Raw genomic sequence first — 43,647 nt, 5'->3', positions numbered from 1 at the left:
CGTAATGCACGCGGCTGTCGAGCAGCGCGCGCTTCTCCTTGGCCTCGTCGACGCTGTCGCCGACCACGACGAAGGCACCGGGGAGGATCTTGAGATGCTCGGGATCGCGGCCGATCTTCTCCATGCGGCCCTTGATGTCAGCATAGAGCTTTTGGCCGTCGGCGAGGCTGCCGCCGCCGGTGAAGACGGCTTCCGCCGTTTCGGCCGCGAGTTGCTTGCCGTCTTCCGAGGCGCCGGCCTGCACGATGACGGGCCAGCCCTGCACGGGACGGGCGATGTTGAGCGGGCCGCGCACCTTCAGATATTTGCCGTTGTGGTCGAGCGTGTGCATCTTCGCGGGATCGAAGAACAGGCCGCTCTCGACGTCGCGTATGAAGGCGTCGTCGGCGAAGGAATCCCAGAGCCCCGTGACGACGTCGTAGAACTCGCGGGCGCGCTTGTAGCGCTCGGCGTGCTCCATGTGGTCGTCGAGGCCGAAATTCAGCGCCGCATCCGGGTTCGAGGTGGTGACGATATTCCAGCCGGCGCGGCCGCCGCTGAGATGGTCGAGCGAAGCGAAGCGGCGCGCGACGTGATAGGGCTCGTCGAACGTGGTCGAGCCTGTGGCGATCAGGCCGATCCGCTCGGTAACGGCTGAGAGCGCCGACAGCAGCGTGAACGGCTCGAACGAGGTCACGGTGTGGCTGCGCTTCAGCGCATTGATCGGCATGTTCAGCACGGCGAGATGATCGGCCATGAAGAAGGCGTCGAACTTGCCGGCCTCGAGCTTCCGGATCAGCTGCTTGATGTGCGCGAAGTTGAAATTGGCGTCGGGCCAGGCCCCGGGATAGCGCCAGGCGCCGGTGTGGATGCTGATCGGGCGCATGAACGCGCCAAGCTTGAGTTGCCGTTGTGCCATCGCCCGGTGTCCGTTCTTGGTGACGCTCGGGAAGACATAGGCACGCTGGGAAGCTCCGCCATTGGGGGAGGCGGGAAGAATTTTTCGTTTTTCGAAGCTCTTTCAGCACGTCATTCCGGGGCGCGCGTAGCGCGAACCCGGAATCCATTTCTCAGCGGTCCATGTCGCCCAATGGATTCCGGGCTCGCGCCAAGTGGCGCGCCCCGGAATGACAGGGATACCTAGCCTAAAACATCCTTCTGCATCTTGCCGCCGTAGAAATGGAAGAACGGCACCGGCGCGTCGTGGCGGAGCGGGCCGGTGGCAAGGCGGGTGTGGAGCTCGTTGAGCACGTTGCGCGTCATCGGATGCAGATCGGCCAGCGGCTTCGAGCCGAGCTCGACCCAGACCAGCTCGACCAGCTCCGCATCGGCATGGATGACGCCGTCGACGCGGTGGGTGATCGCGGAGGCATCGGCGGTGAAGAAGCGGGTGTCGAAGCGCTTGACGCGGCCGGGCGGGGTGATCGCGCGCGCGATCAGGAACAGGCTGGAGGGATCGGGCAAGAGGCCCGCATCGGCGAACGGCTTCCACGGACCTTCGAGCTTCGCCTTCATCTCAGCCTTGCGGCCGAGACAGAGACCGGTCTCCTCACAGGCTTCGCGGATCGCAGCGATGGCGAGCGACTTCGCGCGCGAGGCCGGGGTCTTCGGGCTGCCCTTGGCGAGATTGGCCTCGAGCTCCGCGGTGACGGGCGCCGCGACAGGCACGCGATAATCGTCCTTGTCGACACGGCCGCCGGGGAAGACGAACTTGCCGGGCATGAACACCACCTTGTCGTGGCGCTTGCCGACCAGGACCTTCGGGATCGCGCTGCTGCGATCGACCAGGATCAGTGTCGCCGCATCCTTCGGGCGGAAATAGGGATGATGGTCGGCTTCCTTGCCCTCGTGAATTTTTGCCTTTTCGGCCGCCTGCGACGTGTCCGTCATGTCCTCACCCAGAACGCATTTTGATCATTTGCTTACACAGGCGGAATACCATCCGGAGGGTTCTCGTCAAACCCGTGCATGCGCAGAGCCCATTGCAGGCCGACCACAGCTCCCTTGACGGGCTGCAGCAGCGCGAGCGAGGCGACGAAGGTGAAGGGCAGATAGGCCGCGAAGCTGATCCAGACCGGCGTGGTGTAATTGGTCTCGATCCACAAAACGGCCGGCACCACGATGTGGCCGACGATGACGATGACGAGATAGGCGGGCAGGTCGTCGGCGCGGTGCGGCGTGAAATCGAGGCCGCAACTCGAGCAATTGTCCGCTGTCTTCAGGAAGGCACGGAACAGCTTGCCCTCGCCGCAGCGCGGGCAGCGACCGCGGAAGCCGCGCTTCATCGCCGTCCAGAGATCGCGCTTCTCCACGAGGCCCGTCTCGCGCGTCCAGATTTTTGGGGCCGTGCTCATCGTCACCATGCTTTGCCCTTTTTGCCCTTGGCTTTTCCCTTGGGTTTTCCCTTGTTCTTGTTGCCCTTGCCGGATTTTGGCTTCGCTGGCTTGCGTTTTTTATCCGGGCTGCGTCCGGGATGGGCCTTGAACGAGGGGCGGCGTTGTGGACCAGGGCGCCTGCGCTCGCGCGGGTTCGTCTCGCTGGAGGACGACAGCAGCTCGAAGCGCAGCGCACCCGCGATGGGGGCGGCTTCGATCAGGCGGACATCGACGATGTCACCCAGCTGATACATGGTGCCGCTGCGCGTGCCCACCAACGCATGGCGGCCCTCGTCATAGTTGAAATATTCCGTGCCGAGGGATCGGATCGGGATCAATCCGTCGGCGCCGGTTTCAGCCAGCTTGACGAAGAGTCCGGCGCGGGTGACGCCGGAGACGCGGCCCTGAAAACTTGCGCCGATGCGATCGGCGAGGTGGTGCGCGATCAGGCGGTCCACGGTCTCGCGCTCCGCCTTCATCGCGCGCCGCTCGGTCACCGAGATGTGGGCGGCGACTTCGCCAAGGCTTTCCGGCGTCTCGCTGTCGGGCAGGGCGCCTTCGCCTAGGCCGAGGGCGCGGACCAGAGCGCGGTGCACGACAAGGTCGGCATAACGGCGGATCGGCGAGGTGAAATGCGCGTAGCGGCGCAGGTTCAGGCCGAAATGGCCGTAATTCTCGGAAGAATATTCGGCCTGCGCCTGGGCGCGCAGCACGACTTCGCTGACCAGCGGATAGTAGTCGTGACCTTCGAGCTGGGCGAGCACGCGGTTGAAGGTGGTGGGACGCAGCGCGCCTGATTTGGCGAAGGGAACGTCGAGCGTCGCCAGAAATTCCGCGAGCGCGTGGACCTTCTCCAAGGTCGGCTCGTCGTGCACGCGGTAGATCAGCGGGAGCGATTTCTTCTCCAGCATCTCGGCCGCGGCGACGTTGGCGAGGATCATGAACTCCTCGATCAGCTTGTGCGCGTCGAGACGCTCCGGCACCACGACGCGGTCGACGGTGCCGTCGCTCTTCAGCAGGATCTTGCGCTCGGGCAGATCGAGATTGAGCGGATCGCGCTCGTCGCGCGCGCGCTTGGCGCAGGCGTAAGCCGCGTAGAGGGGTTTCAGGATCGGATCGAGCAGGGGGCCGGTGGTATCGTCCGGCCGTCCGTCGATCGCGGCCTGTGCCTGCGCGTAGCTGAGCTTCGCCGCCGAGCGCATCAGGATCCGGTGGAAACTATGCGAGCGCTTGCGGCCGTCGGGGCCGAGCACCATGCGCACCGCGAGCGCGCCGCGCGGCTCGCCGGGCACCAGCGAGCAGAGATCGTTGGAGATGCGCTCGGGCAGCATCGGCACGACGCGGTCGGGGAAATAGACCGAGTTGCCGCGATCAAGCGCGTCGCGGTCGAGCGCGGTGCCCGGCCGGACGTAGAAGCTGACATCGGCGATCGCGACGTTGACGATGAAGCCGCCTTTGTTGTTGGGATCGTCGTCGGGCTGCGCGTGCACCGCGTCGTCGTGATCCTTCGCATCCGGCGGATCGATCGTGACGAGCGGCACGTCGCGCCAGTCTTCGCGGCCTTTCAGGTTCGCGGGCTCCGCGGCATCCGCTTCGCGCTCGGCTGCCGGCGAGAATTGTAGCGGGATGTCGTGGGCGTAGATCGCGATCAGGCTGATCGCCTTCTCCGACTTGACCGAGCCGAGCTTTTCTTTGACCCGGCCGGAAGCGAGGCCGAAGCTGCGGGTGCGCACGATGTCGACGCTGACGAGGTCGCCATCTTGCGCGCCGTGGGTATCGGCTGCGGCGATGTTCAGCTCGCGGTCGGCGGCCTTCTTGTCGACGGGGATGAGCCGTCCGCCGCCTTCAGGCAGTGCGCGGAACACGCCGAGGATACGGCTCTTGGCCTTGTCGAAGACCTTGATGACGTGGCCGCGATAGGCCGGACCTTCGCTCTCGTTGCTCGGCTCGACGCGCAACAATACGCGGTCGCGGACGCCGGCGACGGTGCCAGGCTTCGGCCGGCGCGGCATCAGGATGCGGATCTTGGGCGGCTCGCCGCTCTCGACCTCGTCCCATTCGGTGGGAGAGGCGATCAATTCGCCGTCGGAGTCGCGCCCCGTAATGTCGGCGACCAGCGTCGGCGGCAGCGTGTCCGGCTCGGACACCTTGTGGCGCTTTTTCTTGATGGTGCCGTCGTCGGCGAGCTCGCGCAGCATGCGCTTGAGCTCGATGCGATCGGCGTTCTTCAGGCCGAACTCGCGTGCAATTTCGCGGGTCCCGACCTTTCCTGGATTTGCCTTGATGAAGGCGACGATGGCTTGCCTGTCGGGAAAGCCATGGTCATTCTTGCGTTTCACTTAACCTCTAATTCTTGATCTCAAGTCTTGCCACTTAGGTCTTGCCGGCACTCTTCTTGGCCGGAGCTTTGGTGGCGGCGGACTTGGTCGGCGACGTCTTTGCGGTCGACGACACGGCGGCGCGCGCCTTGCTGGTGGATTCGGATTTGGTTTTGGACGCGGCTTTCTTCGCGGCCGGTTTCTTCGGCTTCGGCGGCGTGTCCTCGCCGTCCGCAGCCTTCGCTGCAGTCTTCTTAGCCTTGGCCGGTTTCGCCGCCTTCTTGGCCTTGGTCTTGCCGCCGCCCTTGGCCGCGCGCTCGTCGATCAACGCGATCGCCTGCGGCAGCGTGACGGTGTCCTTTTCGAACTCGGCGGGGATCGTCGCGTTGACGCCGCCGGCCGTGACATAGGCGCCGTAACGGCCGCTCTTCACGGTGACGGTGCCGAGGGTGGGATGGTCGCCGATCGCCTTGCCGGGATCGGCGCCGAAGCGGCGGCTCGGGCCCTTGGCGACCTTCTCCGCGATCAGCGTCACCGCGCGGTTGAGGCCGATGTCGAACACTTCGTCGCCGGCTTCCAGGCTGGCATAGGTCTTCTCGTGCTTCACGAACGGCCCGAAGCGGCCGAGGCCCGCGGTGATGGGCTGGCCGGTTTCCGGATGCTTGCCGATCTCGCGCGGCAGCGACAACAGCTTCAGCGCGAGCTCGAGCTCGACGTCACCGGGCGAGGTGCCCTTCGGGATGCCTGCGCGCTTCGGCTTCTCGCCTTCCTCATAATCCTTGGGCTCGCCGAGCTGGATGTAGGGGCCGAACCGGCCGGCCTTGACCCAGACGTCGCGGCCGGTTTCAGGATCCTGGCCGAGCGAACGGTCGGCCGTCTGCTCGCTGTCGGCGGCGAGCTGGCGGGTGTAGCGGCACTCCGGATAGTTCGAGCAGCCGACGAACGCGCCAAACTTGCCGGCCTTGAGATTGAGCCGGCCGGTGCCGCAATTCGGGCACTGCCTGATGTCGCCACCGTCCGCGCGCGGCGGATAAATGTGCTGGCCAAGCATGTCGTCGAGCACGTCGAGCACCTGGGCGACGCGCAACTCCTTGATGTCGTCGACCGCGCCGATGAAGCCGGTCCAGAAATCCTTCAGCACCTGCTGCCAGGAAATCTCGTTGTTGGAGATGCGGTCGAGCTGCTCTTCAAGATTGGCCGTGAAGTCGTATTCGACATAGCGGGCAAAGAAGCTCTCGAGGAACGCGACCACGACGCGGCCCTTGTCCTCGCCGTGCAGGCGCTTCTTCTCGAGCTTGACGTAGCCGCGGTCCTTCAGCACCTGGAGGATCGAGGCATAGGTGGAGGGCCGGCCGATGCCGAGCTCTTCCATGCGCTTGACCAGCGAGGCCTCCGAGAAGCGCGGCGGCGGCTCGGTGAAATGCTGGGTGACGGACAGGCTCTGCCGCTTCAGCGCGTCGTTCGGGCTCATCGCGGGCAGGCGGCGGGAGTCTTCGTCCTCCTCGTCGTCGCGGCCTTCCTGGTAGAGCGCGAGGAAACCGTCGAACTTGACCACCTGGCCGGTGGCGCGCAGCTCCAGCGTGCGCGAGCCTGCTTTCGCCGTGATGTCGACGGTGGTGCGCTCGAGCTCGGCCGATTCCATCTGGCTCGCGATGGTGCGCTTCCAGATCAGCTCATAAAGTCTCGCCTGGTCGGCATCGAGCTTGCGACTCATGCTGTCGGGGCGGCGCGACATGTCGGTCGGGCGGATCGCTTCGTGCGCTTCCTGCGCGTTCTTGGCCTTGGCCTGGTACTGGCGGGGGGCGTCCGGCACGTAGGCGTTGCCGTAATCCTCGCCGATCACCTTGCGCGCCTGGGTGATCGCGGACGGATCGATCTGCACGCCGTCGGTACGCATATAAGTAATGAGTCCGGTGGTCTCGCCGCCGATGTCGATGCCTTCATAGAGGCGCTGGGCGATGCGCATGGTGTGCGCCGGCGCAAAGCCGTATTTGCGGCTGGCTTCCTGCTGCAGCGTCGAGGTGGTGAAGGGCGCCTGCGGATTGCGCCGGGCCGGCTTGGCGTCGACGGCGGTCACCGTGTAGGCAGCCGTCTCCAGCGCCTTCTTGAAGTCCTCGGCTTCCGCGCCGGTGCCGATGTCGAGGCGCTGGATCTTCTTGCCGTCGGCGCCGACGAGGCGGGCCTCGAACGCATCGCCGCGCGGGGTCAAGAGGGTCGCGATCAGCGACCAATATTCACGCGCGACGAACTTCTCGATTTCGAGCTCGCGGTCGCAGACCAGGCGCAGCGCCACCGACTGCACGCGACCGGCCGAGCGGGCGCCCGGCAGCTTGCGCCACAGCACGGGGGAGAGGGTGAAGCCGACCAGATAGTCCAGCGCCCGGCGCGCCATATAGGCGTCGACCAGCGCGCCGTCGATCTGGCGCGGGTGCTTCATCGCGTCCGAGACCGCCTGCTTGGTGATTGCGTTGAACACCACCCGCTCGATCTTGTGGTCCTTGAGCGCACGCTTCTCTTTCAGAACCTCCAGCACGTGCCAGGAGATGGCCTCGCCCTCGCGATCAGGGTCGGTGGCGAGAATCAGGCGGTCGGCGTTCTTCAGGGACTTGGCGATGTCGTTGAGCCGGCCGGCCGCCTTGGGGTCGACCTCCCAGATCATCTTGAAATTGGCGTCAGGATCGACGGAGCCGTTCTTCGCGGGGAGGTCGCGAACATGGCCGAACGAAGCCAGGACCTCGTAGGACGAGCCCAGATATTTGTTGATCGTCTTGGCTTTCGCCGGCGACTCCACAATGACGATATTCATGTAGTTCCAGTAACTTACGGGAAAATATGGGGCCGAAAACGAAAGGACTCGGGTCGGCCGTTTCGACCCGAACATGGGTGGTGAGTCCGTTCCTGTCAAATCGAAGGGTGTTGAAAGCCGCCCGGATGGGAAAAGTTTCATATCGAGAAAGTTGCAAAATACCACCTTGGAGTTGCGGCCGCTATCGGCGTATTCTCATTCGGGGCATGGATTCGGGTGGGGTCTGGTGACTAGGCCGGGAAAGAAACGGGCGCGCGCCGCATCAGGCGCGCCGGGAGGCTCGCGTCACGAGGAACCGGGCGAAGGCGGGGCCGATGAGGCGGTGGCCTTCATTGCCGAGCAGACGGCTGCCCTGCGCAAGCTCGCCGAGCGCCACAAGCTGCACGTGTTACATTATTTATTGGGCATGACGCAGCTGGAAGCCGACGAGCATTTGAGGCTGCGGAGCAAGCGCAAGCTGTCGTGAGGGTGGGTTCAGCGGAAGTTCGGAAACGTGCGCAGCGCAGCGTCGTGTCCTGATGCTCTGAAGGGGGCCTACCAGCGCGACGACATGCGGTTGATCAGGCGAACATCCCGATTCGGCGCCCAAAATGCATGCCTAGAGCAATTCGGGCTGTGGTAGATTTGGCTTTCGCGAAACTGAGGTTTGCGGAGATGTCGATCAAACCGCTTCCGTTCGTGGCAACGGATTTGGCGCGAGCCCGCCATATCCTGAGGTCGTGGGGCTCCCTCAGGCGGCTCACGGCTGACGAGACCGATATGGTCGTACGCATGATTGCGCAGGGCTTCGCAGAGGGCAGAAAGCACGGCTTCGAGCTGGCCCTCGCCGAAGGGCCGATGCAAAGCAGCCTTGTGTCGGCGAGATGACGGACGCGCTCGACGCCAATTCGTAGATGCGACTGACACAATCCAGCAGGCGAAGCGGTGCGGGTGCGTGCTCGCATGCGCACGGCCATTGCGGAGTAGTCGTGGAGACAAGCATGTTCAGGGTGAAACGCGTTGTGCCACTGTTCGCGGTGATCGTCCTGGGAGCGCCGGCCGTCGGCCGCGACGACGGCCGTTACGCCAGCTCACCGCTCAAGTCGTGGTTCGAGAGTTTGCATAGCGAATTCGGACAGTGCTGCACAAATGCCGACGGATACATCGTTTCCGATCCGGATTGGGACACCGATGGCGTGCATTATCGCGTTCGCATCGACAATGAATGGGTGGATGTACCTGAAGCTGCCGTCGTCAAGCAGCCCAATCGCGCCGGCTGGACCATGGTGTGGAAGCATTACCTCGACGGACACCCGAAAGTGCGGTGCTTTCTGCCAGGAAGCATGAGCTGATGTCGGGCTCCACATGTGCCGCGCCTGGAGCCGCACAGGCTCGCAACAACATGAGGCCACCATTTGGGATCATGACGCCGACCGCCGTCGCGGTGCCGGCCGCGGCTTCAGCGTGGTGTCGGCGGGGCTGAGCAGCCGCCCATCCTCGGCGTGCATTTCCAGCTTCTTCACCGGGCGGCCTTTTTCGCGATCCACCAAAATGGTCGCGATTTCCTCTGGGTGGTCGTCGAACTCCTCGCTCCATTGCCGCAGCGCCACCAGGATCGGGAAGGCGCCGCGGCCCTTCGGCGTCAGCACATATTCTTGATAGGCGCTGCCGTCGGAGGCGGGGGCGGTTGCCAGAATGCCGCGGTCGACGAGCGAGCGCAGCCGCGCCGCCAGGATGTTCTTGGCCATGCCGAGCTTGCTTTGGAATTCGCCGAACCGACGCAGGCCGAACAGTGCCTCACGGATGATCAGCAGCGACCACCAGTCGCCCAGCGCGTCCAGCGACCGCGCGATCGGGCAGGCATCGCCCTCAAAGCTCGTTCGCTTCACCATCTTTGGCTTTCCTTGCGTATTCGCACGACATCCGCGCCGATCACTCGCTTGTGTGGTTGCATCATAGAACCATATGCCCTAGATGGCAATCTAGTTTCATGATGAAACTAATGGAGGCGAACGTGAGACTGAAGAACAAGACGGCCCTGGTGACCGGGGGCAACAGCGGCATCGGCCTTGCGACCGCAAAGCTGTTCGTGGCCGAGGGCGCGAAGGTGGTGATCACCGGGCGCAACAAGGCGACGCTGGAGGCAGCAGCGAAAGAGCTCGGTCCGAACGCGCTCGCGCTCGCCGCCGATGCCACCGACATCGCCGCGACGGCAGCCGCGATCAAGCAGGGCGCCGAAAAGTTCGGCAAGTTCGATATCGTATTCGCCAATGCCGGCATCGCCGGCGGCACGCCGCTGGGCGAAGCAACGCTTGAGGTGTTCGAGAAAGTGATCAGCACCAACCTCACCGGCGTGTTCTTCACGGTGCAATCGGCGCTGCCCTATCTCAGCGACAACGCCTCGATCATCCTCAACGGCTCGGTGATCTCGGTGCTCGGCATTCCCGGTTATTCCGCCTACGGCGCAGCGAAGGCCGGCGTGCGGGCGATGGCGCGGATCATGGCCTCGGAGCTGTCGCCGCGCGGCATCCGCGTCAACGTGGTCGCGCCCGGCGCGATCCGCACGCCGATCTGGGGACCGGCGACCGCGACGCCGGAGGCCGAGAAGGCGTTCGAGAAGCGGATCGCGCTGTCGACGCCGCTGGGGCGCATCGGCGAAACCGATCACGTCGCGAAGACGGTGCTGTTCCTCGCCTCGGACGATGCCGCGCATGTGCAGGGCCAGGAGATCTTCGTCGACGGCGGCGCGGTGGCCTCGCCGAGTGGCGCGCCGATCTATCGCGGCTGATCAAGTGAAGTGAAAATTGAATCGGTCGGCGCGCTCGGTTGCGCCGGCCGGTTCCTGCCTATGCCGGGCTGTATTTTGCTGAACCTTGCGTGAGGCATTGAACCTTCGCGCATTTCGCCAAGACATTTTTACGGGCAGGGGTCACAAGACTCATTTTCAGGGAGCCCGTGATGCCAAAGGCAGCTCGCATTTTTCCGCCGATTTCAGCACCGCGCATTTACACCGAAAATTCCGCCGTTCCCGCCAAACGCTCCGATACGTCCGAGTTTATGGGAGTGGCTCTTTTCGCCGGCATCGGCCTGTTCGTATCGCTCGTCGCCGTCATTCTGGGTATTCAGGGCGCCTGGTTTTAGCTTCGCCGATCGCGCGACTTGTCATCAGCCACCGCCGTGGCGGCGGCTGATGATGTCGGCGTCCGTTTCTAGGCTGCGCGCAGGCTGGTTGCCGCCTGAAGCGCGCTGGCGATCGACTTCTCGCGATGCTCGGGCCCGACCTGGATGCCGTCGGCGATGATGAATTCGGGATTCTGGATCCCCATGAATCCGAGGACGCCGCGCAAATAGGTTTCAAGATGCTCCAGCGCCGCAGCGGGTGAGCCCGCGCCGTAATAGCCGCCCCTCGAGATCGCGACGATCACGCGCTTGGCGCCGGCGAGGCCTTGCGGCCCGTTCGCGTCATATTTGAAAGTCTTCCCCGCCACGAGAACGCGGTCGATCCAGGCTTTGAGCTGGCTGGGAATCGTAAAATTGTACATGGGCGCGCCGATCACGACGATGTCGGCGGCCAGGAACTCGTCCAGCGCGGCCGCGCTCGCGGCAAGGTCGGGGCCGAGTTCCGCCGGCGCGGGTGCGCCCTGCGCGGCAGCGAGATGCGAACCGGAGAGGTGGGCGAGCGGGGTCTGGGTCAGGTCGCGATAGATCACTTCCAGCGATGGCGTCGCCTGGCGCAGCCGGTCGACGATGGCGGCGGAAACCTGCCTAGAGACCGAGTGGGGGCCGAGCACGCTCGAGTCGAGATGGAGGAGTTTCATTTGGGGTCACCCTGGTATAAGTTTGTAACCAGAGCTACATGAGTGACTATCAAAATCCCCGCAAGAACGCACTTTTTGAGCCATGGGCACATCTTTGGAACCGACACACACGGAATTGCCTGCCCGACAGGCGCCCCATCCGGATCACGCCGATTGCCGCGGGGTCGCCTCAGTGCTGTCCCGCGTCGGCGACAAATGGAGCGTGTTCGTCATCATGATGCTCGGTGACGGCCCGAAACGCTTCAACGAGCTGAAGCGCATGATCAACGGCATCTCGCAGCGGATGCTGACCTTGACCCTGCGCGGGCTGGAGCGCGACGGCCTCGTCACGCGCACGATCTTCCCAACCATCCCGCCGCGCGTCGATTACGAGCTGACTGATCTCGGCCGCGGGCTGCAGCAGCCGGTCAAGGCGCTTGGGCAATGGGCGATGGATCATCTGGCGCAGATCGAGGCTGCACGGACGAAGTTCGATCAGCGCAATGACGGCTGATGCGGAGAATGAGGAGCAGGCGCGCTGCGTGCCGCGCAATCGGTTTACCCTCCAGGGGAGGGTAGGAGTTCGAGCCTGATCAAAGCAGCGACACCAGCCCGCCGCCGTGGCGCTCGAGCTTGCCGGCGAGCTCCAGCTCCAGCAGCACAGTGCGCACGATCGCGGGCGAGGCGCCGGACATCCGCACGAGATCGTCGATCGAGATCGGCACAGGGCCGAGCAGGCCGGTGATCTGGTCGCGGTCATGGCCTTGCGGATCGCTCTCGAACGGCTCGCTGTCGGGCTCGCTTGCAGGGATCATCAGCGGCCGCTCCAGGATCGGTGCGACAGCGTTGACGATGTCGGCAGCTTCCGTGACCAGCGTCGCGCCCTGCTTGATCAGATCGTTGGCGCCAGCGGCGCGTGGATCCAGCGGCGAGCCCGGCACTGCGAACACCTCACGGCCCTGTTCGGCGGCCATGCGCGCGGTAATCAGCGAGCCCGAGCGGTGCGCGGCTTCCACCACGACGACGCCGAGCGAAGCACCGGAGATCAATCGGTTGCGGCGAGGGAAGTCGCGGGCGCGCGGCTCATGGCCGAGCGGCATCTCGGAGATCGCAGCGCCCGCGTGGTCGAGGATCGCCGTGAGCAAATCGCCATGCTCGGGCGGATAGATGCAGTCGTGGCCACCGGCGAGCACGGCGATGGTGCCGCTCGCGACGCTGGCGCGATGCGCAGCCTGATCGACGCCGCGGGCGAGGCCGGAGATCACGACGAAGCCGGCTTCACCGAGCTCGCGCGCGAGCTGGCCGGCAAACTTCAACCCGGCGCCGGAGGCGTTGCGCGAGCCGACGATCGCGATCATCGGACGCATCAGGGCCTTGGCATCGCCGCGCACCGCGAGCAGCGGCGGCGCATCGTCGATCATCGCCAGTCGGCTCGGATAGCCGTCCTCGCCGGGCGCGAGCCAGGCGATGCCGAATTTGCGGCTCGCGGCGAGCTCGGCCTTGGCTTCGTCAGCACTGCAGATGCGGCCCGATCGCTGCGCACCGCCGCGGCGTGCGAGATCAGGCAGCCGCTCAAGCGCGGCGCGCGCGGTGCCGAAATGATCGACCAGCGAACGAAAAGTGCGCGGGCCCACATTGTCGGAGCGGATCAGCCGCAGGCGGTCGATCCTGTCAGTCTCGGTCAGCTCCACGCTCGGATTGATGGCGTCCACGGCGTCTCCTTGTGGGCGCAGCATGGAACAACCTGGGAGCGTATGGAAGAGGCTGGACCCAGCTGCAACACGCAAATAAACGGATGAGGACCAAGTGGATCAGTTTTTGAGGCATTGGAATGCGTGTCGCTCCGGTCGAGATTTTTGCCGACACCACGAACGCGGCGGTGATGCGCCACCCGGGACGGCAATTCCCCGGCGTGCTGGTCCAGGGCGATACCCTTCGCTCGCTCTGCTGCATGGCAGATGATGTCTGTTCGGCTCTCGACCGCTCGTCGGAAGCGTACGAGAATGCCAATCGGCTCAGAAACCGGCTTTGGTCGTACCTCAATGACTACAAGGCCGTGCTGGATGGGCATGGCTTGCCTCTGCCATTTAGCGACCGCGGCACCTTCACTTAGGAATTCCCATGATCTCACTTGCCGATCTCCAGCGCCGCATCGAAGCCGGCGAGTTGTCGCCCGACGCCGCCATCGCCCAATCGCATGCGGCGATCGAGGCCAAGGAGAATGACGTCCGCGCCTTCGTCCGTCACGACAAGGCTGCGAAGGCGCAAAGCGCCGGCCCGCTGCGCGGCATCGCCGTCGGCATCAAGGACATCATCGACACTGCCAATATGCCGACCGAGATGGGCTCGGAAATCTATCGCGGCTGGCAGCCGCGCGCCGATGCGCCCGTCGTCATGATGCTGAAGCGGGCAGGGGCGACCATCATCGGCAAGACCACGACCACGGCGTTCGCCTCGCGCGATCCGACGCCGACGCTCAATCCGCACAATCCAGGCCATTCGCCGGGCGGCTCGTCCGCGGGCTCCGCGGCAGCCGTTGGCGCCGGCATGATCCCGCTGGCGCTAGGCACCCAGACCGGCGGCTCGGTGATCCGGCCCGCCGCCTATTGCGGGACTGCTGCGATCAAGCCGTCGTTCCGGATGCTGCCGACGGTCGGCGTCAAATGCTATTCGTGGGCGCTCGATACGGTCGGGCTGTTCGGCGCGCGCGCGGAGGATCTCGCGCGCGGACTTCTGGCAATGACGGGGCGCACCGAGTTTGCCGGCGTCGTTCCGGCGAAGGCGCCGCGCATCGGCGTGGTCAGGCAGGAGTTCGCTGGCAGCGTCGAGCCGGCGGCCGAGGAGGGCCTGCAGGCCGCGATCAAGGCGGCGGAGCGCGCCGGTGCCCGTGTGCAGACCATCGATCTGCCCGAGGCAGTGCAGGAGGCCTGGCGCATCCATCCGATCGTCCAGGATTTCGAGGCGCATCGCGCGCTGGCCTGGGAGTTTTCGGAGCGCCACGACGAGATCGCGCCGATGCTGCGGGCGAGCCTCGATGCGACCGCTCATCTGACGCCGAAGGACTATGACGAGGCGCGCCGGATCAGCCGTCGCGGTCGCCGCGAGCTCGGCGAATTGTTCGAGGGCGTCGATGTGCTCCTGACCTATTCGGCGCCGGGCACCGCGCCGGCCAAGCCGCTCGCGACCACGGGCGATCCCCGCTACAACCGGCTCTGGACCTTGATGGGCAATCCTTGCGTCAACGTGCCGGTGCTGAAGGTGGGCGGCCTGCCCATCGGCGTGCAGGTGATCGCACGCTTCGGCAACGATCCGGTCGCACTCGCGACGGCGTGGTTCCTGGAGGACGCGCTGGCGCGGGCGTGAGCGTGTGCCTCAATTTTATGTGAGCGCTGCGGATGCAACCGTGCCGCGGCCAAGGCTACCAACTGAACTCATGACTCTCCCGCACCGACAGGGTCCACGCGGCCCACAATTCTTCGCCGCGAGTGAAAGTCTCGGCGAGATCGTCGAGACCTATTGTGACGTCGATCTTGCGGATGCCGCGACCGCCTGCGCGCGCACGATCAAGGTGCTGCCGACGACATCGCCGGTCCTGATCGTGCATTATCGATCGCCGATGGCCTCGCAACGCGGAGCCTACAAGCGAACCGTCAACGGCATGCACACCCGCGCGGCGGCGCTGACGCCGAGCGGTCCGGTCGGTGTCGTGCTGGTGCGGTTGAAACCCGAGGCGGCCGACCGCGTGCTCGGGGTCAGGCCCGCCGACCTGCTCGACGCCAGCGTCGAAATCTCCGACATCTTCGGCGACGGCGTTGCCGCACGGCTTGAAGAACGTCTCGCCGCGGCCGGCAGCGCGGCGGAGCGCGTCACCTGCATGCAGGGCTTTCTCGAGCAGAGGCGGAGGCCGACCCGACTCGATCCGCTGGTTGCACGGGCGATGCAGGCGATCAGGCGGAATCCGGCGATCTCGATGCGTAGGCTCGCCGATGGCCTCGACATCGGCGAACGCAGCCTTCAGCGCCGCTTCAAGACCGAGACGGGTACGAGCGCGAAGCAGTTCGCGCGGATCGAGCGGATGCTGCAGGCGATCGCGGCGCGCCGCTCCGGCGCAGATTGGGCCGATGTCGCGCATGCGTGCGGATTCACCGACCAGGCGCATTTGATCCGCGACTTCCGCACTTTCGCGGGAAGCTCGCCGGAGGTGTTCTGCCGGCGTGTCGCGACCGACAAGATGCAGGCCTGGAACGAGGAACTCGCCGCGTCGGATTTTTACAATACGTTCGTCAGCTAGGCCGCTACCAGCGCGTCTCCAGACTTCGCAAGGAGATGCAATATGTCGACAGAATTCGTCCGCGGCACCCGGCTGCGCAATGCGTTCAACAAGGAGACGTTTGTCTTCTCCGGACTGCTCGACAACCGTGACGTCGCACGTTTCGGCGTGATCATCGAAAAGGGCGGCTCGGGCGGCGGCAACGCGCTCGTGCACGTGCATCCCGGCGCGGACGAGCATTTTGCGGTGAGGAGCGGTCGCGTCAAATTCGTCGTCGACGGGCGCGAGCAAGTGGTGGAGGCCGGCGGCAGCGTGACCGTGCCACGTGGCAGACCGCATTATTTCGCCAATGCCGGCGACGGCAGCGCCGAGCTCGAGGTCTCCTTCACGCCGGCGCAGCAGCATCTGCGCTTCTTCGCCAATTTCGTCACGCTCACGATGACGCAGCCCAAATGGTTCTCCAGCGCCGGCGATCCGAACGTCCTGCTGATCGCGTTGGTGCTACACGCCTATCGCGATCACATGTATCTGGCTGGCGCACCGATCTGGCTGCAAAAACTGCTGTTCGCCGTGCTTGCGCCGATCGCGCGCCTTGCCGGCTACCGGTTGGCGATCGAGCCGCTGCGCGAGGCGCCGGCGCCCGCAAGGTCGGGCTTTGCCGGGTAGGCGAGGGATCAGACCAGCGCCGGCTCGGCTCGCGCGGGCGCGGCATCCTGTGTCGCGGTCGCGCCTTGCCCGAGCCAGCGTTCGGCAGCGTGACGACCGTTCCGGTGCAGCAGGCGAATGAAGCCGCGGCCGAGATCGGTGGACGAACGTTGCGCCAGGCCGTCAACGGAATCTTCCGCTGCGATCCTGGTGAGGCGCAGCGACGGCGCGGCATGCGCCTGCGACCATGCGATCGCGGCGAGCTCGGCATTGAGCGCGGCGTTGGCGGCGATCTGGTCCAGCCGGCGGTCGATCGCGGCGAGGGTGATCGGCACGTAGCTGTCGCGCGCCGGCGTGACCTGGACCAGCAGAACGTCGGCCGTCGAGGTCTCCTGCGCCAGCCGCAGCAACGGCGGATTGCCGCCGAAGCCGCCATCCCAATAGGCCTCGCCCTCGATCTCGACGGCGCAGTGAACCAGTGGCGGGCAGGTCGAGGCCAGCGCGACGTCGGCGGTGAGGGCGTCGTTGCGGAAGATCTGCTGCTGGCCGTCGCGGATCCGCGTCGCCGCGATCAGCAGCTTTGGAGAGCGGGCGCCGCGCAGCCCGGCAAAGTCGATGTCGCGCGACAGCGCCTGCCTGAGCGGATCGAGGTCGAACGGATCGAACTGGCCGGAGCGCAGCGTCGGACCGAATGCGACCGAGCTTCCCGCCGGCGAGAAACCACCCACCAGCATCAGCGAGCGGAACGAGGCCTCGTGCATCAGGCGGAGCCAGAACCGGCTCAGCCGGCTGCGCGCAGCTTCGCGGCCGCCTTCGGCAAGGCCGGAGGCGAGCAGCAGCGCGTTGATGGCGCCGGCGCTGGCGCCGCTGATCGTGTCGATCTCGATCGGCTCTTCCAGTAGGCGCTCCAGCACGCCCCAGGTGAAGGCGGCAAAGGTGCCGCCGCCTTGCAGCGCGAGCGAGAGCCTTCGGGGAGGCCATGGGCCAGCGCGCATCTGCTCAACCGGGGCAGTGGCCGTCACGACCTCGACCGGCGCAGGCGCTGGCACCACGGGCGCGGGCGGCGAAACGGCGGCGGGTGTTGGAAGCGGCGCGGACGCATCGGACCAGATGGTGGTCGCCGACAGCAGCCGACTTGCCGCAGTGCCCTGCGAGCCACCGTCATCGTGCATGCCGTCAATCTTCTCGCCCATTCCGAGCAACCGCGTAACGCCATTCGCACTGTCAGGATGACAGGCATGGAACCTGTTCGCTACTGCCCGCCGCGAGTCAGCGGCGAGTTGCGAACAGGATTTGGCATATAATGCAGAAGGGTCTCTCGGGTATCCGTAGATGCCCTGCCTTCAAGCCTTCTCGCCGATCCGGCTTTCCTTGCCCGCTTGCAACCGCTTGATGTTCTCGCGATGCGCGTAGAACAGCAGCAGCGTGAGGACGGCGAACAATGCTGCGAGCGCGAGGTGTCCGAACCACCATAGGAAGATCGGCGTGATGAACGCGGCCACCAGCGCCGACAGCGACGAGTAGCGGGTGGTGAAGGCGGTCGCCAGCCAGAGCAGGCAGAACACCACCATGCCGGGCCAGAACAGGCCGAGCAGGATGCCGATATAGACCGCGACGCCCTTGCCGCCTCTAAACTTGAGCCAGACCGGGAAGAGATGGCCGAGGAAGGCACCGAGCCCGGCCACCATGGCGGCGTTGGGGCCGGCAAGGTAGCCCGATATCACCACGGCCGCGGTGCCCTTGAGCGCGTCGAGCAGCAGGGTGCCCGCGGCAAGGCCTTTGCTTCCGGTGCGCAGCACGTTGGTGGCGCCGATGCTGCCGGAGCCGATCGAGCGGATATCCTGCGTGCCGGCGAGCCGGGTCAGGACCAGGCCGAATGGAATCGAGCCGAGCAGATACCCGATGACGAAGGCCACCGGCAGGAAGGCTTCAAGCCCCATTGCGGAAGCTCCCAAGGCTGGACTTCGTCAGGCTGGATTTCGCAAGGCTGGATTTCGCGAGGCTGGATTTCACGTCAGACATGCTCGTACACCGTGCGGCCGCCGACAATGGTCCGCACCACGCGGCCTGTAAAGCGGGCCTCGTCGAACGGGGTGTTCTTGCAGGGCGATTTGAGATCGGCGGGATCGACCACCCAGGGCACGTCGGGGTCGATCACGATGACGTCGGCCGGGCTGCCGGCGCGCAGGGTTCCTCCTGCTAGCCCGAGCAACTCGGCCGGCCGGGTCGACATCGCCCGGATCAGCGTCTTCAGGTCCAGCTCGCCATTGTGCACGAGGCGCAGGCCCGCCGGCAGCATGGTTTCGAGACCGACGGCGCCGGGCGCGGCTTCCGCGAAGGGGAGGCGCTTGACCTCGACGTCCTGCGGATTGTGGTCGGACATGATGACGTCGAGCAGGCCGGAGGCCACCGCTGCCACCAGCGCGCGGCGGTCGTCCTCGGTGCGCAGTGGGGGCGACAGCTTCAGGAACGTCCGATACGGGCCGATGTCGTTCTCGTTCAGCGCGAGATGGTTGATCGAGACCGAGGCGCTGACGGCGAGGCCTGCGTCGCGGGAGCGCTGGAGGATCTCGAGCGAGTCGATGCAGCTCAGCGAGGCCGCGTGATAGCGGCCGCCGGTCAGCGCCACGAGGCGCATGTCGCGCTCGAGCATGACGGCCTCGGCGGCATTCGGAATGCCCATCAAGCCGAGGCGCGATGCGAACTCACCCTCGTTCATCACGCCTTCGCCGACGAGATCCGGATCCTCGGTGAAGTGCACGATCAGCGCGTCGAAATCGCGGGCATAGGTCAGCGCGCGGCGCATCACCTGCGCATTGGTCACGCTTCTGGTGCCATCGCTGAAGGCAATCGCGCCCGCGGCCTTGAGCAGGCCGAACTCGGTCATCTCCTGGCCTTGCATGCCCTTGGTGAGCGCGGCCATCGGCTGGATGTTGACGATGGCGGTGTCGCGGGCGCGGCGCATCACGAAGTCGACGGTCGCCGAATTGTCGATCACCGGCGACGTATCGGGCTGGCAGATGATGGTGGTGATGCCGCCGGTCGCCGCCGCCTGGCTGGCGGTGGCAAAGGTCTCGCGATGGCTGAAGCCGGGTTCGCCGACGAAGGCGCGCATGTCGACGAGGCCGGGCGCCACGATCTTGCCGGAGCAGTTGACGATGTCGGTGCCTTCGGGGACGCCGGCCGCGCCGATGCCGCGGCGGGTCTCGCGGATGATGCCGTCGGCGATCAGGACGTCGCCGACACCGTCGAAATCCCTGGAGGGATCGACGACGCGGGCGTTAGCGAGCAGGATGGGGCGGCGATCGGTCAGCATCGGCATCACGCGTTCGGCAGGTTACGGGCGAGCGCTTCCAGCACCGCCATGCGCACGGCGACGCCCATCTCCACCTGTTCGCGGATCAGGGACTGCGCGCCGTCGGCCACGATCGAGTCGATCTCGACGCCGCGGTTCATGGGGCCGGGATGCATCACGAGGGCATCGGGCTTGGCGTAGGCGAGCTTCTTCTGGTCGAGCCCGAAATAGTGGAAATATTCGGACGATGACGGCACGAAGGAGCCGTTCATGCGCTCGCGCTGCAGCCGCAGCATCATGACGATGTCGGCGCCGTTGAGGCCCTCGCGCATGTCGCGCGCGACCTCGACGCCCATCCGCTCGATGCCGGGCGGCAGCAGCGTGGTGGGGCCGACCACGCGGACGCGGGCGCCCATCGTGTTGAGCAGGATGATGTTGGAGCGGGCGACGCGCGAATGCAGCACGTCGCCGCAGATCGCGACCACGAGCCCCTCGATCCGGCCCTTGTTGCGGCGGATCGTCAGCGCGTCGAGCAGGGCCTGGGTCGGATGCTCATGCGCGCCGTCGCCGGCATTGATCACGGAACCGTCAACCTTGCGCGCCAGCAGTTCCACCGCGCCCGAGGCGTGATGGCGCATCACCAGGATGTCCGGATGCATCGCGTTCAGCGTCATCGCGGTGTCGATCAGCGTCTCGCCCTTCTTCATGGACGAGGAGGACACCGACATGTTCATGACGTCCGCGCCGAGCCGCTTTCCCGCGAGCTCGAACGAGGATTGGGTCCGGGTGGAGGCCTCGAAGAAGAGGTTCACCTGCGTCCGTCCCCGCAGGACGGTGCGCTTCTTGTCAACCTGGCGGTTGAGCTCGACATATTCTTCGGACAGGTCGAGCAGGCCGGTGATGTCGGCCGCGGAAAGGCCCTCGATGCCCAGCAAATGCCGGTGGCCGAGGACGAAGGTCGATTTCGATGTCATTAAAACGAGAGCTATAGGCGTGGACGGCGGGGTGGGCAAGGGCCAATGCCGGGCCGGTGAGTTATCCCCTGATCTGTCGGTTTCGCCGCCGTGGCGTGACCTGTCCGTCATGCCCGGGCTTGTCCCGGGCATCCACGATCTTCTATCGCTTTTGATGCAAAAACGTGGATGGCCGGGCATAGGCGAGCGGAAGCGACGCCGTCCTTCAGACGGCTATGCCCGGCCATGACGATGTGGGGCATTCCGTGAAAAGAATTGTGACGGCGTTCCTGGCGGCAATGACGGTGAGCTCAGCCCACGCCCAATCGCTCCCCGGCGGCTTCGTTTACCTGCGCGACATCGACCCCAGCATCATCCAGGACATCCGCTACGCCACCGCGAACAATTTCGTCGGCCGTCCGCTCGCCGGTTACAATGCCGGCGAATGTGTGGTGAAGCAGGAGGTGGGGCTGCGGCTGAAGGCGGTGCAAGCGGACCTCGCCGCGCAAAACCTCTCGCTCAAGATGTTCGACTGCTACCGGCCGGCGCGGGCCTCGCTCGACATGGTCAAGTGGTCGCAGAACGGCCACGAGACCGTCGCCGAGCGGCGCTACAATCCGAAGATCCCGAAGACCGAGCTGTTCCGCCTCGGCTACATCGCGAGCCGGTCGCAGCATTCGACCGGGGCCGCGCTCGATCTCACGCTGGTCGATCCCAAAGCCGACAACTCCGCCAAATATGATCCGTCAAAGAGCTATGCCGATTGCACCGCGCCGGTCGAGGCGCGCGCGCCGGAAGGCAGCGTCGACATGGGCACCGGCTACGACTGCACCGACACCAAGGGCCATACCGCGGCACCGTCGATCACGCCGGAGCAGCGTGCCTGGCGCAAGCGGCTGGTCGCTGCGATGGCCAGGCAAGGCTTTGTGAACTATTCGAAGGAGTGGTGGCATTTTTCTCTGCCGGGGGCCGGTGGGGCAGCCTATGATTTCCCGATCCAGCCGCGCCGGAACTAAAGTCCGCGCCGAGGAAACCTGATGACCCAGCCGAGCTTTGCGACCCACGAGGTCTTCAACCAGTCGCCCCCGTTCGAGGAAATCGACCTGTTCACTGTGGATCGGCCGCTGGTCGATGCGGTGAAAGCCAATGGCGGAGCGGCGGCGGAACGCGAGCTGTCCGCATTTGGCAAGCTTTGGGGCTCGGCCGCGATGGCCGATCGCGGGCGCCTGGCGAACGAGAACACGCCGAAGCTGCGCAGCTTCGACGCCAAGGGCAATCGCCGCGACCAGGTCGAGTTTCATCCCGCCTATCACGAGCTGATGGCGCACAGCGCCCATGCCGGCGTGCACAATTCGACCTGGACCGCGGATGGCAAACCTGCGGGCGATGCCGCGGAAGTCATTCGTGCGGCAAAGTTCTACATGGCGGCGCAAGTCGAGACCGGCCACCTCTGCCCGATCACGATGACGCGTGCCTCGGTCGGGGCGCTGGCGATGCAGCCGGACCTGCTGGCGCGTGTGATGCCGGTGCTGTCGACCAGGAGCTACGATCCGAGCTTCGCGCCGTGGTGGGACAAGCGCGGCATGACGCTGGGCATGGGCATGACCGAGAAGCAGGGCGGCACCGACGTGCGCGCCAACATGACGCGCGCCGTGCGCGAGGGCGATGGCTATCGCATCACCGGCCATAAATGGTTCATGTCGGCGCCGATGTGCGATGCGTTCCTGGTGCTGGCGCAGGCCGAGCAGGGTCTGACCTGCTTCTTCATGCCGCGCTTCGCGCCGGATGGCTCGGTGAACGCCATCCAGTTCCAGCGGCTGAAGGACAAGCTCGGCAATCGCTCCAATGCCTCGTCCGAGGTCGAATTTGTCGGCGCCTATGCCGAAAGGATCGGCGAGGAGGGCAAGGGCATCCGCACCATCATCCAGATGGTGCAGCTGACGCGGCAGGATTGCGCGATCGCCTCGGTCGGCCTGATGCGCTCGGGGCTGGCGCATGCGCTGCATCATGCCCGGCACCGCAGCGTGTTCCAGAAGCATCTCGCCGACCAGCCGCTGATGCAGGCGGTGCTGTCGGACATGGCGCTGCATGTCGAGGCGAGCACGGCGCTGATCATGCGACTCTGCCGCGCCTTCGACCGCACACCGCACGATGCGGCGGAAGCCGCCTATATGCGGTTGTTGACGCCCGCGATCAAATACTGGACCTGCAAGAGCGCGCCGCCGTTCCTCTATGAGGCCATGGAATGCCTCGGCGGCAATGGCTATGTCGAGGATGGCATTTTGGCGCGGCACTATCGGGAGTCGCCCGTCAACGCGATCTGGGAAGGCTCGGGCAACGTGATGTGCCTCGACGTGCTCCGCGCGCTCTCGCGCGAACCGGAAGCAGCGACGGCCGTGCTGAAATCGCTCGCGGCCGCGACGAAGGGCCTGCCGGGGGCGGAGGAGACGTTCGCATTCATCGGCAAGACGTTTCGCCGCGCCGACGGCGAGCGCGTCGCGCGGTTGGCGGTCGAGAAGCTGGCGCTGCTGGCCGCGGCTGCGGCGCTGAACGGCGTGTCTCCGCGCCATGCCGAACTGTTCGCAAGCACGCGTCTTGCAGCCGATCGCGCCAGCATGTACGGCGCCGTGGAGCTGGAGAGCGGCGAGGTCCGTGCGCTGCTGGAGCGGGCGTTGCCGTGAGTGTTCCAAACGAAAGCGTCCTGATGGATTCCCTTGATCCCGATCGCCCGCCGCTGACCGTGGCGCCGGCGACGCCACGCGTCTGGAAGTTTTGGGGCACGGCGCTGTGGGGCCTTTTCATCTTCGCCGCGATGTTCGTCGGACAGATCGGCGCCGTCGTCCTGTTGGTGGCGCAGCGTGGTCTTCCCATGGACTTCGCCTCGCTCCAGCTCGTCGGCCGCGATCCTCAGGCGCTCGCGCTCTCGGTCATCATGGGGCTGCCGGCGACGCTTCTGGCGGTGTGGCTCGCCATTGCCATCAAGAAAGCTTCCTTCATCGATTATCTCGCCCTGCACTGGCCGTCCTGGAAGCAGCTGTTGTTCGGTGCGGTCGGCCTCATCCTGATCGTCGTGGTTTGGGAGACGATGTCGCGCGCGCTTGGCCGCGAGGCGACGCCGGGCTTCATGACCGATCTGTTGAAATCGGGCCGCGACAAGGGCGCAGCACTGTTGCTGCTGTTCGCCTTCAGCGTGGCCGCGCCGATGTCGGAGGAGATCCTGGCGCGCGGCTTCCTCTTTCGCGGCTGGTCGGCGAGCTTTTTGCGCGTGCCCGGCGCGATCCTGCTGTCGTCGCTGGTCTGGACGATCGTCCACCTGCAATACGACATCTACTTCCTCGCCGAGGTCTTCACCATCGGCTTGTGGTTCGGCTACATGCGTTACCGCGCGGGTTCGCTCTGGCTCACCATAATCCTGCACGCGCTGAACAATCTGACCGCCGTGGTGCTGACGATGTGGTTGGGGAGTTAGGCCACCAGCGCAATCGCCACCGGCATCGTGATCGCGGCCAAGATCGTCTGCAGCGTGATGATTTGCGCCAGCAGCGGGGCGTCGCCGCCCATCTGGCGGGCGAGGACGTAGGCGCTCGACGAGGTCGGGACCGCCGAGCAGATCGCGACGATCGCCAGGCTTTCGCCTGACAGCCCGAACCAGACGGCGAGAGCGAGGGCGATTGCCGGCATCAGCACCAGCTTGAAGACGACGCCGATCGCAGCGCCGGCGCTCGGGCGCAGCAGGCCTTCGAGATGCAGGCCGGCGCCGGTGACGAGCAGGCCGATCGCGAGCGAGGAGCGGCCGAGCGCATCCGCCACCTCGTGCCAGAGCTTCGGCAGCGGCAGGTGGGTGACATTCACGAACAGCCCGATCGCGCAGGCCCAGATCAGGGGATTGCGCACCAAGGTCATGACGATGGCGCGGCCGGATTGTTTTTCCGGCGCGGCATAATGCGCGAGCACGGCGACGCTGAACACGTTGACGAGCGGGATGATGGCGACCATCGCCACCGAGGCGAGCGCCAGCCCGACCTCGCCGAACATGTTGGCGCAAACCGACAGCCCGACGAAGGTCTGCCAACGCGTCGCGCCCTGGAAGATCGAGGTGAAGGCCGGGCCGTCGATGCCGAGCCGCGTCAGGGCAGGGCGGAGCGCCAGGCAAAGCAGCGACATCGCCAGCGCCGACAGCAACAGCGCGCCGCCGACGCCGGCGACCGGCACCTTGGACAGGTCGGCCTTCACCAGCGTCTGGATCAACAGCATGGGAAACAGCACGAAATAGGTCAGCCGCTCCAGCCCGTGCCATTGCGTGTCCAGCCGCATCAGGCTGCGCTTCAGCACCACGCCGAGCACGATGAGGATGAAGACCGGCAGCAGCGCCGCGATCACGACGGCCATGGATCAGTCAGTCCCCGAGGCGGCGCGAAGATTGGCGAGGCGGTCGAGCGCGCCTTGCAGGATGAAGATCGCGGCATGCTCGTCGATCACCTCGGCGCGCTTGGCGCGGCTGACGTCCATCCCGATCAGCTCGCGCTCGACCGCGGCGGTCGACAGGCGCTCGTCCCACAGGCCGATCGGGAGCGCGGTCAGGCCGGAAAAGTTGCGGGCGAAGGCGCGGGTGGATTGCGCCCGCGGACCCTCGCTGCCGTCCATGTTGATGGGCAGGCCGAGGACGAAACCAGCCGCCTTGCGCTCGGCCGCGATCGCGAGCAGCCGGACGGCATCCTGCTTGAACTGCTTGCGCTGGATCGTCTCGACGCCGGTGGCAAGCCGCCGGTCCGGGTCGGATACGGCCACGCCGATGGTCTTGGTGCCCAGATCCAGCCCGACCAGCGCGCCGCGCGCGGGCCAGTGGGTTGCAGCATCGACGAGAGGCAGGATAAGAGCCGGCATGGCCTAGCGCATATCACGCGTCGCGCCGCGGAGTGAACCCGGAACAATGGATGCGCTGACATTATTCGGTCTGGTTGCCGTCACGGCGATGCTGGTCACTTACGCCCTGGAGGATCGCAGCCATTGGTTCGTGCTGCTGTTCGCAATCTCCTGCGCGCTCGGCTCGGCCTACGGGTTCTTGCAGGGCGCCTGGCCGTTCGGCCTGGTCGAGGCGATCTGGGCCGTCGTGGCGCTGCGGCGGTGGCACCTCAGGCCGCGGTAAGGTCGGGGGGTGGGCGAGGGCGCTTGGGTCCTCGCCCGTGAGGCGCTTGCCGCTCAGCGGATCGCGATCGGGTTGATCATCGCTTGCACGCCGCCGGTCCAGCGCGGCTGTCCCAGTACGAACAGGAATTCGTATCCCTTGTCCTTGGCAAGCGCGGCCGTGTCCATGTTCTCGAGGATGTAGGTCCCGTTCATCGCGAGCAGGATCTGGTGGACCTCGAACACGTTCTTGGACTCGAATGGCAGCACTTCGAGCGCCCAGGTGTCGGCGCCGATCGCGACGACGCCCTTGCCGGTGAGATATTTCGCGCCCTCGACGCCGAGACCCGGCTCGCCGGCCGAATAGCGCTTGTCGTCCTTGCCGATCAGGCTGAGCCAACCGGTGTGGAAGATCACGACGTCGCCCTGGCGGATCTCGACGCCTTGCTTCTTGGCGACCTCCTCGATCTCCTTGACATTGAAGGCGGTGCCTTCCTTGACGATGTCCGTGTCGTAATAGGCGGCCATGTCGAGCAGCACGCCGCGCGTGACCATTGGCGGCACCTTCTCGATGCCGAGCTTCTTCAACCCGTTGGGGTCGGCGAAGTCGGCGAGCTTGTTGCCGTTGTAATAGACGTGCTCGACGCCGAGATGGCCGAGCCCGTCGAGCTGGCTGCCGATGCCGACCCAGGTGTCGAGGATGTCGTCGTTATAGGTCGCCTTGTTGGGCCCGAGGCCGGGAATGCCGGCCTGTCCGGGCTGTACGATGGTGAGCTTGAATGCGCGCGGTGGATAGGCCGGCGTCTGCGGCGTGACGGGAATGCCGAGTGCGTAGGTCTTGCCGGTCTTTACCAGCGAGGCGGCTTTCACCACGAGCTCGGGCGTCATGTAGTTGGCGGCGCCGATCTCGTCGTTCGGCCCCCATTTCGATTTGGTCCAGTCCTGTGCGCTTGCAGTTCCAGATATCGCCGACAACGCAGCGACGCAGCACAACACGAGGGTATTGCGCATCGATAGTCCTCCCAATGTTTTTGTCGATGTTTGGTTCGTTGTGGTTTTGCGCTGGCCAGTGACGCATCGTAACGCAGAAGGAGCGTGCGCTTCAAAATGATTCAACGCGCTGCGCTGCGAGAGCTGAGCGCAACGCAACGCGCGATCGATTCAAGTACGACAGATTTGTGACAGCGAATTTCGCGCGATGGAACGATGCGTCGTGTCAAGCCGCGATGACGTCGTCATCCTGCTTCAGGCAGGCGGCAAAACCGCTCAGTGCGCTGGTTTGATGTCCAGCGCAGCGCTGGATGAAAAGCGTCTCGACGCGCGCATGCGCGGCGCTCAGCGTGTGGATCGAGACGCTGCCGTTCATGGCGCTGCGTTCGACGACTGCACGCGGCAGCAACGTCACACCCATGTCGGCGGCGACGCAGCCGATCATGCCGTCGAGTGTGCCGAGCTCGAAGCGCGCGGCCGAGGGCCAGCCGAACTCGACGAAGATCTGCTCGAGCCGTTGGCGGTAGGTGCGGCCGGTGCGGAACACCAGGGCGGTCGGGCCGGACTCCGGCGTGCCGGCACGCAGCTCGGCGAGCGAGGTCCAGCGCCGCGCGCTGACCAGCACCAGCTCCTCGCGGAAAGCGCTCGTCGCAGTGAGGTCAGCATGCGCGATCGGACCTGCGACGAAGGCGCCATCGAGCGTACCTTCGAGCACGGCTGCAACGAGGTCGGCGGTCGGCGCGGTGCGTAAGGAGAGGCGCACGGCAGGAAATCGGCGGTGGAAATCAGCGAGAAGCGGCGGCAAGCGCACCGCCGCCGTCGTCTCCATCGAGCCGATCGCCAATGGTCCCTTTGGCTCGCCATCGTCGCGCGCGGCGAGCACGGCCTCGTGTGAGAGGGCGGCCATTCGTTGCGCGTAAGGCAAAAGACGCCTGCCGGCGCCGGTCAGCGTCATGCCACGCGCGTGCCGCTCGAACAGCAGCGTGCCGATCTCCGCCTCCAGCGCCTTCACGCGCTGGGTGACGTTGGACTGCACGGTGTTCAGCTCCTCAGCTGCGCGGGTAATGCCGCCGACGCGGGCAACGACGGCAAAGGTCTTGAGGTCGCTGAGTTCCATGGCCCGTTTCTCTTTTGAGATGGCAGCGTTCTATAGAATTCAATTTTGAAGAATGCTAATCCGGCCTAGTCTGCCTGTCCAGAGTGGGAGGACTCATGCCGATCGCCACGCCGCTGACGGAGATGCTCGGGATCAGGCATCCGATCCTGTCGGCGCCCATGGACACGATCGCGGGCAGCCGGCTGACCCGCGCTGTCAGCGAGGCCGGCGGATTCGGCATCCTCGGCGGCGGATACGGCGACCGCGCCCGGCTTCAGGCAGAGGCCGCAGAGCTGAAGGGCTTTGCGCCGTTCGGTATCGGCTTCATTACCTGGAGCCTGGCAAAACAGCCCGCGCTGCTCGACATTGCGCTCAACGCCCGTCCGCAGGCAGTGATGTTGTCATTCGGCGATCCCGCGCCGTTCGCGCCGCGCATTGCGGCGGGTGGTGCACGGTTGATCTGCCAGGTGCAGAGCGAGGACATGGCCAGGCAGGCGCTCGATGCCGGCGCGGAGATCCTGATCGCGCAGGGCACCGAAGCCGGCGGCCATGGCGCCTCGCGCACCACGCTCGACATCGTGCCCGCAATCGTCGATCTCGCAGCCGGGCGTGTGCCGGTCGTCGCGGCTGGCGGGATCGCCGACGGACGGGGCCTTGCCGCCATGATGATGCTGGGCGCATCCGGCGCGCTGATCGGCACGCGCTTCTATGCGAGCGTGGAGGCCAACGGCGCGCAGGAGGCCAAGGCGCGCATTCGCGATGCCGGCGGCAATGACACGGTGCGTGGCGTCGTTCCCGACTGGTCGCGACAACTGTTCTGGCCGGCTCCGTTCACCGCACGTACGCTGGTGAACAACCACATCAAGACTTGGACCGGCCGCGAGGTGGAGCTGCTGCAGCGCGCGGACGAGGTTGCCAAGGACTATGCCGCCGCAAAAATGACGGGCGATTTTGAAGTCGCCGCGGTCTTCGCCGGGGAGGCGGTTGGCCTGATCCATGATATCCCACCGGCGGCCGATATCGTCGAACGCATCGTAATCGAGGCCGAGCAACTCTTGGCCGGCCGTCGCAACTCCATCATGTCCGCCTGAACTGCGAGAGAACAACCATGTGGCCTGACCGTCGATTGATCGACCTCTTCAAGACAGAATTCCCGATCGTGCTGGCGCCGATGGCCGGTGTGATGGATGCGGAGCTGGTGATCGCCGCCGCGCAAGGCGGGGCGCTCGGATCGCTGCCTTGCGCGATGCTGTCTCCAGAGAAGATCCGGGAGCAGGTCGCAACCATCCGCAAGGGCGTGCCGGCGCCCATCAACCTGAACTTCTTCTGCCACACGCCGGTCGAACTCACGCAGGAAGCGGAGGCGCGCTGGAAGCAGCGTCTTGCGGACTATTACCGGCAACATGGCCTTGACCCGGCAGCGCCGGTCAATGCGGCCAACCGGGCGCCGTTCGATGAGGCGATGTGCGCGGTCGTGGAAGAATTGAAGCCGGAAGTCGTCAGCTTCCATTTTGGCCTGCCGGAGAAGGCATTGCTCGACCGGGTCAGGGCGGCCACTTGTCTCGTGATTGCGTCGGCCACCACGGTGAAGGAGGCCGTCTGGCTCGATCAACGCGGTGTCGATGCCGTGATCGCGCAAGGTGCGGAGGCCGGGGGACATCGCGGCATGTTCTTGACGGACAAGATCGCCGAGCAACCCGGCAATCTTGCGTTGGTGCCGCAGATCGTCGACGCCGTGAAGGTGCCGGTCATTGCCGCCGGCGGCATCGCGGACGGACGCGGCATCGCCGCGGCCTTCGCGCTCGGGGCCTCCGGCGTGCAGATCGGCAGCGCGTACCTGCGCTGTCCGGAATCCAAGGTGACCGCGGCGGGGCGCGCCGCACTCGCCGAAGGACGCGACGATTCCACCGTCATCACCAATGTCATGACGGGGCGGCCGGCGCGCGGCGTCCAGAATCGGCTGATGCGCGAAGCGGGCCCGATCTCGCCGGATGCGCCGCCGTTCCCCCACGCCGCGACGGCTCTGGCACCGCTCAAGGCGGCAGCCGAGAAGCAGGGCCGCCCGGATTTCACCAATCTCTGGGCAGGACAGGCGATCGCCATGGGCCGGGAGCTTCCCGCGGCCGAATTGACCCGGGATCTCGCCAAATCGGCGCTGGCCCGCATGAAAGCGCTGGCCGGCTAAGCCCGCCGGCCGGTTGCGGCGCAAAAGCGGCCTCTGCTATACGGCACATGGGTTTTGCCGTGAGAGGCCTTATATAATGTCCGTCGACGCCGCTACCGTCCGCCGCATCGCGCATCTGGCGCGCATTGCGGTTTCCGAGGACGAGGTTCCGCATCTGCAGGGCGAGCTCAATGCCATGCTCGCTTTCGTCGAGCAGCTCTCGGAGGTCAATGTCGAGGGCGTGGAGCCCATGACCTCGGTCACCCCGATGCAGATGAAGAAACGGCAGGACGTCGTCAACGACGGCGACATCGCCGACGATATCGTTGCCAACGCGCCGGCGACCGAGGGGCACTTCTTCCTGGTGCCGAAGGTTGTCGAGTAACTTTTAGGACGTGGTCCGATGTGTCTGCTTTGCGATGATGAGAAGGCCTATCAGGCCTACATGAACTATCTCGACAAGATGGAGCGGCAGGGCAAGGCCGCCGATCCCAATGTCGCCGTCAATGCCGTGCTCGACGAGATCGAGGCCGCCGCGAATGCGGCCGCCAAAAAAGACGACCCGGCCAACGACAAGACCCTGTCTCCGTTCTTCTGCAGCCCGATCAATAAATGACCGATTTGACATCTCTGACGCTCGCCGAGGCCCGCAAGGGTCTCGCCGACAAGACTTTCACGTCCCTCGAGCTGACCGACGCGCACCTTTCCGCGATCGAAGCCGCGCGCGTGCTCAATGCCTTCGTGATGGAGACGCCCGACCAGGCGCGCGCCATGGCGCGCGAGGCCGACGCCAAGATCGCCAAGGATGATGCCGGTCCGCTCGCGGGCATTCCACTCGGCATCAAGGACCTCTTCGCAACCAAGGGCGTGCGCACCACCGCGTGCTCGAAGATCCTCGGCAATTTCGTGCCGACCTATGAGTCCACCGTCACCTCGCAGCTCTGGCGCGACGGCGCGGTGATGCTCGGCAAGCTCAACAATGACGAGTTCGCCATGGGCTCGGCGAACGAGACCTCGTGCTTCGGTCCGGTCGGCAATCCCTGGCGGCGCGAGGGCAGCAACACCACGCTGGTGCCGGGCGGCTCGTCCGGCGGCTCCGCCTCGGCCGTGGCGGCGCTGCTCTGCATGGGCGCAACCGCGACCGATACCGGCGGCTCGATCCGCCAGCCGGCGGCGTTCACCGCGACCGTCGGCATCAAGCCGACTTACGGCCGCTGCTCGCGCTGGGGCATCGTCGCCTTTGCCTCCTCGCTCGATCAGGCCGGTCCGATCGCGCGCAGCGTGCGCGATGCCGCGATGCTGCTGCGCTCGATGGCCGGCCACGACCCCAAGGACACGACGTCGGTCGATATCGCCGTGCCGAATTACGAGGCCGCGATCGGCAAATCCGTGAAGGGCATGAAGATCGGCATTCCCCGGGAGTATCGCCTCGACGGCATGCCGGCCGAAATCGACAGACTGTGGAGCGAGGGGCGTGCGTGGCTGGAGGCCGCCGGTGCCGAGACCGTCGAGGTTTCGCTGCCGCACACCAAATACGCGCTGCCGGCCTATTACATCGTGGCGCCGGCGGAGGCGTCCTCGAACCTCGCGCGCTATGACGGTGTCCGTTACGGCTTGCGCGAGCAGGGCAAGACCATCACCGAGCTCTACGAGAATACCCGCGCGGAAGGGTTTGGTGCCGAGGTGCGGCGCCGTGTCATGATCGGCACCTACGTGCTCTCGGCCGGCTATTACGATGCCTATTATCTGCGCGCCCAGAAGGTGCGCACGCTGATCAAGAAGGATTTTGAGGATTGCTTCGCTGGGGGGGTCGACGCGATCCTCACCCCGGCGACGCCGTCGGCGGCCTTCGGCATCGGCGAGAAGGGCGGTGCGGATCCGGTCGAGATGTATCTCAACGACATCTTCACGGTGACCGTGAACATGGCGGGCCTGCCGGGCATCGCCGTGCCCGCCGGCAAGGACGCGCAGGGCCTGCCGCTCGGCCTGCAATTGATCGGCCGTCCGTTCGAGGAGGAAACGCTGTTCTCGCTCGGCGAGGTGATCGAGCAGGCCGCCGGCCGCTTCACGCCCGCGAGGTGGTGGTGAATGTCGCTGGCTTCATCGCCAGCCTCGACGGCGCGGTCCCCGCGCCGGAGCTGAACGCGCCGCTGAGAGGTCTCTGGTGGGCCGCCAAGGGCGACTGGGACCAGGCGCACAAGATCGTTCAGGACGACAGCAGCCGCGACGCAGCCTGGGTGCACGCCTATTTGCACCGCGTCGAAGGCGATCTCGGCAACGCCGGCTACTGGTACCGCCAGGCCGGCCAGGTCGCCGCAAAGGATTCATTGGAAGCGGAGTGGCAGCGGATCGTTGCCACGCTGCTCGGGAGCAAGACATGAGCACGGCCACGCACAAGCTTCTTAAAGGTGCCACCGGTGACTGGGAGGTTGTCATCGGGATGGAAATCCACGCCCAGGTGACCTCGAACGCAAAGCTGTTCTCGGGCGCCTCGACCGCGTTCGGCGGCGAGCCTAACAGCCAGGTGTCGCTGGTCGATGTCGCGATGCCGGGCATGCTGCCCGTCATCAACGAGGAATGCGTCAGGCAGGCTGTCCGGACCGGGCTCGGCCTCAACGCGAAGATCAATCTGCGTTCGGTGTTCGACCGCAAGAACTATTTCTATCCTGACCTGCCGCAGGGCTACCAGATCAGCCAGTACGCATCGCCCATCGTGGGTGAGGGCGAGGTGACGGTCGAGCTCGACGGCGGCAAGACTGCCACTGTCGGCATCGAGCGGCTGCACCTTGAGCAGGATCCCGGCAAGATGTTGCACGACCAGTCGCCGTCGATGTCCTACATCGACTTCAACCGCTGCGGCGTGGCGCTGATGGAGATTGTCTCGAAACCGGACATTCGCGACGCCGAGCAGGCCAAGGCCTATGTGACCAAGCTGCGCTCGATCATGCGCTATCTCGGCACCTGTGACGGCGACATGGAGAAGGGAAGCTTGCGGGCCGACGTCAACGTGTCCGTGCGCAAGCCCGGCGCGCCGCTCGGCACCCGCTGCGAGATCAAGAACATGAACTCGATCACCTTCATCGGCCAGGCGATCGAGTACGAGGCGCGGCGCCAGATCGAGATCATCGAGGACGGCGGCAAGATCGAGCAGGAGACCCGCAGGTTCGACCCCGACAAGGGCGAGACGCGCTCGATGCGCTCCAAGGAAGAGGCGCACGACTACCGCTACTTCCCCGATCCGGATCTGCTGCCGCTGGAGTTCAGCCAAGCCTTCGTCGACGAGCTGAAGGCGAAGCTGCCGGAGCTGCCGGACCAGAAGAAGGCGCGCTTCGTCGCCGATTTCGGACTGTCGGCCTATGATGCGAGCGTGCTGGTCGCCGAGCGCGAGAGCGCATTGTTCTACGAGACCGTGCTCGACAAGCTCGCCAACCGCGCGCGCGACGGCAAGATGGCGGCGAACTGGGTGATCAACGAGCTGTTCGGCCGTCTCAACAAGGAAGGCCGGGATATTACGGGCTCTCCGGTCGGCGCCGAGCAGTTGGCTGCGATCATCGACCTGATCGGCGAGGGCACGATCTCCGGCAAGATCGCCAAGGATCTGTTCGAGATCGTCTGGCAGGAGGGCGGCGATCCCCGCGCGCTGGTCGAAAGCCGCGGCATGAAGCAGGTGACCGACCTCTCGGCGATCGAGAAGGTGGTCGACGACATCATCGCGGCCAATCCCGACAAGGCCGCTCAGGTCAAGGACAAGCCGCAGTCGCTCGGCTGGTTCGTCGGTCAGGTGATGAAGGCGTCGGGCGGCAAGGCCAACCCGCAGAGCGTCAACGACCTGCTCAAGTCCAAGCTCGGCGTCTAGCGCCAGCGCATCCGAACGAGGTGACGGAGCGTATCCGTCACCTCGCTTGCCGTTCGCGGCGCGACGCTCGCGCGCATCCTCGGCAGCAAACTTCATCCGATCAGACGCGATGTGACCACCGAATCGCCGTCACGCGATTCGCGCAAAACGGCGGCTCGCGCACGCTTCGACGAGCGCGCCCGCCGTTAATCATGAAAATATTTTCGTTGCCAAAAGTCGCGACTCAGAGTCCGCGGAGCGCCCTTGCGAGGTGATCGCGCGATTGCCGATGCACGTCGTCGCGATGATCGCGCGCGATGCGCGCGTACAGAAAAATACTTGCTGCATAGTGTTTTCCTGCAATCGCATATGCCGCGCACATCGATGTCGCGAGCACTCCGCACGGTCGATCGCACGCGTCATGCAGTGCGTTTGCATCGCGCTCGCCAAGCGCACGCACGTTGCGTCGTCAACACTTCTTTAAGCGAGACGCTGTTTTTTTCGTCGTGTTGGTGTATTCGGGATGAGTGTGCATTCGATCCCCGACTGCATGCAGCGATTAAAGCCATCTCACACATCGGAGGGCAACATGGCCAAGAAAGCGAAGAAGGCGAAGAAGGCGAAGAGCGCAGTGAAGAAGACTGCGAAGAAGACCCGCAAGGTCGCGAAGAAGAAGAAGTAACTTCGACTTCTGAAGTTGCCGGCTCTAGCAGCCGGCACGTCATCAGCGCCTTGAGGTTCTGATCGACGATAGAGGGTGTCGGCGAGACATCAGGTCAACGGTCGGATCGTTCGTTTCGACGGTCCGGCAGAAGAAACGAGTTTTCTTCGTTCGGTGCGGTTCTCCGCAAGGAGCTCCGCAATTTCACGAGCGGCCTTCGGGCCAACGTGAAATCTGGTCCTGACGTGTTCGCCGACGCCCTCGTTCTCCTGACGCCGGGGCATTGCCGGCATCCCTTTCCCCAGACATTGCTGATCCGACCACGGCGCGACCGCGCTGCCTTGTTCGAACTGCCTTTGGGCACGCCTGGGCTGCGGCCCGACGCACGCCGTTCGCATGCAGCTTCTCCGTTCGCGGTGTCATCGCCCGGCTTGCCGCCTTCGCTGAAGCTTCGGCGCGCCGAGTGCCGTGCGAACCTCGTCGTAGGCTAGGCGGAGCCGGGACCGGGCGATCCAGTACTCCGGGACGGCAGCGATTGAATCGATGGGCTGCGGCGTACTGGATTCCTCGCCTGTACGGGGAATGACAGCACGGGGCGTGGCCTCGACGGCGATCCCGCACCCCACATCGTCATCCCATCACACGCACGACAGCGCGCGATGGTTATCGATGTCCCAAAATCCTGCGGTAAACAGAATCTGACGAAACGCGGAAGTGCCTGCAAATCAGGGACTTTTTGAAATCCTTGGGCCGACGCCGCACGGGCGCGTTTACGTCTGCTTCATCGCGATACTTAAACTGCCATTCAAATTTGCCCGCCATCATCGCCTCCAACAAGCCGGCAAACGGCAATGGGCAAGAAGCCCAGGGGATGAGTTGAACAGTGCAAGATCCCGGGAAGGGTCATGCACATCGGAAGTTGGACGGGAGCCGCGCTCGGGGGAACGAGGCGGCATAAGAACAAAGGGGATGCGTTATGTTTCAGGGTACTTTCGATCTGGAGACGGCAACGCCGATCGACACGACCGCGCTGTCGGACGTGCTGTTCGAGCGTGGGATCTATTGGGCGAGCGGCCGCTCCGGCCTCGTCGATCTCGTCGCCGCGCATAAATGGTTCAACCTCGCCGCGCTGAAGGGCCGCAAGGACGCCGTGGCGCTGCGCCAGGAAGTTGCCGGGCAGATGTCGGAGGCCGAGATCTCGGCCGCGCAGCGCGAGGCGAGGGCGTGGGTCTCCACGCACTGAACTTGCGAGCCGCATCCGCACCCGTGTTCTCACGGGTGGGCCGGTTGCGCTGAATCAAGTTTCTTCGTCGTGCCGCCACCTAAGACCCGGTGGCATGAACGATCCCGATACGAATGGACGATGGCTACCGATTCAGATCGCGCCTGATGAGTGCGATTTGGAACTCGGACGTCGGCACAAGACGGGGATCTTGCCCTGGCCGTTTCCGTGCCGGCGCAGGTCTGGCGTTTGGTTCAACATCTGGGCCGACGAGGCGGTGCTGATTTCGCCCTCGCATTGGCGGATCTGGCGGTTCCGCCGCTAGGCGCGGGACGCACATATAGAGGGATGGTGCGAAACGAGTTGAACTCGCCGCGCCGATCCTTGCGCCAGGCTTTCGCCTCGGCCTCAATCGCTTTCAGGCGAAAGACCGCACAGACCTTGGTTGATTCTGCCGCTGGTGGCGGAGAGGGAGGGATTCGAACCCTCGATACAGCTTGAGACCGTATGACGCTTTAGCAAAGCGTTGCCTTCAGCCACTCGGCCACCTCTCCGGTGCGAGCCTTATGCATCTAATTGCTTGGGCCGGTCAATTTGGAAGCGCGTGTTTTCGCTCGAATATTCCCAGCGATCTTCAAAATCAGACCGGCTTGCTTCCGGAGTGAGAACCCCCGGCTCGCGAGAGAACGGACGCAGAAGCTGGAATGCCCGACGCACGTCGTTACGGTGTTCTAGCGTCTAAGGGCATTGTCTCCGCTGTAAGTAACTGTACTAGCTGAAGAATTCTAAATTTTGCGGGCGATGGCCTGTTGCGGGGGTGAATCCCTTCGTTCCCCATTGTGTTGGTAGTGCATTGATTTTACTTGTTTTTCTTGCTGAGTGCCCGCTTCCGCACGTAGAACGAGCTGCTCCTTGATCGTAACCGCCCGGACGGTCCGTCGATTCTGGTAACGATGCTTTCGGCGGCGCCGCCGGCTGGGTCGGATGGGCCTTCGCGGGACCGGTTGCTATGGTCAACGAGTCGAATTGAGGGAGAACGGGCTTGGCGAACGAGTTGCAGGCCAAATTTCGGCGTGCTGTCGATGCCTTTCAGGCGAGGGACCTGGCGAAGGCGGAAAAAATACTCGAGCAGATCAGGAGATCCTCCCCGAACATCTTCGACGTCGAGCACTTCCTGGGTGTGATCAAGCTGATGCAAGGTCGGTTTTCGGACGCCGAGATTCATCTCAAGGCGGCGGTCGCCTTGAATGGAAACAGCGATGAGGCGCTCAGCAATTGCGGATACGCGCTCAAAGCCATGAAGCGGCCTGAGGAGGCCCTCGCATATTTCACCCGTGCATTGGCAGTCAATCCGCGAAATCCTGTTTCATACCACAACAGGGGTTCGATCCTTGCGGAGTCCGCGCGAAACTATTCGGAGGCGATCGATCAATTTGACAAGGCGATAATCTTCAATCCGAACTTTGCCGATGCGTATTCGAGCAAAGGCCATTGCCTGGAGAAACTCCGGCGTTATGTGGATGCGCTCGTCGCCTATGACAAAGCCTTGTCGATCAAGCCTGACCTGGAGACTGCGTGGCTTGGCCGGGGGAATGTTCTCCGGAAACTCAAGCGCTATGATGAAGCCCTCGCAACCTACGGCAGGGCGCTGTCGGTCAAACCTGGTTTCCCGGATGCGTGGGTCGGCCGGGGTGACGTTTTTGCCGATCTTGCGCGCTATGACGAAGCTCTTGCTGCGTACGACGAGGCGCTGTCGATCGAGCCTGATTTCGAAGGCGCATGGGTTGCTCGCGGCAATGTCTTCTGGAGCCTGAAGCGTTATGACAAGGCATTGCCCGCATATGACAAGGCGCTGTCGATCAGGCCTGACCTGGAGAACGCCTGGCTCGGTCGAGGCAATTTATTCTATGATTTGCAACGGCATGACGAGGCCTTTGCTGACTATGAAAGGGCGTTGTCCATCCGGCCTGATCTGGCAGAGGCGTGGCTTGGCAAGGGCAACGCTCTCACCGAGCTGAAGCGCTATGACGCTGCCTTTGCCGCTTATGATCTGGCCTTGTCGATCAAGCCCGATTTGGCGGAAGCCTGGCTCGGCCGGGGCAATCTTTTCATCTATCTCAAGCGCCACGACGAGGCTTTCGCGGCCTTGGACAAGGCACTGTCGATCAAACCCGACCTGAATGGCGTCGAAGGCGCGCGCCTTTATGCCAAGATGAATGTTTGCGATTGGAGCGCTTGGGAGGACGAACTCGGTCATTTGCTCGAAGCGGTGCGAGCCGGGAAGGTCGCCAGTTCTCCTTTGGTGATGCTGTCATTGACGGATGAGCCCGAGGATCATTTGCGTTGCGCCAAAGCATGGGTGGCTGCAACGGTTCCGCCGGTTTTCGGGTTTGCTCCGACGCACGTGGTCCACGAGCGCGACAAGATCAGGGTCGGCTATGTCTCCCCTGACTTTCGTCAGCATCCGGTCGCGCAACTGACCGCCGGAGTTTTCGAGAACCACGATACCAATCGATTTGAGACCTATGCCTTTTCGATCGGTCCAAACGACAACAGCGATCTGCGCAAGCGACTGGAAGGATCTTTTCATTGCTTTATCGACTGCCAGGACAAGAATGACCATGAGATCCTGGAGGCGATAAAGGATGCGCAGATAGACATTCTTGTCGACCTCGCAGGACACACTCAGAACAACAGACTGGCGCTCTTCGCCTCACACCCTGCTCCGATCGTCGTCAATTTTCTCGGTTTCGCGGGTACGTTGGGCAGCAAGAATCTCTCAGACTACATCATTGCCGATCGCACCGTGGTGCCAGAGACGAGCGATCAGTTCTTCGAAGAGAAGGTGGTTCGTTTGCCCGGCTGCTTTATGCCGCGGGATACCAAGTGGCCGGCGGTCGACGGTGCGATACTCAAAAGAGCTGAGCATGGTCTGCCGGAGGATGGCATCGTTTTTTGCTGCTTCAACAATGCCTATAAGATCAATCGTCCCTTGTTCGGTCACTGGATGAACATTCTGAAGAAGGTTGATCGATCGGTTTTGTGGTTGTCCAACATGGCGGAGGCTGCAAAATCCAACCTGCGAAACGAGGCCTATAGTCTCGGTGTCGATCCGGATCGCCTGGTCTTCGCAAGGTTCGTTCCGACATTTTCCGACCACTTGGCGCGCCATCGCCTGGCGGATCTCTTTCTGGACGCCCTGCCGTACAATGCGCATACGACTGCGAGCGATGCCTTGTGGGCGGGCCTACCGGTCCTGACGCAAATCGGGAACAGTTTTGCGGGGCGCGTCGGGGCAAGCTTGCTCAACGCTTTTGGCTTGCCGGAACTGATCACGCGAACAGGCGAGGAATACGAAGCGCTCGCCGTCGAACTGGCTCTCGACACGCAAAAGCTTCACAGCATAGGGGAGAAACTGCGGGAGAGCCGCTCGACGGCGCCTCTGCTTGATGCGACCCTTTATACGAAGCACCTGGAAGCGGCTTTCGAGGCAATGCATCACAGGCACCGGACAGGGCAGGCGCCGGACCATATCGAAATTCGAATGCTCGGTTGACGAAGTCCCTGACAGGTCAAGCCATCAGGTCGTGAGCGCGCCCAAGCCGCGTAGGGATCGAGGCCGGGATTGTGCTCCGGGGAATCGATATCGCGCCTCCCTTCGGGACAGGGAACCTTGTCGATTGGCCAGCCGGTGGCCCCCGCTCCGAGTCGTCTCCGGTGTCCGTCGTTCCTCCCATTTCAGGTGCGCTCGATGTGGGGACACCGCGTGTGTGTCCCTATCGATTCTGCGATTCTCTCCCTCGAGAGACCGCAACAAGAGGGCCGTAGCCTTGCGGCTCTCCTTGGCGAGCCATAATCGGGGAACTCTGCCGAGGCAAAAGAGTAATTCTAAAACCTCATATGTTTCAATGGCTTGTCGAGGTGCTTTGATCACATCTGCGTGTTATTTGTGCAACACCCGTTGGAAAACAAGCTTCATGGGCCCGTTTCGAAGCGTTCTCTTGTTGTGTGTGCAAGGACGTTCGGTAATTGTGACTGAGCGACGGAGGGGGGCATCCCGAGGTCGTCCCGTTTAGGTCATTCGCTTAAGTCCCTCGCGTTCATGCGGGTGTGTCCGAAGGCGCGAAGGGGGCCAAGGCGGTGATTTGAAGGGGGTTGGGGAATTGGCCGTCCGGTCAGTGACCTTCCCTGAAGAGCAACTTGGAGGTTTAACATGAAGTTGGTTAAGAGCCTTTTGCTCGGCTCAGCGGCGGGTCTGATCGCCGTGGGCGGAGCTCAAGCAGCCGATCTGCCCGTGAAGGCCAAGGCGGTCGAATACGTGAAGATCTGCTCGCTGTACGGCGCGGGCTTCTACTACATCCCGGGCACCGACACCTGCATCAAGCTGGGTGGCTATCTGCGCGCTGAAGTCGCGCTGAACACCAACTCGAGCTTCAGCGGTCAGCTCACCGGCAACAACGGTGCGCGCAATCGTCTGACGAACTACTACACCATGCGCGCTCGTGAAGATCTCAACATCGACACGCGCACCGCGACCGAGTACGGCGTCGTCCGTACCTTCTTCGACGGCGTGTTCTCCTGGACCACCGGCAACTACGCCGGCACGGGCAGCGCGACCGGCGCGACCGCCTACAGCGGCACGCTGGCGCTCAACACGTCGAACCCGACGGCGCCCGCGCTCGTGGGTTCGTCGATCAACGGCACCGACGGCAACACCTCGGGCGGTTCGCTCGGCGTTTACTACGCCTTCATCCAGTTCGCTGGCTTCACCATGGGTAAGGCCGTGTCGCAGTTCGACGCGCCCTGGACCAACTATCCCGGCAACAACTTCGACAGCCTCGTCGGCGGTTCCGGCACGGTCACTGGTGTCAACCAGTTCACCTACACCGCTGACTTCGGTCAGGGCGTGACTGCGTCGTTCTCGGCTGAAGACGCGACGGCCTACTACCAGGCCGGCAACATGAACCTGACCGGTGCTTCGGCGACCGGTATGATTGGCGGCGCCTATGGCTCCAACGCCATCGGCGGTTCGCGTTCGCCGAACCTCGTCGGTATGGTTCGTGTCGACCAGGCCTGGGGTCTGTTCCAGGCGTCGGTTGCCGCTCACGACAACCACGTCGCCTACTACGGCGCCAACGAAGCCACCGGTCACCCCGACGACAAGTGGGGTTGGGCGGTTCAGCTCGCTCTGTCGATCAAGAACATCCCGACTGGTGCGGGTGACGTGATCAACATTTCGGGTGTCTACACCGACGGCGCGACCCGATACAACTTCCAGAACCTGGCGGGCAGCACCTACTCGATGTTCGGCAGCTCCGGCATCGCCTACCAGAGCGTCGGCTTTGCCTTTGCTCCGGACACCGTGTTCGTCACGGGCGGCCAGCAGGAAACCGTCAAGACCTGGGGCTTCCGTGGTGCTTACACCCATAACTGGGATCCCTACTGGAACACCGCGCTTTACGGTGCCTACGCTCAGGCGCAGTACGGCTCGACTGCAAAGAACGCTCTCTGCGGCGTCGGTGGCACGTTCGTAACGGGTGCCTCTCAGGCTGGCGTCACGGGCTGCAACCCCGACTTCGCCATCGGCCAAGTCGGTATCATCACCCGCTGGACCCCGGTCAAGAACCTGACGTTCTCGGCTGACCTGAACTGGACCCATCTGGACCAGAAGTATGCCGGTACTGTTGCTTACGCTGGTTCGGGCACGACGGCCAAGCCAGCCACTGTGTACGAGCTCAAGGATCAGGACACCATCACCCTGCTCCTCCGCGCTCAGCGCAACTGGTAAGTTCGGTCTAACGACCTGACAGAGAGCCCCGGCGGGAGACCGCCGGGGCTCTTCTTTTGTGCGCATGGAAGGCGGGCAGCGGTCGAAAGCACGGACCCGGCCCCGCATCTCCGTACGAAAGAGGCCACCAGAACAGAGGCGGCCTGTCAGGTGTTCTGAACCGCAACCGTCCTTATTTCAGGTCCAGGGTCCGGCAGTAGTTGGAGCTCTCGATGCTGGTCCAGCCTCTCTCCATCCTGTTAGTTTGGCACTCGTAGAACGTCTTGAAGTTGAGAACGTTTCTGCAGTTGTGACCCACGCCACTGGACAGGGAGCATTGAACCCCTGAGCCATTGTTGGTTTGGGCTGCGACTTTGATGGGGGCGGCGCTCACTGGCGCAATCGACATGGAGACGAGAGCAAGAGCGGAAATCATCGACGACTTCATAGCTTTCCTCCTTTTCTTGTTATCGGGGCCGGAAAGGCCGGCCCCGCACGGAGGGTAGCGAGGCGCGCAAGAGATGTCACGCTCAATCCAGAGATGTGGCGTCGAAGCGCGCTCTTGCTGCCGAGACGAAGGGGCTATTCCACGCTGCCGGCGCCGCGGCGCAGATCAGCCTCGATCTGCAGGCGCGAGCCGCCACCGAAGCGGGCACGGTAGACCTGAAGGTTCTCCATGATTCGCTGCACGTAATTGCGCGTCTCGGAGAACGGAATCAGCTCAACCCAATCGACCGCATCCACCTTCGGGTCCCGCGGATCGCCGTAGCGGTCGATCCACTTCTTCACGCTGCCGCGGCCGGCATTGTAGGCGGCGAAGGTCATGATGTAGGAGCCGCGGTAATCCTCGAGCAATCCGCCGAGTTCGGCCGAGCCGAGCGTGGCGTTGTAGACCGAATCGTTCTTGAGCCGGCCCAGATCGTAAGTCGCGCCGTGCCGCTTGCAGACATAGCGCGCGGCGTCCGGCGTGACCTGCATCAAGCCGTAGGCCTGCGCCGGCGAGACTACCGACGGGTTGAACGCGCTTTCCTGCCGGGCGATGGCGTAGACGATGCTGCGCTCGACCTCGGGGCCGATCGGCGTGAATTGCGGAATGCCGTTGACGGGGTAGGCGTAGAAGTCGAAGGGCAGGCCGCGGTTGAGCGCGGCCTTGCCGAGCAGCAGCATGCCTCGCGCGTCGCTGTAGCGCTGCGTCAGCTCGCCGAGACCGGCAAGCGCTTCGGGATCGCCGTTCTCGCCCATGTCGGCGAGCAGGGGGATCGCCATCTCGCGCTCGTCGAGCTCGTAGAGCAGATGCGCCGCGCGCACGATCTCCAGCCGGTCGGCGCCGCGCCCGCGCGGCTGGCTGTTGAGCTCGATCTGCGGCAGGCCGAGCTTGGCGCGTGCGAGCTGGCCGTAATAGCTGGTCGATTGCTCGGCGGCCCGCGCGTAGGCGTTGCGCGCCTCCTGCTGGCGCCCCATCGCCTCGGCGGCGCGGCCCTGCCAGTAGCCGGCACGCGCCAGCGCGGTCGGATTGACGCTGCCGACGCCGATGCGGGCAAAATGCTGCGCGGCGGTCGAGGGGTCGTTGAGGAAGCGCAGCGCGATCCACCCGGCGGTGAACTCCTGCTCGGTCTTGTAGATGTCGCGCGAGGGCAGCGCCGCATCGCGCGCGATCAGATAGGCGCTGCGGAATTCCTCGGTGTCGATCATCTTGCGCGCGAGAAGGCGCCGCTCGATCCACCATTCGTCGAGATTGTGCAGCCGGCCCGGATCCTTCGGCGCTGACAGCATCAGCTGGGCCGCTTCCGCAAACTTCTCCTCGCGGCGCAAGAGCTGGATCTTGCTGAAGATGAAGCCGGGATCGCTGTGCAGCTCGCGCGGCACCGCGTCGAGCAGCGCGCGTGCGTTCGGCGCCTTCTTGACGGCGGCGATGCGGGCCTTGGCGAGCGCAACGTAGCCGGCGCCGAGGCGCTTTGCGGCGCGCAGCGCGGCTTCGTTCTCGCTGCCGTAGAGCAGGGTGTCCATCCGCGCCTTCTGGTCGCCCGGCGTCAGCAGGGCGCCGAACTGGTCGAGCGCGTTGTTCTCGGTCTCCTCCGACATCGGATCGCTGCGCCAGGCCTCGCGCACCAGCCGCTCGGCGTTGGCGCGGTCGCCGCGCGCCAGCATTGCCCTGGCGAGCGTGAAGCGGCCCTTGGCGGAAATCGGGGACTCGTTCTCGAACCACGACCACGCCACGGACTCGTCGCGCCTGTCGTCCCACATCGCAGCCTCGAGGCGCCGGCGCAGGAAGGTCTGCGACGGCCAGCTCGGATTGGCGGAGAGGAAGGCGCGGTAGCGCTCCACGGTCGCGCCATTGTCCTCGCTGCGCAGGATGATCCATTCCGCGAGT

General features: G+C 64.6%; 41 protein-coding genes and 1 tRNA gene. 24 read left to right on the top strand and 18 right to left on the bottom strand.

The features are described 5' to 3' along the window. The 5 genes from SE92_RS06115 to topA form a co-directional block, all read right to left on the bottom strand. Positions 1-898 (bottom strand): NtaA/DmoA family FMN-dependent monooxygenase (locus tag SE92_RS06115; RefSeq protein WP_063194923.1); only part of this gene is annotated, 898 nt, incomplete at its 3' end. A gap of 221 nt (positions 899-1,119) precedes the next feature. Next, complete coding sequence (locus tag SE92_RS06110; protein ID WP_063194922.1) at positions 1,120-1,869, bottom strand: NUDIX hydrolase; 750 nt, start codon at positions 1,867-1,869, stop codon at positions 1,120-1,122. A 32-nt stretch (positions 1,870-1,901) separates the two neighbouring features. Beyond that, the gene (locus SE92_RS06105; protein WP_063194921.1) at positions 1,902-2,342 is read right to left on the bottom strand and encodes a DUF983 domain-containing protein; all 441 of its coding nucleotides are present in this window, start codon (positions 2,340-2,342) and stop codon (positions 1,902-1,904) included. Further along, the gene (gene rnr / locus SE92_RS06100; RefSeq protein ID WP_063194920.1) at positions 2,336-4,693 is read right to left on the bottom strand and encodes a ribonuclease R; all 2,358 of its coding nucleotides are present in this window, start codon (positions 4,691-4,693) and stop codon (positions 2,336-2,338) included. Before rnr ends, SE92_RS06105 begins: the two co-directional genes overlap by 7 nt. A 34-nt stretch (positions 4,694-4,727) precedes the next feature. Further along, positions 4,728-7,478: a type I DNA topoisomerase gene (gene topA, locus SE92_RS06095; protein ID WP_063194919.1), complete on the bottom strand. Its 2,751-nt coding sequence runs from the start codon at positions 7,476-7,478 to the stop codon at positions 4,728-4,730. A gap of 73 nt (positions 7,479-7,551) precedes the next feature. Here topA and SE92_RS37050 point away from each other — a divergent pair, with 73 nt between their 5' ends. The 3 genes from SE92_RS37050 to SE92_RS06080 all read left to right on the top strand — a co-directional run bounded on the left by SE92_RS37050 (position 7,552) and on the right by SE92_RS06080 (position 8,809). After that, positions 7,552-7,944 carry a hypothetical protein gene (locus SE92_RS37050; RefSeq protein WP_245324466.1) on the top strand — a complete coding sequence of 131 codons (393 nt, stop codon included), beginning with the start codon at positions 7,552-7,554 and terminating at the stop codon, positions 7,942-7,944. A 188-nt stretch (positions 7,945-8,132) separates the two neighbouring features. Continuing rightward, a complete protein-coding gene (locus SE92_RS06085; protein WP_063921245.1) occupies positions 8,133-8,345 on the top strand; it encodes a hypothetical protein in 213 nt (70 codons plus the stop codon). A 113-nt stretch (positions 8,346-8,458) separates the two neighbouring features. Continuing rightward, the gene (locus SE92_RS06080; protein WP_063194916.1) at positions 8,459-8,809 is read left to right on the top strand and encodes a hypothetical protein; all 351 of its coding nucleotides are present in this window, start codon (positions 8,459-8,461) and stop codon (positions 8,807-8,809) included. A gap of 69 nt (positions 8,810-8,878) precedes the next feature. Here SE92_RS06080 and SE92_RS06075 read toward each other — a convergent pair whose 3' ends face one another. Then, entirely contained in the window at positions 8,879-9,349 is a 471-nt protein-coding gene (locus SE92_RS06075) for a winged helix-turn-helix transcriptional regulator (protein WP_063194915.1), read from the bottom strand. A 122-nt stretch (positions 9,350-9,471) separates the two neighbouring features. Between SE92_RS06075 and SE92_RS06070 the strand changes: the two genes are divergently transcribed. Then, complete coding sequence (locus SE92_RS06070; RefSeq protein WP_063203368.1) at positions 9,472-10,245, top strand: SDR family oxidoreductase; 774 nt, start codon at positions 9,472-9,474, stop codon at positions 10,243-10,245. A 170-nt stretch (positions 10,246-10,415) separates the two neighbouring features. Continuing rightward, a complete protein-coding gene (locus SE92_RS06065) occupies positions 10,416-10,598 on the top strand; it encodes a hypothetical protein (RefSeq protein ID WP_063194914.1) in 183 nt (60 codons plus the stop codon). A 68-nt stretch (positions 10,599-10,666) separates the two neighbouring features. Here SE92_RS06065 and SE92_RS06060 read toward each other — a convergent pair whose 3' ends face one another. Continuing rightward, positions 10,667-11,275: an FMN-dependent NADH-azoreductase gene (locus SE92_RS06060; RefSeq protein ID WP_063194913.1), complete on the bottom strand. Its 609-nt coding sequence runs from the start codon at positions 11,273-11,275 to the stop codon at positions 10,667-10,669. A gap of 82 nt (positions 11,276-11,357) precedes the next feature. Here SE92_RS06060 and SE92_RS06055 point away from each other — a divergent pair, with 82 nt between their 5' ends. After that, a complete protein-coding gene (locus SE92_RS06055) occupies positions 11,358-11,768 on the top strand; it encodes a winged helix-turn-helix transcriptional regulator (protein ID WP_063194912.1) in 411 nt (136 codons plus the stop codon). Positions 11,769-11,847: 79 nt separating this feature from the next. Here the strand turns inward: SE92_RS06055 and dprA are convergent, their stop codons facing one another. Then, complete coding sequence (gene dprA, locus SE92_RS06050; RefSeq protein ID WP_063194911.1) at positions 11,848-12,990, bottom strand: DNA-processing protein DprA; 1,143 nt, start codon at positions 12,988-12,990, stop codon at positions 11,848-11,850. Positions 12,991-13,085: 95 nt separating this feature from the next. Here dprA and SE92_RS06045 point away from each other — a divergent pair, with 95 nt between their 5' ends. The 4 genes from SE92_RS06045 (at position 13,086) to SE92_RS06030 (ending at position 16,190) form a co-directional block, all read left to right on the top strand. After that, positions 13,086-13,367, top strand: a complete 282-nt coding sequence (locus tag SE92_RS06045; protein WP_063194910.1) for a DUF6959 family protein — start codon at positions 13,086-13,088, stop codon at positions 13,365-13,367. Between the two features lie 8 nt (positions 13,368-13,375). After that, positions 13,376-14,617 carry an amidase gene (locus SE92_RS06040; protein WP_063194909.1) on the top strand — a complete coding sequence of 414 codons (1,242 nt, stop codon included), beginning with the start codon at positions 13,376-13,378 and terminating at the stop codon, positions 14,615-14,617. A 70-nt stretch (positions 14,618-14,687) separates the two neighbouring features. Then, positions 14,688-15,545 carry a helix-turn-helix domain-containing protein gene (locus SE92_RS06035; RefSeq protein ID WP_063194908.1) on the top strand — a complete coding sequence of 286 codons (858 nt, stop codon included), beginning with the start codon at positions 14,688-14,690 and terminating at the stop codon, positions 15,543-15,545. 42 nt (positions 15,546-15,587) lie between these two features. Beyond that, positions 15,588-16,190, top strand: coding sequence for a cupin domain-containing protein (locus SE92_RS06030; protein WP_063194907.1), 603 nt, complete (start codon positions 15,588-15,590; stop codon positions 16,188-16,190). Positions 16,191-16,198: 8 nt separating this feature from the next. On the opposite strand, the gene SE92_RS06025 is transcribed toward SE92_RS06030, so the two are convergent. The 4 genes from SE92_RS06025 to SE92_RS06010 form a co-directional block, all read right to left on the bottom strand. Next, entirely contained in the window at positions 16,199-17,362 is a 1,164-nt protein-coding gene (locus tag SE92_RS06025) for a patatin-like phospholipase family protein (protein WP_063194906.1), read from the bottom strand. 150 nt (positions 17,363-17,512) lie between these two features. Then, a complete protein-coding gene (plsY, locus tag SE92_RS06020) occupies positions 17,513-18,109 on the bottom strand; it encodes a glycerol-3-phosphate 1-O-acyltransferase PlsY (RefSeq protein WP_063194905.1) in 597 nt (198 codons plus the stop codon). A gap of 74 nt (positions 18,110-18,183) precedes the next feature. Beyond that, positions 18,184-19,485, bottom strand: a complete 1,302-nt coding sequence (locus tag SE92_RS06015) for a dihydroorotase (RefSeq protein ID WP_063203367.1) — start codon at positions 19,483-19,485, stop codon at positions 18,184-18,186. A 5-nt stretch (positions 19,486-19,490) separates the two neighbouring features. Continuing rightward, on the bottom strand, positions 19,491-20,438 hold the full coding sequence (locus tag SE92_RS06010; protein ID WP_028135931.1) for an aspartate carbamoyltransferase catalytic subunit: 948 nt from the start codon (positions 20,436-20,438) through the stop codon (positions 19,491-19,493). Positions 20,439-20,716: 278 nt separating this feature from the next. On the opposite strand from SE92_RS06010, the gene SE92_RS06005 reads away from it, so the two are divergent. From SE92_RS06005 to SE92_RS05995, 3 genes are read left to right on the top strand one after another with little or no spacing between them, the layout of a single operon-like run. Further along, on the top strand, positions 20,717-21,433 hold the full coding sequence (locus SE92_RS06005; RefSeq protein WP_063194904.1) for a M15 family metallopeptidase: 717 nt from the start codon (positions 20,717-20,719) through the stop codon (positions 21,431-21,433). Positions 21,434-21,454: 21 nt separating this feature from the next. Then, on the top strand, positions 21,455-23,098 hold the full coding sequence (locus SE92_RS06000; protein ID WP_063194903.1) for an acyl-CoA dehydrogenase family protein: 1,644 nt from the start codon (positions 21,455-21,457) through the stop codon (positions 23,096-23,098). 23 nt (positions 23,099-23,121) lie between these two features. Beyond that, the gene (locus SE92_RS05995) at positions 23,122-23,886 is read left to right on the top strand and encodes a CPBP family intramembrane glutamic endopeptidase (protein WP_063194902.1); all 765 of its coding nucleotides are present in this window, start codon (positions 23,122-23,124) and stop codon (positions 23,884-23,886) included. Here SE92_RS05995 and SE92_RS05990 read toward each other — a convergent pair. Next, positions 23,883-24,806 carry an AEC family transporter gene (locus SE92_RS05990; RefSeq protein WP_063194901.1) on the bottom strand — a complete coding sequence of 308 codons (924 nt, stop codon included), beginning with the start codon at positions 24,804-24,806 and terminating at the stop codon, positions 23,883-23,885. The two genes, SE92_RS05995 and SE92_RS05990, sit on opposite strands and share 4 nt — an antisense overlap. A 3-nt stretch (positions 24,807-24,809) precedes the next feature. Beyond that, on the bottom strand, positions 24,810-25,301 hold the full coding sequence (ruvX, locus tag SE92_RS05985) for a Holliday junction resolvase RuvX (RefSeq protein WP_063194900.1): 492 nt from the start codon (positions 25,299-25,301) through the stop codon (positions 24,810-24,812). A 46-nt stretch (positions 25,302-25,347) separates the two neighbouring features. Here ruvX and SE92_RS05980 point away from each other — a divergent pair, with 46 nt between their 5' ends. Then, positions 25,348-25,563 (top strand): hypothetical protein, encoded by a 216-nt coding sequence (locus SE92_RS05980; RefSeq protein ID WP_063194899.1) that lies wholly within the window; start codon positions 25,348-25,350, stop codon positions 25,561-25,563. A 53-nt stretch (positions 25,564-25,616) separates the two neighbouring features. On the opposite strand, the gene SE92_RS05975 is transcribed toward SE92_RS05980, so the two are convergent. Together SE92_RS05975 and SE92_RS05970 are read right to left on the bottom strand one after the other, a co-directional pair. Continuing rightward, on the bottom strand, positions 25,617-26,552 hold the full coding sequence (locus tag SE92_RS05975) for a cyclase family protein (protein ID WP_063194898.1): 936 nt from the start codon (positions 26,550-26,552) through the stop codon (positions 25,617-25,619). A gap of 205 nt (positions 26,553-26,757) precedes the next feature. After that, a complete protein-coding gene (locus SE92_RS05970) occupies positions 26,758-27,648 on the bottom strand; it encodes a LysR family transcriptional regulator (protein ID WP_063194897.1) in 891 nt (296 codons plus the stop codon). Positions 27,649-27,743: 95 nt separating this feature from the next. Between SE92_RS05970 and SE92_RS05965 the strand changes: the two genes are divergently transcribed. From SE92_RS05965 to SE92_RS05930, 8 genes are all read left to right on the top strand, one after another. Then, positions 27,744-28,718 (top strand): NAD(P)H-dependent flavin oxidoreductase, encoded by a 975-nt coding sequence (locus SE92_RS05965; protein ID WP_063194896.1) that lies wholly within the window; start codon positions 27,744-27,746, stop codon positions 28,716-28,718. Positions 28,719-28,735: 17 nt separating this feature from the next. Continuing rightward, positions 28,736-29,812, top strand: coding sequence for an NAD(P)H-dependent flavin oxidoreductase (locus SE92_RS05960; protein ID WP_063194895.1), 1,077 nt, complete (start codon positions 28,736-28,738; stop codon positions 29,810-29,812). A 76-nt stretch (positions 29,813-29,888) separates the two neighbouring features. Beyond that, entirely contained in the window at positions 29,889-30,176 is a 288-nt protein-coding gene (gatC, locus tag SE92_RS05955; RefSeq protein WP_063194894.1) for an Asp-tRNA(Asn)/Glu-tRNA(Gln) amidotransferase subunit GatC, read from the top strand. 18 nt (positions 30,177-30,194) lie between these two features. Further along, positions 30,195-30,407: a hypothetical protein gene (locus SE92_RS05950; protein WP_018321091.1), complete on the top strand. Its 213-nt coding sequence runs from the start codon at positions 30,195-30,197 to the stop codon at positions 30,405-30,407. After that, positions 30,404-31,879, top strand: a complete 1,476-nt coding sequence (gatA, locus tag SE92_RS05945; RefSeq protein WP_063194893.1) for an Asp-tRNA(Asn)/Glu-tRNA(Gln) amidotransferase subunit GatA — start codon at positions 30,404-30,406, stop codon at positions 31,877-31,879. Before SE92_RS05950 ends, gatA begins: the two co-directional genes overlap by 4 nt. Beyond that, complete coding sequence (locus tag SE92_RS05940) at positions 31,870-32,172, top strand: hypothetical protein (protein ID WP_157095163.1); 303 nt, start codon at positions 31,870-31,872, stop codon at positions 32,170-32,172. Before gatA ends, SE92_RS05940 begins: the two co-directional genes overlap by 10 nt. Beyond that, positions 32,169-33,647, top strand: coding sequence for an Asp-tRNA(Asn)/Glu-tRNA(Gln) amidotransferase subunit GatB (gatB, locus tag SE92_RS05935; protein ID WP_063194892.1), 1,479 nt, complete (start codon positions 32,169-32,171; stop codon positions 33,645-33,647). Before SE92_RS05940 ends, gatB begins: the two co-directional genes overlap by 4 nt. 1,616 nt (positions 33,648-35,263) lie before the next feature. After that, on the top strand, positions 35,264-35,530 hold the full coding sequence (locus SE92_RS05930) for a hypothetical protein (RefSeq protein WP_063194891.1): 267 nt from the start codon (positions 35,264-35,266) through the stop codon (positions 35,528-35,530). Positions 35,531-35,970: 440 nt separating this feature from the next. On the opposite strand, the gene SE92_RS05920 is transcribed toward SE92_RS05930, so the two are convergent. Then, positions 35,971-36,063, bottom strand: a tRNA-Ser gene (locus SE92_RS05920). A 488-nt stretch (positions 36,064-36,551) separates the two neighbouring features. Between SE92_RS05920 and SE92_RS05915 the strand changes: the two genes are divergently transcribed. Then, a complete protein-coding gene (locus SE92_RS05915; protein WP_063194889.1) occupies positions 36,552-39,065 on the top strand; it encodes a tetratricopeptide repeat protein in 2,514 nt (837 codons plus the stop codon). 657 nt (positions 39,066-39,722) lie between these two features. Beyond that, entirely contained in the window at positions 39,723-41,297 is a 1,575-nt protein-coding gene (locus SE92_RS05910) for a porin (RefSeq protein ID WP_063194888.1), read from the top strand. Between the two features lie 561 nt (positions 41,298-41,858). Here SE92_RS05910 and SE92_RS05900 read toward each other — a convergent pair. Continuing rightward, positions 41,859-43,647 (bottom strand): lytic transglycosylase domain-containing protein (locus tag SE92_RS05900; protein ID WP_063203365.1); only part of this gene is annotated, 1,789 nt, incomplete at its 5' end.

The organism is Bradyrhizobium sp. AT1 (assembly GCF_001590795.1).
Classification (GTDB): Bacteria; Pseudomonadota; Alphaproteobacteria; order Rhizobiales; family Xanthobacteraceae; genus Bradyrhizobium.
The sequence above is the reverse complement of the archived record's forward strand: the minus strand, read 5'-3'. Positions and strand labels throughout refer to the sequence as shown.

What these genes read in the sequence shown, in the direction of transcription:
- SE92_RS06110 (WP_063194922.1), bottom strand. Translation starts at nt 1,869, where the DNA reads ATGACGGACACGTCGCAGGCGGCCGAAAAGGCAAAAATTCACGAGGGC.
- SE92_RS06105 (WP_063194921.1), bottom strand. Translation starts at nt 2,342, where the DNA reads ATGGTGACGATGAGCACGGCCCCAAAAATCTGGACGCGCGAGACGGGC.
- topA (WP_063194919.1), bottom strand. Translation starts at nt 7,478, where the DNA reads ATGAATATCGTCATTGTGGAGTCGCCGGCGAAAGCCAAGACGATCAAC.
- SE92_RS37050 (WP_245324466.1), top strand. Translation starts at nt 7,552, where the DNA reads ATGGGTGGTGAGTCCGTTCCTGTCAAATCGAAGGGTGTTGAAAGCCGC.
- SE92_RS06085 (WP_063921245.1), top strand. Translation starts at nt 8,133, where the DNA reads ATGTCGATCAAACCGCTTCCGTTCGTGGCAACGGATTTGGCGCGAGCC.
- SE92_RS06080 (WP_063194916.1), top strand. Translation starts at nt 8,459, where the DNA reads ATGTTCAGGGTGAAACGCGTTGTGCCACTGTTCGCGGTGATCGTCCTG.
- SE92_RS06075 (WP_063194915.1), bottom strand. Translation starts at nt 9,349, where the DNA reads ATGGTGAAGCGAACGAGCTTTGAGGGCGATGCCTGCCCGATCGCGCGG.
- SE92_RS06065 (WP_063194914.1), top strand. Translation starts at nt 10,416, where the DNA reads ATGCCAAAGGCAGCTCGCATTTTTCCGCCGATTTCAGCACCGCGCATT.
- SE92_RS06060 (WP_063194913.1), bottom strand. Translation starts at nt 11,275, where the DNA reads ATGAAACTCCTCCATCTCGACTCGAGCGTGCTCGGCCCCCACTCGGTC.
- SE92_RS06055 (WP_063194912.1), top strand. Translation starts at nt 11,358, where the DNA reads ATGGGCACATCTTTGGAACCGACACACACGGAATTGCCTGCCCGACAG.
- dprA (WP_063194911.1), bottom strand. Translation starts at nt 12,990, where the DNA reads ATGCTGCGCCCACAAGGAGACGCCGTGGACGCCATCAATCCGAGCGTG.
- SE92_RS06045 (WP_063194910.1), top strand. Translation starts at nt 13,086, where the DNA reads ATGCGTGTCGCTCCGGTCGAGATTTTTGCCGACACCACGAACGCGGCG.
- SE92_RS06040 (WP_063194909.1), top strand. Translation starts at nt 13,376, where the DNA reads ATGATCTCACTTGCCGATCTCCAGCGCCGCATCGAAGCCGGCGAGTTG.
- SE92_RS06035 (WP_063194908.1), top strand. Translation starts at nt 14,688, where the DNA reads ATGACTCTCCCGCACCGACAGGGTCCACGCGGCCCACAATTCTTCGCC.
- SE92_RS06030 (WP_063194907.1), top strand. Translation starts at nt 15,588, where the DNA reads ATGTCGACAGAATTCGTCCGCGGCACCCGGCTGCGCAATGCGTTCAAC.
- SE92_RS06025 (WP_063194906.1), bottom strand. Translation starts at nt 17,362, where the DNA reads ATGGGCGAGAAGATTGACGGCATGCACGATGACGGTGGCTCGCAGGGC.
- plsY (WP_063194905.1), bottom strand. Translation starts at nt 18,109, where the DNA reads ATGGGGCTTGAAGCCTTCCTGCCGGTGGCCTTCGTCATCGGGTATCTG.
- SE92_RS06015 (WP_063203367.1), bottom strand. Translation starts at nt 19,485, where the DNA reads ATGCTGACCGATCGCCGCCCCATCCTGCTCGCTAACGCCCGCGTCGTC.
- SE92_RS06010 (WP_028135931.1), bottom strand. Translation starts at nt 20,438, where the DNA reads ATGACATCGAAATCGACCTTCGTCCTCGGCCACCGGCATTTGCTGGGC.
- SE92_RS06005 (WP_063194904.1), top strand. Translation starts at nt 20,717, where the DNA reads ATGACGGTGAGCTCAGCCCACGCCCAATCGCTCCCCGGCGGCTTCGTT.
- SE92_RS06000 (WP_063194903.1), top strand. Translation starts at nt 21,455, where the DNA reads ATGACCCAGCCGAGCTTTGCGACCCACGAGGTCTTCAACCAGTCGCCC.
- SE92_RS05995 (WP_063194902.1), top strand. Translation starts at nt 23,122, where the DNA reads ATGGATTCCCTTGATCCCGATCGCCCGCCGCTGACCGTGGCGCCGGCG.
- SE92_RS05990 (WP_063194901.1), bottom strand. Translation starts at nt 24,806, where the DNA reads ATGGCCGTCGTGATCGCGGCGCTGCTGCCGGTCTTCATCCTCATCGTG.
- ruvX (WP_063194900.1), bottom strand. Translation starts at nt 25,301, where the DNA reads ATGCCGGCTCTTATCCTGCCTCTCGTCGATGCTGCAACCCACTGGCCC.
- SE92_RS05980 (WP_063194899.1), top strand. Translation starts at nt 25,348, where the DNA reads ATGGATGCGCTGACATTATTCGGTCTGGTTGCCGTCACGGCGATGCTG.
- SE92_RS05975 (WP_063194898.1), bottom strand. Translation starts at nt 26,552, where the DNA reads ATGCGCAATACCCTCGTGTTGTGCTGCGTCGCTGCGTTGTCGGCGATA.
- SE92_RS05970 (WP_063194897.1), bottom strand. Translation starts at nt 27,648, where the DNA reads ATGGAACTCAGCGACCTCAAGACCTTTGCCGTCGTTGCCCGCGTCGGC.
- SE92_RS05965 (WP_063194896.1), top strand. Translation starts at nt 27,744, where the DNA reads ATGCCGATCGCCACGCCGCTGACGGAGATGCTCGGGATCAGGCATCCG.
- SE92_RS05960 (WP_063194895.1), top strand. Translation starts at nt 28,736, where the DNA reads ATGTGGCCTGACCGTCGATTGATCGACCTCTTCAAGACAGAATTCCCG.
- gatC (WP_063194894.1), top strand. Translation starts at nt 29,889, where the DNA reads ATGTCCGTCGACGCCGCTACCGTCCGCCGCATCGCGCATCTGGCGCGC.
- SE92_RS05950 (WP_018321091.1), top strand. Translation starts at nt 30,195, where the DNA reads ATGTGTCTGCTTTGCGATGATGAGAAGGCCTATCAGGCCTACATGAAC.
- gatA (WP_063194893.1), top strand. Translation starts at nt 30,404, where the DNA reads ATGACCGATTTGACATCTCTGACGCTCGCCGAGGCCCGCAAGGGTCTC.
- gatB (WP_063194892.1), top strand. Translation starts at nt 32,169, where the DNA reads ATGAGCACGGCCACGCACAAGCTTCTTAAAGGTGCCACCGGTGACTGG.
- SE92_RS05930 (WP_063194891.1), top strand. Translation starts at nt 35,264, where the DNA reads ATGTTTCAGGGTACTTTCGATCTGGAGACGGCAACGCCGATCGACACG.
- SE92_RS05910 (WP_063194888.1), top strand. Translation starts at nt 39,723, where the DNA reads ATGAAGTTGGTTAAGAGCCTTTTGCTCGGCTCAGCGGCGGGTCTGATC.